Consider the following 57,671-nt stretch of genomic DNA (forward strand, 5'->3'; position numbering starts at 1 on the left):
CAGCGGAGCCTTATTGGATATATGTTCTGGATTGCTTCACTTTGTTCGCAAAGACGAACATTTATAAGGCTGAAAGAGTATTTATTGAAGTCTTAATGATCCTATAAACAGTTGTCTTTGCGAGCAACGCGAAGCAATCCACAGCGGAGCTTTATTGGATTTGAGTTCTGAATTGCTTCACTTTGTTCGCAAAGACGAACATTAATAAGGCCGAAAGTGTAGGGGCTGTTGACAATTCCGATTTCGACGTCCCGCGACGTTGGAAATAAATATTTGAATTATCAACACACCCTAATAATTGTAATTATGAAAAATGATAGGATATGTTTGGGAATTTTATGGTATCACGGTTTATACACTTCATTAGGAAATTAAACAGGTTTTCTTTAAAGTGAAAAAGCAAGAGATCTTACTTTTTCACTCAAAGAAAATTTATGGATTATCTATTGGAAATGGAAAATTGCTGAGTAAGTGGACTAAAAAAACCATTTGATATGTCACTTACCATCTCATCACCGTAAAAGTAACGAACTCCTTCAATATTATCAAAACCTAGATCCTTAGCTTTCTTGTCAAGAAACTCATCTAATTGTGTCATACCTGAGCTTGTTTCACTTCGAGGTGGCTGACCAAAGAAGCTTCCTATATAATCCAGAGCTCCGCCAGTTGAACGGGATGTTGCTTTTGGTTGATTTTCAGCATTAAATCGAGATGTCAAGGCTACCTGTACTTCTGGGGTACGTGAATTCCAATAATCTCTCACCTGTAAGCCACCACGCTCATGTTTAGGGATGGATGATAAAAATTGAATAAATTCCGTAGATAAACCCTTATCTGCTGAACTGGAACTGCTTGATTCACTTTGTGGTAATTGCGGTGCAGGACTTGCTGACGGTTGTGAGCTGCTACTGCTTATCGATGAAGCGGACGAGTGTGTTGGTAGTTTAGCATCAGCTCCAACGGCTGGTCTATGCCTATAGTCCCTGGGATCATCTAAAGACACAATAACTTGAACTATTGGATCTGTTACAGAACCAAGTTCTATCAGTGCACAAGCGAGATTTATTGAATTTTTATGAGAAGCTAACATGCGACATGAGGTTTCATTGAACATGTCTGGTGAATACCGAGTCATATATCCAAAATACATTATTGCATGTTCCAGATCTTTTTGACGCTTTCTATCTAAAATTGGTTCAACAAAACTTTTCAAAGCGATTTCTAAAGAGAACTCTTCTGCAACGACTGGAGTAGATGAACTGGCAACACTTCTGTCAATGCTTGGTAGAGTAGCTTCAGTTGGCAATAATGCTGCTGAGGCTTGTTGGGCCATGAGTTGCTCAGCAATATATAGCTGAATAAGTAGTGCATTGTCTTCATAATTTCCCTGCAAGGAAGCGGGTAAATAGCTTGCAAAATCAGCTGAATTTAATACAGGAACAAGTGCATTACCAGGATTTCTTTCACTAAACTCAGTTAAAAATACCGTAAAAGGTCTTTGTTGCATTAATTGATCATCAGTAACTCCCTTGGGAAGATCAATAAGCACCGCTTCGATTAATGTTTGAATATCAGATTGCACTTTTGGGCCAAAATTGGAGGAGTCAATTGCTTCCAAGGCCGAACGCAACGCTTTTTTATGTCTGGCATTTAAACGTGGGTCATTTAAATTGTGTTCACGTTGTACCGAAATTTCTGCATAAGCTTTGCTAAAGATACCCAAAAGATTGCGTACATCAGCATCGCTTCTGGGACTAATACCCTTGTTTGTTTTGAGATCAATATCGCCAGTGATAATGCCCACAATATTAGCTGCACTGTGAATACCACAACTCCAGGTATCTGATTGTTGTGTAACAGATGATGAAGGTCTTACTATGCTGTAACCCTCTAAAATTCCAATTTCAATAGCTGTTTGTATTTGTCCTATTGCTTCCGGATACACCCTGTTGAGCGAATCGATAACATGACACTCACTGTTTTGTGTGTCGATAACAACAGCAACTGAATGGCGACCTTGCCAGGTAGGTAATGAAAAAATGGTATAACGTTTATCTTCCGGTATTTTACCTATAAGTTGCGCAAAAAGATCAAAATCTTCGCCTGCTCTATCTGGACCTACTTGAATCGCGTTTACATTAGTTCGTCCATTGGCATGTAATACTTCGAGTGCACTATTGATAATAATGTCATTATCAAAGTCACGGAATTTTTGTTCGTAATTACTAATTACAGCTTGTTGTTCATGGTGTTCAAGTGAAGTAAATGGTGGATAAATCCAAGGCATGATAGCTCCTTAAGGTTGGAATATAAATTTACAAAATTCTGGACCTAATGAACGAATCCTGAACTCTAAAGACAATTATGTAGTTCCAAACTTAAGCAAAAATTAAATAATGATGTTAAATTTTGATAGTCGTTATTGAAATTTTATATGGCTTTATGCTCTGGCCTCGGAAGGGTAAATAGTAGTGATGGACTTAAGAGTTATCTTCAGCCCATCATTCACAAGAACAGAACTGTGGATTAAACGAATCGAAATCTAGTTCACGATTGGTCATTGATTAGAGGCGGATTATCTTATTTTAAGTACTGTATTAGCTGTTCCAATAGTACACACCGGATTAAAAATTGGATCGTAATGTTCCTTTTTTAAAAAGACATTTACACATTGCTGAGTATTTTCTGTATGCTCCTTGGACAGTTGCGCTTTAATATAAAATTCGATTTCTGCACGATGCGCTGTCGGTTGTTTAATCCACGATTCAACCTTGGATGGAGGTATTATCAGGTTCAAGACTATTTTGCTCTGTAAAACACTGGCATCCAACAAGACAGTAAGATAATGATTTTTGTAATTAGGCGAATACCTGGCCAAATAATCACCCGGATTGCTCAGTATACGCTTGGCAGCCTCCGTATCTATAGTGCCATGGTATAATGGAGCTTCCATCTCTTTTTTTAATTCGGGATTCATTTTAAAGAAAACTGCTGATTGACAATAATCCCATACTTTAACTTTTTCGCGGGGTGCTTCATTATCCTCAAAATTGTTATTGTTATGCATAGTTCCATAAAAGAGTACAGTTCGGGCGAGTGTTATTGCCGTATATACTCTGGATAATTGTTCAGTAAATCCAGCACTGCAACGCCCTTGTTGACAAATTTGGTATAATTGAGTGCTTATCGATGAAAATCCGATTTGGTTCAAATGTACAAAATCAGACTCGGCAAATTTATCCAACGCTTGAATCAGGTTCGATGTTTTTGCTGTGAAAGCATCTTCTTTCAGAAAGGTGTGCCATGAAGAGAGTGCTAGTTCAAACTGAGTAAACTCGTCGGTATCTTCACTAAAGGCCCAGCCGCATTGTAAGTGAATCGCTTTGGCTTTTTGCAAAATATTTTCAAACAGATCACAAAAAATATCATTAAATAACAGGACATTATTTATAACCGGACCAAGAGTATTACTCATCAAAGTCTGACAGCGATCGTATACCTTAGGAAAGGCTGTGAAAATTCGAACCAAATCGTCTCTCGAAAAACACTCCACCCAGCGTTCACTCCGTTCGGTAATTTTTTTACCGCTAATAAAATCATCTAATAAAGCAGTCTCATCAATTCGATTCAGAAGCAACTCTTCCGTATAGGTTGCCCCACTGGCCGTGACTATGCTTTGGGGTACTAATTCTTTTTCTTCTTTAAGATTAATTGCAGTTGGATTTTCAATATTGAATTCATTCTGTGCAGTATATATTGGATGATTGAGTTCTATTTTACTGTTGCTCATATATGCCTTTTTTGATCTTAAAAATTACTCCGGATTTTTAACCGGTTTAGATGTTTAATTGTCTCTTTGCTTTAATTGTCCCTTAGTGAAGTTATCGCAATTGATTACGTACTCCAGCTGGCCCCAATTTTATCATAAAAAGCATGAAATGTGTTTAATTTTTACATAATGCGATTATTTAATTCTGTTTGAAGAAGGCGATACACTTTTTTACGGTTCATTGATTCATAGAGAAGATCATTTTTAGACTTTAATCTATTGAATCAAAAATACTTAAATGGAACTGGTTGTCCATATATTGCCCAACAATCAACTATAATTAATACAATAGCCTGGTTCTGGTTTTATGTGGATGAGTTATTAATTTATCTGATCCACCTAAATACCCCAGCAGAGAGGATCTGGTTAACAGTTAGGGAGATTAAAATGCCTATTGGAGTCCTGTTTTGGGTGCTGATGATTATTTGGTTACTCTTTGGTCTGTATTGGCACCGAGGTGATTATACTCGTGGTAACTATGGTCTGGTTGGGGGGCATCTTATGTTATTTGTCCTGTTAGCTATTCTTGGATGGAGAGTATTTGGCCCTATACTTCAGTAACGATATACTTTTTTGTAATCAAGGCACTATACATTGTATAGTGCCTTGATGAGATAAGAGCTTCAAGTTAGATACGGATGAAATTTTTTTGTTTTAAAATCCATAATCTTATTCATTTAGTGATGTTCATCAATACATAACGCTCTATTTCCGGAGAAAGCAAATAATATATTCTATAAAAAGTAGTACAATAAATATAAAAGCAAGGTTATCTTTTATAGAGGATACCAGGAGGCTTAGATGAACATAGTAGATTTGAAAACCTTTCTTGCTGTTGTTGAATATCATTCAATATCCCTAGCATCCAGGCATATGTTCACCTCACAGCCAACTATCAGCAGACGTATTAAAAAATTAGAACAAGAACTTGGGACTCAACTTTTTGTAAATACCAGTTATGGTGTAGAACTGACGAATAAAGGGAAGGCATTTCTTCCTTATATTCGACAAATGCTCGGTATTTATAATGAAATGATGAAAGCAGAGCATAATGACCGCAAAAGCCAACCTAAATTAACTATCAATATAGGGCTTAATCCTTATGTTTCAATTTCAGCATTTGCCGAATTTACGAACTACATGCATGCTCTTAAAACGAACTATTTTATTGTTAATAAAATAGTTCCTGCAAAAGAGCTTAGCACTAGTCTGACAAGTGGAAATTATGATCTGATTATTTTACCTCAAGTTGGTAATTGCCCTGCCAATATATCTTCAGTGCCTCTATGGAAAGAAAGAATTGTTCCGATAGTATCCATCGAACACCCCTTAGCCAAATCCAGGTTGCCAATATCTATGGCTGAATTAGCGCAATACGATGCGGTATTGTTAACGAATGACAGCATCATGCGCCAAAAATTTAATTTATTACTGAAACAAAAAGACATTTCAATTAAAACGATTGCTGAAGTCAATACGATATTCAGCAATATTCAAATTGTGGAATCAGGATCCAGTTGGTGTTTGATTTATGAACGACTACTCAATGATAAATTAGCTGTAGTCCAACTCAGCGATTTTTCTATGGACATTGAGTTTCACGCTTATTATCTAAAAAAACGTGCCGATGAACGGCTGATTTGGGAGTTTGTTGAATACATTAGAAAGTGGCTCAGCCAATCACCAGATTTAAGTCAATATTTTATTAAAGCAAAAAGTTTATCAATTCAAGGTGATTCCTAATATCAAATAGTTTAATACTCTTATCGAAAATAAAATGAGCTCGAATCTTCTGTTATTGCAGTAAATCTCGTTGCTTAACCAGTAAAAGTAACGAGCCAGACCTTCTGGCCTAAGCTCGTTGTATAATCTGGATGCCAATTTATTAATATGGAGTTGAAGCTGGCACATGTTAGCTCATACTTACATTGGATTTAGAGTGCAACTCTTCAGTTGCATCTCGAACTATTTTATTGAACTCTTTAATAGAGTCTGTTTCTAAGTGTAACAAGGTTGTAACTGCACCTTGTCCAGTTTTTAGAATGGTGTATTCCGGGGAATGTTTAAATCCATTAACAATCAGATTTAACACATATTCATTAGGTGCTCCCAAGATTTTATCTTTAATATCCGCTAAAATATTTGCTTTTAACATATCTCCATTAAATTCTTTAAATTGATCTTTCATATCGCTAAATTCATCAGGATTAACAGGAGCACCATGAAATCTATTTCTATGCGGGTAGCCTAATTTGGATTGATTTTGTATCGTGTGTTCAATCTTCTGTGGTAAATCTTGATGTAAATCAGATATATGTTCACTTAAAGTTGAGTACTGAGCAGCCCATTCATCTCTTTTTTCATTGTATGTGTTTGCAAATTCATCGGCGTCACTTAAGCCCTTAAAGGTAAATCCTTGCTTGTTCATATCTCTTACGCCATCAAGATTTTTTACCTGAGCAGTTGAGTCTAAATCTTTAGCTAAATCTTTTTTCCATGGCATGGTTTGATAAAAAAAGGGGACTCCAATGGATATTGTTTCACCGAGAGATTGATCTCCCGTAGCACAAACTGGATTTTTTTGTCTTTTGCACGCTTGCATCATGGCAATCATAGTATCTTTTTTCAGAGGAAATGGATTGCTTAGATTAATGGTTACAACAGGGTCATCATGTCCATCCTTCCCTGGGACTTCATGAATTACTCCATTATAGTGTATTTCAAAACCACATTCATAAGGATTGTTTTGCAGTAACTCCTCAATGTAAGATTTAAAAATCTCAGGTGTAATTCGGGTAAAAACCTCTGCTGGTTTTTGTATGTCTGAATGTGCTAACGTGCTGGTAACAAAATATAAATAACTTAATAATTCTTGTTTGAACGTCTCTGGGTTCGCTCCACGGCCTGATGAATGATTATTCAAATAAGCAAAAAACAGTTGATTTTCATTCTCTAACTGGTTTAATGATTTGCCAAATTTATGTTCATCCTCAGCATGTATCGTATGGTTTTCGTCAAATAGGCCTAAAAACATACCGTGAGCTTCTGGTCCGGGACCCGTTGGAATTGAATTAGAGCCATGATATTTATAGCTGTATTCAGGCAGAACAATAAAGGGTATTTCATTGATAGTTGCTAATCTTTTACAAGCAGCACAATCTTTATCTACTATCATTGGCCCATAAACAATTGCTTGGGGTTTGGATTTGGCAATTTCTTCTCGTAATTGCCAGGATTGAGTAATTTCTTCAGAGTGTTCAATGTCGGTGTGAATAATCCGTACATTTTCTTCTCCAATTTTGTTTTTTAAAGTTTGTACAAGGCTTTTATCTTTTAATGATTCATCGCCTAAATCATTAAGAAGAATGATAAAGGGTTGGTCATTTTCTTGATTTTGATAAGAATCAATCATTTTGTCTACGAAAGATAAGTCCCCCATAGTTCCCGGCTCAATTACAGATAAAACAATAATAGGTTTTTTTGTGGAAATATTAGACATGATAATCTCGCAAAGTTATGAGTTCATGTATAAAATTTAACCACCAGGGGATTATGAGCAGGTTAATGAGGCTAATCGAAATGTGTCGGGGGTATGCCTTTTATGTTGTTATGAAATAAGGTTGAGCTTTGTGAGTTGTGATCCAGGTGCTCTCTCCCAAGGGTTTTGTTTCGATAAACAGGATGATTCGTTTAGGTTTGGTTTGTATTGTTTTTAATTGATTTTTTGGTAATGAAAGGGTTGATTCTTGGGATTTTAAAAGGCATCATCCCCAAAATTTAATGGACTTTATAGAGATAATAGGTGAACTTAAACAAGGTAGTTACGATAGCATGCGGTATAACGCTCACCGGGCTGGTATGTGCTGGCGATGGTGGCAGTATTGATAGCTCATGGAGACCTGCTGCCACCCTTAGTCTAGGCCCTGTATGGAGCACTCCAGGTAAAACCCAAACCATTTATTTGCAGCCAGAACTTCGCGAAACCTTCGCTGCACAGTCTACTACTGAGAAATTTGGTAGCGGAGAATTGTTCTTGGGCCTGCAACATTATTTTTCCCCGAAACTGTTTGCTCAAATTGGATTTGCCGTTGCAACAACAACTGTCATCCCGCTCAATGGTGATATTTGGCAAGATGCTGATCCAGATTTTAATAATTTATTTTATGATTATAAAATCAAGCACACTCGTCTGGCGGTTAAAGGCAAGTTATTAACAGATTTTTATCAGCTGGTACAACCTTATCTTTCTGGCAGCCTTGGTGTAGGTGTTAATCATGCTTATAACTACAGCACTACACCTAAAAATATTGATATTCAACCAGAGCCTCCTTTTGCCTCTCACACAACAAGAGATTTTTCGTACACCCTAGGAGCCGGTTTGCAACGGGCGCTAAATAGCCACTGGTCTGTTGGTGTGGGATATGAGTTTAGTGATTGGGGCAGGACATCCCTTGGATCTTCCGCAGAACAAGTGCTAACTGGTGGTTTGAATTTAAATCATGTTTACACGAATCAATTACAGTTCAACCTCAGTTTTGTTGCTTAAGGAATTATTATGCATATTAAAAAAATCCTGAACTTTTGGGTCAGTGTTACCACAACCTGTCTATTATCAATCGCTATCGTTCATGCCAATACACAATTACCTATTTTGATAAGCCCGACGACATCTACAACCATTCAAAACCCCAACAGTGGTATAGCAATTATCGAATACCTGGTCACTAATCAAATGAAAAGTCGCCATACTTTTGCGATGAAGCCCATGGGTGCTGTCACACAGAATACTTCGGCAGGGAAGTGTGGAAATCCTTTTGTTCTGCAACCCGGCGCTTCCTGCCTGTTATCATTGAAAATAAATCGCGATAAATTATCCGATCTAAATGATGGGCCAACAGTCTGTGTAACGAAAAGCCCGAGTGATAATTCTCCAGGTTCGTATATATGCACTCAGACCAGTCAGAATTCGATTCCGAGGGTTTTGACTATTGACCCTAAATTCCCATATGGTAGCGCTCCTACGGGAAATGTCTGTGTTTCTACTGATTATTATGCAACACCGGAAACCATGCTCGGTTCATGGGCTATGCTTCAAGCAGTTCCTATGGATACTCAAGGGAATGTTCTGCCCAGCTTTTTATCGAGTACCAACACTGTTTATGCTGTGGGAACCGCCGCCCTGGGAGATCAACTGGGGATACCCAATTGTTCTGGAGGGTGTAATCAACTCAATGGTTATTGTTTTGCGTTAAAATTTAATGGCAAAAGCCCATACCCTTATATGATCTTTCAGTCAGTGAATATCGGAGCTAATCCTAATTCCTTTGATATATACATGGCTGGTGGTGGCTCTGGCGCTTTTCCCAATCAGTGTCAAATGTTTTGGGGCACGGGCGGCAATGTAAACTGGGCTGATCATATTCAAAATAGCTCCTGCTCAGCCTATTTTGGAGATTACTCCAGTATAAATTCCACCTATTCTGTTACCTACAATGGCACTGTGTATCCTGCCAAAACTACTTTGCAGAACGCCTGTAATTTTGCGTCTGCAGGACAATCAGGTTTTAATACACAAAATTGGAATAATGTCTCAGTTGTTCCCGTAACGTGTCCAACATCTCTAATCCAGATCACGGGTGTTGAGTTACCTGCCAGCATTACGACCGTAGGAAATCAGACCATTCGTAATTTAAGTACCCTGACCGATAGTGATTTCGCAGCTAGTACAATAACTCCGGTGACTACTACTCAGATGCAAGATTGTAAAACACCTTCTTCGGGTTATTGCACTAATGTAGCGGTAAGCGTACCTAATTACCAAGCGTCGATTTCTGCCAATTTAACAGCACCAATATTAACAGGCACTCCTCCGAGTAGTACTTATTGTCAATCTAATCCAGGAACAAGTTATTGCAGCTGGAATAATGGTATAACCAGTGCCGGTGGCACCTATTGTAATGCTAATCAGTCTCAATGCATCAATTGTGGGGGCGGATCACAATGGTGTGTTTGTAGTGGTCAAACACTTACTGGGTGTACCTCTTGAAACCGGTGTTGTAATTCAGTTAGGTTGCGCCAAGCATGGAGCAGCCTAACAACTCCAGTCATGTCGTTTTTAATGAATACAAGATCATCTGTTGAGCTGAGCTTCATAGATTAAGCAAATGCTGGGCTTATCATCCAGTATTCTAATCTCCAAAATCAAATTCACGAAAAAATATCATTACACTCCTAATCTGTAATTTAAATTCCATCTATTGGCTTGACAGGAGTGTTGCATTTCTTGAACACGTCATTACTTACCCCTGGAGTGTCATTGCAGGAGCTTAAAATCAGACAGGATCGAGTTAACATTTATTCGCTGGCTTTAATAAAAAAAGTTACTCATAATAATTCAACATTGTGTCAGGCTTGTTTGCTAACTCTTTGTGTGAAAATTAATATTGTGAACTAATTCAATGTAAATAAACTACATGGGTATAGCATGAAAATAAAATTTTTAGCCGGACGCTTATTTAGTATGATCATTGCTATTTTTATAATGGCTACTGTGCACGCAGGAAAACCATTATGGACATTTTCTCCCCTAACACCAACTCGTTTATCTGTTCCGACCAATACTAATGCATGGATCCAATATCGTGTTACTAATCAGTCAATGAAACCACACATACTGGTAATGACACCGATAAGAGGTATTACACAAATTGTTCAGGGTGCTGGTCTATGTGGAACTGTATTTGCATTATCAGCAAAGGACTCTTCCTGTATTCTTTCATTGCAGATTAATGGCAATCTATTAACTGAGAACATTTCTACCGGCCCAGTTGTTTGCGAACAGGGACATTACACGACATGTTATACTCCAAGCGCTGAAAACAGCTTGAGAATTGATCCAGCGCCACCGCTGACCGATGCCGCCATTAGCGTGCTGGATTCGCCTTTATCATTGACAGCGAATGGTGCAACGGGATCGTTGACTATCAGGAATAATTCTATATGGGTTAAAGCAACTAATATTACCTCTAATTTTACAAATACTGCACTAGACGGCAAAGTTTTCGAGACAGGAAATAATTGCAATTCCGTGGAACCGCTAGCCACTTGCACTTTAACTTTCACAGCGGCAACAACTCCTGTTGTGCAAACTAATTTTTCAATTCAGGGAACAAATACAGCTCCAGTTCGTGCGGCAATGAGTATTGTTTCTGTTGCGCCGACCTTAGTCTCTATTACTCCAAACGCCGGCACGTCGCTTGGAAATACTGCTGTCACCCTGACTGGAACTAATTTTACTAATTCCAGCACGGTGACTTTTGACGGAGTGAGCGCAAGCAATATAGTTGTCATCAATGAAACAACTTTAACAGCGGATACGCCTGCCCATGCCGCAGGTGCTGTGGATGTGGTAGTTACAACGGCAGCTGGCAGTGACACATTGACTAATGGCTATACTTATTTAGCAATACCAACTCTAAGCACTATCAATCCTGTATCGGGAACCGCAATTGGAAATACCGGAGTGACTTTAACTGGTACTCATTTTATGGGAACAATCAGTGTTACCTTTGATGGAATTCCTGCAACAAGCGTCCATGTGGTTAATAATAATGCGGTGACAGCTGTAACACCGGCGCATGCAGCTGGCCCGGTAAATGTAGTTATTACCACCCCGGACGGAAGTGCTGTCTTAAATAATGGTTTTAATTATAGGAATGCTGCCATTGGACAAGCTTCAGGTGGAGGTAAAATTGGATTCCTTGGTGGCGGATTGAACAATATGATCGTTGCAAATGTAGATAATAGCTCATCCGCCATCTTCGGTGGATTTGGTGTATTAACCAATGCAACCAGTACTACCAATGGTGCAAGCAATACAACAACTATAGTAAGTGTTTATTCAAATCCACCCAATAATTATCCACAGGTACAATATGCCGCCGGTATTTGCAGCCTTTATGAAGTTGATTCTCAAGGCAATACACCTTGTCAGGCAGGTAATACATGTTATAACGATTGGTTTTTACCGGCTTTAAATCAATTAAATTGTTTTTTCACGAATAAAGTTGCAATTGGTGGATTTAATGCCGGTACTGACTACTGGACATCTACAGAGATTAATAATCAACGTGCATGGTACCAATGGTTTGGTGCGGGTACCCAATCTAACGTGAATAAAAATACAATTCGTCCTATTCGTTGCGCAAGGAATTTTTAAGCGCTCTGTTTCAACAGTGGAAGTTGAGTTTGTTCCAGCAAAGCATGGAACAAGTTCCTTCTGACCACCAGAAACATCTATTATAAACTTAATGGTGGATTGTTGTGTTCAAATCAGATCTCAATGCAGCAGGATTCGTGATCTGAATGGATGACATCTGACAACACTTCCTGATGCTAATTAAATCTATAAGACGATCCTTCGATTGCCTGTGAGGTTAATTGTTCGTATTCCGACGATTTATCTGTATTGCCTGCACGATGATAACAGCCAGATATATATTCGCTTGTCACCAACCCTTTTTCATAATACTGTTTTATTGAGTCGTGGTCGCCTACAAATGCATACCCTTGGATAACAAATTGAAGTGCTTTGGGGTATTGTTTAATATACCTGTTCGCCATTTGATGATTACCAGCCTCGGCGTAAAATCCTGCGATAAATTTAGCAGATGATTCTTTATCTGAAGGTGCTTCAGCGCGAAGATATTCGTCTACACGATGATGGTTCCCATCAAAAACAAACTGTTTTATCTGAGCTAACCTAGCAAGTCGAGAGGGGTTCATTGCAGTACGAGCTACAGATCCAGTTTTTTTAAAAAAACCAGGTTTTGTTTTTGCAGGCATATCAGTATCGCCAGCAATTTCAGCGCTCTCAATGGAGTCTGAGGATGATGTGCTGGAGAGCGATACACCGGACAAACATTCTGCGAAATCAATTCGATCCTGAGCATGTCGATTGACTTGGTTGACTTTGATCAATGGCATGCTAAGTGCCTGATAGCAATTGTGGGCATTGTCATCGTAAAAGCAGACTGGAGCATCTTCCTCGGCAAGTTTTAATGTATGCCATATCTGACGAATATGATTTATTTGATGGTTTTTATTATTTTCCAGATCATCAATATGGAGGTTGAATACATCATCTGCAGCAGGAATATAAGATATTATAAAGGGTTTAGTAATCCCTTCAATTTGATATATGGCGGCAGCTGAAAGCCCGCCTGTTGAAAATCGTATTTCCTTTAAAGTTAAATGACGTTCGAATAAAAAAGCCATATATCCTGCAATATAGGAATGATTGTTGTGAAATGTTGCTATAGCACTCATATTGTCACTGTCATCGTGTTTTAAGAATTCATTAACATGAGCTTTTAAATTTGAATGAGCGTGAGCAATTCCTCTGTGATATTCTTGCTCATTGAAGGTAAATGGGCATTGAGTCGTCAATATTTGTGTGCGTTTAAAGGTATGTTTACGAGTAACTGAAAGGTCGAAATCAAATATAGAATTCATCATCTGCTCAATATTCAAAAAAACGGAATTCTATCAAAAAATCATTAAGGAATTATTATGCACTCTGATTATGATTTTATCCTTCTAAGTGTACACCATTCAGTTGATAGGAAAACTTATCTCATAGGAACAGCATTCTTAGACGTCCTTTCCGCATTATTACAGAGCTTCCGGTACATGTTGGTTAGTATCAATCATAATCGGCATTGAACTCACATTATAAAGCTGTTTCAATAACTTCATATTTTTATGGAGAATCTTATGTACCGTTTCTGGATGAAACTTATCTTTTCCTGCTTCATTCTTCTTTTTTCTGTTCATGTTTCTAACGCGGGTTTTCTTGGTGATGCAGTTCTTGATGATGATTCAACACCTTATCTAACTGAAATTAACCCTCTAAGTACTCCACAGGCTTATTATGAACAGCACAAGGATCAAATGGATGTTGTACCTGATGGAGTAGGGTTACAGATACTATTTAAGTCAGGAAACACGAGTTATCTTCTTGCTGGACCAAGAGCTCATCGCTTGCTCACTCTCAATGGCGGTAAGATAGAACATACTGATTTATCTTTTGCAAGACAGTTGCAAGAGGAGTTTTTTGAAGAGACTTTTGGTGTGTTTGAGATTCTAATTCGCCGCAATACCCTCTATTTAAGGATCAATAAACAGATATATCCTTTGCATTTTTATAAGGACAAAACCCTGGTGCATTATAAACCAGGACAGTTTGCCTATGTCACCTTTACTGCTGAGGTTAGAGAAAACATTGATCAGATAATGCTGGACTCACTGGCAAATCAATTATCACCTACAGCCCTTTATTGGGAACAGCTGGGGAGTTATTTATTCAACCGGGTTCGAGCAGCTCCGCATGGTGATGGCTTTAGTGAGTATTGGTTGCAACAAAGAGAAAGCCTGGATTTATTACTTGCAGATTTAACCAATCAATATGACGTTCTTATCCAACGAGGACAGTTGTTAATTACCCCAGAGCAAGCATTTGAGGTCGATCAACTTGATCAGGCCTGGGATAAATTACGTGGAATATCCAGTTATGGAGAATTAAAAAATTGTTTTCAAAATACAGTAGGGCGTTATTCCGAACGGGCTGGTTATTATGTGCTTGATGCGAAGCAAGTCTTGGCTGCGGCAAAAACTTCCCAATCCGTTTTAGATATTCACGGTCAACCAGTAGCTGATTCAATTTTTAATCTGGAGACTGTTTTGGTGGTGTTTTCCAGTATTTTTAATGAGCATAGCGCCATTAAAGAGTACATCCCCTGATGCTCTAGCTGCCCTACGTACCGCGGACAAGCCGCGGAACGTAAGAGTTTAATCAACTGGATGGGTAATTACGCCCAGAGAAGGCTTAATTCGATTTGAGAAAAATTTTCGACAGCTTCTCAAATTTAAAATACAATCATCAAGTACCATCTTGGATACTCGAGTATCTTGGTTAGTGGATTACCGTTAAGGGACAAAATGCCGATTACATCAAGGACAGTTATCTATAACACAGCAGATAAGCCACCTTTCCTGACTCAATTACTTCTGGGCTTCCAGTTGCTGGTTAAATTTTCCATCATGGCGATGTTTCCGTTGATGGTCGCCAAATACGCAGGGGCAACCCCTGATGCCACTGCCACGCTGATTAGTATGTCATTAATCTGGGGTGCCATAGCAACCCTAATACAAGCAATTGCAAAACCTAAAATATCATCTGGGGCCTTATTACCGTCTTTTACTTCAGTACCTTACTTTGTAGCTTCTTTATCGGCTGCTCATTTAGGTGGACTGAGCATGGTATTTGGTATGAGTGTTATAGGTGGTTTGGTCCAATTAATATTAACACCCCTGATACGCAGCTATCGCTTTGTTTTTACCAAAGATACAGCAGCATTTATTTTGGTTATGTTAGGTTTTTGGTTAGGTGTGCTCGGTGTGCAAGAGTTATTTAGTCCCAGTGAATTAGGTCAATTAATGATTCACAATACCTCATCTACACCGCAATCATCGACTAATTATAAACACGGCATTGATATTATTGGTTTTAATGTTTTAGCACTCATGGTTATTATTCGCTTATGGAGTCCACAAAAATTACGCCTTTATTTTATTCTGATAGGAATCCTTACTGGTTGGGTTTTGGCTTATTTAAACGGGTTTATTCCTGATACGCTTTTGCAGGGAGTGGAGTCAGCCCCCTGGCTGCAGTTGCCACATTTAATGATGCCACAATATTCATTCAGCACGGCTCTGCTGTTTCCATTTTTGATTGCATCATTCATCACTACTTTTGCATTTTTTGCTCTTGCATGTGTCAATCAAAGAGTCTCTTCAAATGACTGGAAAGAGCCTGATCTATCTAAAATTCGTCGGGGTAATTTATGGCTGAGCATTACCACGATACTGGCTTCCGGGACTGGATCTGTTGCACAAAGTCCTCTACCAGGTGCGGTAGGTCTTTCGATTACCTCAGGTGCCTACAGTAAAATCATTGCCTATACATTTTCTATGCTTTTAATCCTGATTAGCTTGAGCCCTAAAATAATTGCAGTATTTCTCACCATTCCTGCCGGAGTGAATGGAGCTGCAGCGGTGATAATGGGGGCCTCCTTATTTATGTTTGGAATCAATATGTGGAATTTGCAAATTGCCCCTCCCCAAAAAACATACGCCATGGGCATCGCTTTTTTAATTGCTGCCAGCAGCGACATAATTCCAGCCATTTACACTCCTTTTCCAGAGATTGGATTTCTGACAACAGAGCCTGCTTTATTATTAGGGATAATTTGGTTCATAGTTCTTACTGTTTTATTTAGTATTAAATTATTTAAAAGGCATACATCATGAAAAGACCTGCTCAGCTCATTTATGGTGTAGACGACAAGCCCGATTTTCCAACATTGCTATTATTGGGTTTGCAATATGCTGCAATAATTACCGCCTTTTTATTATTGCCAGTTATAGTCATGCAACACGTACATATTAATAATGAATTGGCCGCCGGCGTCATTAGCACGGCTATGTTGATTGCCGGCTTAACTACTATTTTGCAAGTGATCGGTCGAGGATTAATTGGCTCAGGCTATTTGGTATTGGCAACACCTACACCCGTTTACATTGCTCCTTCAATAATTGCCATTCAGATGGGTGGGTTACCTCTGGTTTTTGGCATGACGTTATTTTCTGGCATTCTCCAAGCCACGCTCTCTCTTTTGTTTAAACGATTAAAAAAATTTTTCCCGGCAGAAATTGGCGGGTTAATTATGGCTTTAATAGGCATAGAATTAGCCAAGATTGGGATTAACAGCTTTATTTCCATCTTTTCTACAGCTACAACCCATGTCGTTTTAGCTTCCTGTATTAGTGTTTTTACGTTATTACTCATTTTAGTGATGGTACTTTGGGGATCAAATGTCCTACGGCTGTATGCGCTGATTATTGCGCTTATAGTTGGCTATTTTTTAATTTACATCACGGGTTGTATGGATGAGAACGCTATTATGCAAATTAAGCAAGCACATTGGTTTGCATTACCCACTGTTCCTATGATTACAACAGGTATTCGCTTTGATTCGTCATTGATTGTTCCTTTTGCCATTGCAGCATTAGCTTGTGCAATTAAAGTCAGTGGCGCGGTTACCGCTCATCAAGAGTTAAATGATGCTGATTGGGTACGTCCTGAAATGGGTAGCATTAGCCGAGGTTGTTTTATAGATAGCATGGGTACAATTTTATGTGGTGTATTTGGCAGTTTTGGTCAAAATGTCAGTAGTTCAGCTTTGGGGGTGTCACTGTCTTCTGGAGTGAGTTGCCGCAGAGTGGCATATTCTTTTGCTGCAATCTTTTGGTTATTAAGTTTTTGCCCTAAGTTCGCTTTAATTTTGGTATTAACGCCAGGACCTATCGTCGCAGCCATATTATTGTTTTTAGCCGCAACCATATTTGTATCCGGATTAAAAACAATTATTCCTCGGATGATAGTTTCACATCGAGCGATTGTCATCGGTGTTTCTTTTATGCTAGGTGTCAGTCGTGATATTTATCCCATCACGTATCAACATCTTCCAAATTATATTCAATCCCTGGCGGGATCATCAATTGCTTTAGCTACCATTAGCGCAATTATTTTTAATTTTATCGGATTACTGGCCATTGATAATTTCAAAAGCGCACGAGTCGCATTAAGTCCTGATGTTAATGGGTTGAAGTTTGGATTGGATTATTTAGAATCTTTACAACACGATTGGGATTTACCGTTGTCATTATATAACGACGTTAAAGTAACTACTAACAAACTACTAACGAACATTACTGAAAAACACTTAAGTACTGATCTTATAATTTTAGACATTAAACTTACTCGATCGCAGCTAGACCTTAATATTACTTATAAAGGGTATCTCATCAAACCAATATTAATGCATAAGAAGAACAATATTATCGCAGAAAATGAAGTGATTATTGAACATGCTTCGAATGCTTTTGCTTACATAGAACATGATAAAACAATCATGCAGTTGAGCTTTGATTATTAAAACACTTCCATTGGAATTGAATCAAAGATGTTGCTTCAGAATACTTCGTAAACTTATCAGACCATCCGTTCTCTGAGTACACCCAGATTTTATTACTATAATATAAGCTAAAGCGGTTACATTTGATTAAATTTTATACTTTATAAATCGCCGCAAAAAGTGTATTGGCACGTACAAGTACTTTATATTTTAGGACGATTATTATGACTTTTGATAAAGGCATCTATTCCGATGAACGCTTCAGTTTGCCAACCAACACTGCACACGTAGAACTCTCCGATATTTCTTCTATTCTTGCAAAGAAGAACGTGTTCCCATCACTTTTTCAGGACAATGGTATCCAGTTTCCTCTGTTGACTGATGAGCTGCACGAGCATGCAAAATGGCTGTATCATCATATTTACAGCGTAGCTTATCCAGGTATACAGAATGATGGGAAACTTGCTCGGATGGCGCATGGAATCGCTCATGTTTCACGTGTTGCCTGAATGCATTCATGATCATGATGACGAATTGCAAATTAAATGAAGGGCAGGATAATCAATCATCTTATCAGATTATTTTGAGCAGTGTTAGGAACCGTGCACTTACAGTATCATTTCGCTCAAGACTTCTATGTTTTAAGCGTGTAATAATTTGTGCAACAGGACCTTTAACTTTCATAATTCCTCTCTATAGATCATAATTGACTATAAGTCAGTTCGTGTTGGATTACAGTACATGCAAGTTAAAAAACAGATGCAGTGGGCCGTTGTAGGTGCTGGCCCAGCCGGTATTGCCGCCGTAGGCAAACTGCTTGATAATGGTATTGATCCTGAGAGCTTATTATGGATTGATCCTCATTTTCACGTCGGCGATTTGGGGGGGCTATGGAGCAACGTGTCCAGTAACACATCAGTTGCACGTTTTAACGACTTTTTGCGCAGCACTATTTCTTTTTCTTATCACGAAGCCCCAGATTTTCCAATCAATCATCTACCATTGGACGAGACTTGCATATTGAATGAAGTAGTGCAACCTTTGCAATGGATTTCCAATAAGCTGCGTCAACAAGTGGTCAGTGTGGAAAGCCGAGTCAATCGCATGGATCTGGCCGACCGAGTCTGGACTTTGTCTACTGACACGCAAAGCTTTAAAGCACAAAATGTAATTCTGGCCACTGGCTCTGTACCGTCCTCTCTGAGTTATCCTGGTGTTGACGTCATTCCTTTTGAAACAGCTATAGACAAGGAGCGATTGTCACAAATCGTCAACAATAACGGCAGCTACGCCGTATTCGGCTCGTCTCACTCGGCCATCATCATTGTGCGGCATCTGGTCGAATTAGGTGTTAAAAAAACCATTAACTTTTACCGTTCACCCTGTCGTTATGCTATCGATATGGGGGACTGGATTTTGTTTGATAACACCGGTCTGAAAGGACAAACCGCAGCCTGGGCACGTGAACATATTGATGGCCGCTTGCCAGACAATTTGCTCCGTTACAACACGGATGAACATCATATAGCCCGCTTCCTTCCTGAATGCGACAAAGTCATATATGCTGTGGGTTTCCAGCGTCGCAACACACTGATCATCGGTGATTACGAACAGGCCGATTATAATCCCTATGTCGGCATCATCGGCCCGGGATTATTCGGTCTTGGCATTGCCTATCCGGAATTGAAAACTGATCCGTCCGGTAATGAAGAGTTACAAGTAGGTTTGTGGAAATTCATGGTCTATCTGAATCGAGTATTGCCTATTTGGTTAAAGTACAGTACTTAGAGTCAATATTTGACCTATTTTACAAGAATAAATCAAACTCAATACTTCCTAGTATCTGAATTATTAGTCATCGTAACTGGTGGACTCGTTGCTCTCGGTTCGAAGTCCACCTTACTGCAGCTTTGTTCATGATGTGAACACTGAGCATGAATATGGGGAAAGATAGGTCTAGCCCTGCTCTTTTTTCGGATCAAATCCTCTAAATCTGAATTCAATCCAAATATCCACCCGAAGAGTTAAGGTTGATAAGGTACTAACAGAGCCATAAATGCAACCAACCAAAGAACTTATCAGGCATACATTTTATAAGCTAAAGTAACAAATACTTCATTAGCAGTAATTGAGCCTTTCCAAGGTGTTGCAAAAGCAGGTGGAACATCAAAAGTATTGTTATCACTTTTATAATCACCGCCATCAAAGTAGCGATAACCTATAGCTAAATCAAAGTTGTGGGGCAGGGCAACTTCAACTCCAGCAGAGGCTTGCCATGCAAAGGATGCATTAGTTTTCTCAAATTCTGTGGCAACGGCTTGATCATCATTTGCCCGAATGGAATAAAAACGACTAATTTTATTATAACTGACGCCAAGCCCTGCACCAATAAAGGGTTGAACGGTTACACTATTCCAGGCATGCAGTACAAAACTGGGAGATACTCCTTGACCGTGAAGGTACATGTTTGCCAGGAAGGTATTGGTCTGTAAGTCAAAATAACGTGTTTTCGTACCATTAAAATTAACTGTGCCAGAGGCGGATGACGTTTGAAATTTAGAATAGGTAAAAGAAGGTCTATACGTATAATCAACATCGACACTAACTAATGGTGAAAAGTTATATCCAAAGGCTAATGAAAAAAGTGCGCTATCACCTAATGTAGCATTATATCCTTGTGGCGAATCATCCCAAAAAAGTGGATCGATCTCTAAATGAGAGGTGTTAGAAAAACTCCCTCCGCTGCCTACTTTAATATAAGCACTTCCCTTAAAAGGTTCTTCAATAGGACCCATAGTACCTGCAATTGCAATACTACTCGTTAATGCAATAATACCTGTTGCAATTTTTTTTAAAGCTGACACAGAAATATCTCCTTTTATTTCAAATTTATATTGGGTGATCTGTTCGGAAAAGTGGTTAACCTCAAGATTTCACCAGGTTGAATTTGCCCCTTGCAAATAGATGTTTAGGCAATTCTAATTAGAGTGCGACAGTATACTCAATTAACAGTGACTGATCGACGTTGTTTTTTGCTTTTATTGACATGGGATTACCTGGATGTGAGCAGTGAAGAGCAATGCCTTTATAATGAGGTGATCCCTTATTAAAAGAAATTGGCAGAATGGCTGTTTCAAAGTAAATAAAGTGGAGAGTATATTGCCATGAATCAATTTCAGGTTTTTTTACTTGAAGTTAATAATCCACTCCTTCATAGTAGGTTTTTTACATTTAGGGTACACGAATTTATGGCACGATATTTAATTATTGCAGCAAGTAGCGCCATTGGTCAGTCAGTGGTTGAACTTTTAAAAAAGCAGGGGGACGAGGTTCTGACTACAGCGCAAAGCAAGGACAAAATCATCCCGGATTTTATACTGGATGCTTCTGACTTTGATGCAGTTGATAAAGTATTTGAGCAAGCTGGCTCCCTTGATGGAGTGGTTAATTGCGCTGGCTCTTTATTACTTAAGAGTGCTCACGCGACACATTATGAGGAGTTTCAAAAGACAATCAATGCCTCCTTGACCACGTCATTTGCGGTTGTGCGTGCTGCAGGAAAGAGAATGACGACGGGCGGCTCGGTGGTGCTTATTGCCTCGGCAGCAGCCTTAACCGGATTGGCTAATCATGAGGCTATTGCTGCGGCCAAAGCGGGTGTTATTGGATTAGCGCAATCAGCAGCTGCGAGCTATGCATCGTGTAATTTACGAATCAATGTAGTAGCGCCTGGAATGGTTAAATCACCTTTGACTGATTCATTACTTAAGAATCAATTGGTTGCTAAAGCATCCACTTCCATGCATGCTTTGGGGCGAATTGGCGAGCCATCTGATGTAGCAAAGGCTATCCTGTTTTTTCTTAACCCTGAAAACAGTTGGATAACTGGACAAGTTCTGGCAGTGGATGGAGGCTTAAGCTCTGTTCGCCCTAAGCTTAAAATATAATTGATTTTCTTTTAGGACGTGCTATGACGAAATTGTGTTTTCTTTTGGGCGACCAACTGAGTGATTCAATTTCCTCACTCTCTGCAATCGACAAACAGGACGATGTGGTTTTTCTTTGCGAAGTAACGGAAGAAGCCACTTATGTTGCACATCATCCTAAAAAAATTGCTTTTTTATTTTCAGCGATGCGTCATTTTGCACAACGATTAAAAGAGCTTGGCTATCGGGTACGCTACACGAAATACGATGAGACCAGCAATACTGGTAGCTTTGAGGAGGAACTGTGTCGGGCAATACATGAAGAAAGAATTTCAGAGGTACATGTAACTCATCCCGGCGAGTGGCGTGTTCTACAAAAAATGGAAACATTAAAAAAACAAGTGTCAATTCCCCTCATCATTCATGAAGATACTCGATTTTTATGCTCGATAGACGAGTTTAACAATTGGGCAAAAGATAAAAAGCAATGGCGCATGGAGTTCTTTTACCGGATGATGCGTCAAAAGCATCATCTTCTCATGGATAATCGAGGTAAACCTGTTGGAGGGTCTTGGAACTATGATGAACAAAATCGAAAAAATGCAAATCACATTGAAACATTTCCTAAGCGTTTCGTACATCCCATAGATGAACTGACTTCAGAAGTTTTAAGTTTGGTTGAAACTGAATTTTTCAATCATTTTGGCCAATTGAAGCCGTTTAATTTTGCAGTGACTCGAGAGCAGGCTCTTGGTGAAGCCAGCTACTTTATAGAGCATTGTTTAGTCTATTTTGGTGATTACCAGGACGCCATGCGCTCCAATGAGGTTAATTTATATCACTCCAAATTATCTTTTTATTTGAATGCAGGGCTTTTATTGCCTTTAGAGTTATGCCGGATGGCCGAGGATGCTTTTAATCAGAAACTGGCACCCTTGAATGCGGTCGAAGGATTTATTCGTCAAATTTTAGGATGGCGTGAGTATGTGCGTGGCATCTATTGGCTTTTGATGCCTGCCTATGGAGAGAGAAATTATTTTAATGCTTCCAAACCTTTGCCTTCACTGTTTTGGGGAAAAGAAACTCAGATGTTTTGTATGAAAGAAGTAGTTCGACAGACGCAAGTAGAGGCCTACTCACATCATATTCAGCGTTTGATGATTACCGGGAATTTTGCCCTCTTGGCAGGCATTAATCCCAAAGAAGTATGTGAGTGGTATTTGGCTGTATATGCCGATGCTTACGAATGGGTCGAATTGCCAAACACATTGGGAATGGCGCTGTACGCAGATGGTGGTGTTATGGCAAGTAAGCCGTATGCTGCCAGTGGGAAATACATTCAAAAAATGAGCAATTTTTGTAAATCATGTATTTATAATCCCGGCGAGCTGTTGGGTGAACAAGCATGTCCATTTAATTCCCTCTATTGGAATTTTATAGGTCAACACCAAGAGCTACTTAAAAATAATCCGCGTCTTCATTATGCTTACCTGAATTGGGATAAAATGGACCAGGAAAAGAAAAAGGCAATTCTCCTTAAAGCAACTGAAGTGTTGACCTTATTAGATGCTGGGCGCTTATAAAGTCATGCCTTCAAATGAAATGAAAATAAACCTGACCAGCGATTATTAATGAATTAAATGTTATAAAATCTTCAGTCATATAAAAATAACATCTATTATCTGCCTTTTTAAAGACACCATTTAGAGTAAATATGCTACAATTATAGGGATTAATTCATGCGATTGAGGCCCTCCATGCTTGTAGAAATTCTGTCTCGCATTCAATTTGGTTTTAGTATTGGTTTTCATATTTTGTTTCCCACATTAAATCTTGGTCTTGCGGTATTTCTTGTGATTATGGAAGCAACCTGGTTGAAAACAAAAAATCCAATTTATCTCGAGATATGCAAGCTGTGGACTAAAATTTTCGCTTTGACTTTTGGAATGGGGGTAGTTTCTGGAATTGTTTTAGCCTATCAAATTGGCACTAATTTTGGACCCTTCATCACGCAGTTTGGCAACGTCCTGGGTGCTTTATTTGCTTACGAAACCTTGACCGCTTTTTTTCTCGAAGCCGGTTTTTTAGGCGTGATGCTTTTTGGTTGGAAAAGGGTTCCTCCGACGCTTCATTTTATTGCCACTCTTTTGGTAACTATTGGTACCACCGTATCTGCATTTTGGATAATGTCAGCGAATTCCTGGATGCAAACTCCTAGTGGTTATCAGTTGATTGATGGTAAATATATTGTTGATAGCTGGTGGGCCGTCGTATTTAATCCTAGTTTTATTCCGCGTTTTATTCACATGTTATTGGCCTCTTATGTGACGACTTGTTTTGTCATCATGGCTGTTGCTGGATATTATTTGTTAAGGGAGAAGTGTAACTCGGTTGCCAAAATATGCTTATCGTTTAGTTTATGGGCAGCGTTGATTTTAGTTCCCTTGCAAATAGGTGTTGGCGATATAGTGGGTATTAACGTGCATCACTATCAACCTTTAAAAACGGCGGCAATGGAAGGAGTTTGGCAGACCCAAAAAGGTGCGCCCCTTGTATTATTTGCAATTCCATCTCAAGAAAAGCAAAAAAACTTTTATGAAATTGCAGTGCCAAAACTTGCAAGCCTGATTAATACTCATGAGTGGGATGGTGAGCTTATCGGGTTGAGTTCCGTGAACTATGCTGATCAACCGCGTATGCTTCCCGTATTTTTTTCATTCCGCATTATGGTAGGTATTGGAATTTTGATGTTATTTACGGCCATAGTAGGGGTTTTTCTGTATTTAAAAGGCACTCTTTTTAAACGTCGCTGGTTTCATCGCTGGTGCCTTGCGATGGCACCATTAGGATTTATTGCCAGCATTGCGGGATGGTTAACTGCTGAAATTGGCCGACAACCTTGGGTGGTTTATAATCTTTTGAAGACAAAGGAGGCGGTATCTTCGGTAGGCTATGAAGAGGTGTTGATTTCCTTTACCTTGCTTATTCTCGCTTATGGGGTTGTTTTTGGTTTTTATCTCTATTATTTACTCAAGCTAATTGCTCATGGACCAGAGACTTTAAAAGAAGATGAAATCGAGCATCATGCATTCCAGTACATGACCGATATTCCTAAGGAGAAAAAATAATGTTGCCCTTTATTTTTGCGGTACTTCTTGGGTTTATAATTATAATGTATGTTATTCTGGATGGTTTTGATTTAGGCATTGGCATTCTCTTTCCTTTTACTTCCAATGAAAAGGAACGTGATACCATGATGAATTCCATAGCGCCAGTTTGGGATGGCAATGAAACGTGGCTCGTTTTTGGTGGAGCGATGCTTTATGGTGCATTCCCTAAAGTGTACGGGGTGCTATTACCCATTCTGTATATGCCCATCATGCTGATGTTGATTGCGTTAATATTTCGCGGTGTCAGCTTTGAGTTTCGTTTCAAGGCAAAAAAATCAAAACCCATCTGGAATTGGACCTTTTCAATCAGCTCGGTTGCTGCAACATTCTTTCAAGGCGTTATGCTAGGTGCGTTTGTCCAGGGTTTTTCTATCGATGAATCGTCAATGACTATTAATAATCCCGATTGGTTAACTCCATTTAGTCTGTCTACAGGGATTGCTTTGGTCTGTGGATACGCTCTCTTAGGAGCGACCTGGATGATTATAAAAAGCTCAGGAAGGCTTCAACGTACAATGATTCATCACGCACGAGGGCTGTTAGTATTAGTCAGTTTATTTTTGATTTTTGTAAGTATTTGGACGCCTTTACATAGTGATGAAATTTTTCATCGTTGGTATAGTGTCCCTAACGTGTTTTTGTTAAGTCCGCTACCTATGCTTGCGGCAGTTGCTATTTATCAAATTTGGAACAGCTTAAATGCGGCAAGTGAATACAAGCCATTCATTTACAGTATCGTTTTATTTTTGTGTGCTTATATTGGAATCGGGATTAGTGTTTATCCTTATTTAATTCCGCATCAGGTGACTATTTGGGAAGCTGCAGCCCCTGATTCAACGTTGATGTTTATTCTAGTTGGTGTAGTCATTATGCTTCCTATACTTCTAGCTTATACACTTTATGCGTATCATCTATTCCGAGGAAAATCGTCAGGGCACTATCATTAGAACTAATGAATGGAAGTGATTGGTTAATATCGTACCAATAAATCGAAATGCTCCTGTATTGAGAGCATTCATGATTTAGTTCCTTAATTCATTAACGCAATGACCACATTGAGATATGAAGCAAACACCAGCCAAAGTAGGTAAGGAGTTAATAACAAGGCAATGGTTTTGTGCGTTTTTTTAGCCTCGATGATTAAGATCACATTCAAACAGGTTAAACCAACAAGCCAAAGAGCACTTAGCGTAAACCAGTGTAGCCCAAAAAAAAGTGGCGTCCAGACCCAATTCATCAGCATTTGTAACGCGAAAAGAATAGTAATTTTTTTAGATGACGTTTTATTAAGGCTGGTCAACATCCAGGCAATGATTGCAAGAAGCGCATATAATAAGGTCCAAACAACTGCAAAAATAAACCCGGGTGGAGTTAAGGACGATTTATTTAGATATCGGTACCAGGGATCAATATTTGCTTGAGTTTCTAAACCCAGCATAAAGCCTATGCTTTGAAAAAGCACAATCCAAAACACTAACATCATGAGCTTATTCAGTCGCACAATCATTCCTCCAAATTTGAGTTCCTGTAGAAGCGAAATCAATTAATTTGATGTCTAAGTTATTTTCCTGTTGCTCAGCAGGAGTCCGAGAAGTTCCAATCACTTTATATCCCAGAGTAATCAGTTTGGGGGCTAGCGAATTTACGGTGAAACCAAAGTTAAAAATGAAAAAATAAGGACTCATGGGCTATTCCTTTTCTTTAATTGACTGTAATAGTCCAGAGCCTTTGAACGTGATTCGCTGTGATTAATGATGGGTTTGGGATAATTGGTTGTTCTATATATTGCTGCTGCATTTGAAGATTCCCAAGGCGCATGAATGAGATTATTATCTAATGCAACAAGCTCAGGAATCCAGCGGCGTATATAAACACCATTGGGGTCAAATTTTTGGCTTTGAAGCACTGGATTAAAAATACGAAAATAAGGTGCCGCATCGGCGCCACAACCTGCTACCCATTGCCAACTGGCGCTATTATTCGCTAAATCAGCATCAACTAAAGTATCTAAAAACCAATCAGCCCCCAATCGCCAATCAATGAATAAGCCTTTGGTGAGAAAGGAGGCGACTATCATTCTTACTCGATTGTGCATGTATCCGGTGGCCCATAGCTCCCTCATGCCAGCATCGACGATTGGGTAGCCTGTCATTCCTTTTTGCCAGCATTTTAATAATGACTCATCATTATGCCAAGGAAAGGCATCAAACTCTCTTTTAAAGTTATCATAAGGCAAGGAGGGGACATGGTAGAGTAAATAATAAGAAAACTCGCGCCAGCCAAGCTCTGATAAAAAGTGCTCCGCTCCTGCTAAATCACAGTGTGGGTTGATCTTGGCGTATTCAACGGCTCTTAAAATAGTCCAGGGACTGATTTCGCCAAAGTGTAAATGCGGGGATAGATGTGACGTGGCTTGCTTTTCGGGGATATCCCTATTTATTTTATAACCATGAAGATGGTGCGCAATGAATTCATGCAGTCGTCGTTGAGCTCCTTTCTCTCCTGGTGTCCAAAAATCAGGAAATTGTGATGCCCAATCGAGGCGTGGTAGAAGCTTCCACTCGTCAATTTCATCACTTCTAACGTCAACGGAACCTATATTATGATTATGGGAAATTAATTGTTCCGGTTGAGAACTAAGCGCTTGTCGACAGGTTTTCCAATAAGGGGTAAAGACTTTAAAAAAATCACCGGTTTTATTGCTTATGGTCCAGGGCTCATTCAATAAGCTACCATTAAAGCTAAAGACATCAACTCCAGACTCTTGAATTGTTGCTTTGATTTTTTTATCACGCTCAATACTTTTGGGTTCATAGCATCGATTCCAATAAATCGCGTCAAGTCCTACTGTGTTGATCAAGTCTAAAATGATCTCAAATGGGTTTCCCTTGCGCAGAATAAGTTGTACTCCATGTTGAGTAATTAGAGCATTGTTTAACGCCTGAAGGCTGTGATGAAGCCACCAGGCCTGTGCTTCACCAAGGACACTGTTTTTTTCATCTAGAATATAGATTGGAATCACTGTTTCGTGGTTCGTGCTCGCTTCAAAAAATGCAGGATTATCAGCCAAACGCAAATCCTGTCTAAACCAAACTAGTGCGGTACCCATGTCATCCTCATTTACTTTGTTTTGTATAGTGATTTATTTTGTGTGTTGAAGCGAAAAAGCGAGCCCTGGCTTTTAATTCCTCTAATTGGACTTGCGCATGTAAGGTGTTGAGTTGTACCTGGGTGGTCATTTGCTCGCGTTGATTGACTAAAAATAAAGTACTGTCTCCTTGATGAAACTTTTTTGATTCTCCTTGTTGCACCTTTAGCGCCAAACTTAATTCTTTTTTTAACAGGCTGACTTGTCTTCTACTTCTCTTTATGCCAATTAGCATATTTGCAAATTCATTGTTTAGTTGTTCGTACAAAAACCTCTTTTCAACTCGAACTTGGCGTAACTCGCTTTCAGCCTGGATTAGGTTTCCTTTGGCTTGTCTTTGCAACAAAGGAAATTTAAACGTTACTCCGACCATCGCTGCTTGTGGAATCAGTAATGGATAGCCTCCTGTTCCATTTTGTTTAAAGGTGTAGGCGGTTGCATCTAATTGAGGCAGGAGTTCGTTACGTGCCTGATTGCGTTTGAGCTTCATTATGTTCACATAATGGTTCAACTTTTTAATCCCTGGATGTTCTCTGAGTGATGCCTGGGTTACTGCGAAGGTGTTTGAGCTACTGGTCAAGACGGGTAAAGACGGTGCCTCAGGAATTAGTGGTTTACCCATGGAGTCTCGAAAATAAAGAGATAAATTAACGGCCGCTTGTTCAAATATCATTTGCCCTTGATTGAGTAATTGTTCTCGTTGAATGATTTGTTGTAAATTTTCACTGATGGCAAGCCGTGCTAAATCCCCTTGCTTCACCTGTTGTTCAATAGCGTGTTGACGTTTTTGTGCTAAGTGCAGGAATTGTTTAAATGTGTTTAATTGAAGGCCAGCTTCTACCCATTGCCAATAGGCTTTAATCGCTTCTTGGTAAATTTTTAATTTAACCGCTTCAGTATCTTGTTTCTTCATGAGCATCAATTGAGCAGAAGACAGTAATCCGGTTCGATCCTTATCAATTAATCGGTCGCGAAGCAAGGGAAGAGATAAACCTGCTCTATATTCCCCACCGGAGTTTGTCAAATAGTTTTGATAGTAAATTGGCCAGTTGCCTTCTCCATTACGATAGCCTGCAAAAAGCTTCACGCCATTATAAAGAGTTGGGATGGTGAGTTGCGTATCGCCATAATTATTAATATAACCACCTGCGGGTTGAGAGCGAGTACTCGCTTCCAATGCCGGGTCAAATTGTCCTTTTGCATTGATAAACGCACCGCTGGCTTTTGCTACTTCAAGACGAGCTATTCTTACCTGAGGGTAATGAGTGTCGATGCTTTGCAATACTTCTATTAAACTTAATTCTTGTGTTTTAGGAGAGGCATAGGACACTGAATACCCCAACAGGGCGATTAGCCCGATAAGAATATTGAATAACCCACGTAACTCTGATGTCCTCATGAACTCGCCCTTTGTGCTAAGCTTTCAGGAGGAAAGCCGTTAAATTGACGCCATAATTCATACCACAAGGGTACTTCGCCTAATTGCACCCAGCCATGTACACGCACTCCTTGTCTTAAAAAAGTTGGATCAGGCCAGGGCTCATCAGGGACAATCACGGCGCGAAATAACCCCATGCCATTATCTGTAGGATCGATAAAGGCCACTTTCCCACCAAAAGTACCTACGGCGATTTGTGGCCAACCTCTAAATTGAATTGCAGGCCATCCCTCAAATTGAAGACGCGCTTTTTGATTCAGATGAACGAATGGAATGTCATTGCCATCAATCCAAAGCGCTACCGCTCTTGATTCGGTTACAGGTATAATCTCTGCTAATATTTCTCCTTCTTTCACTACGACGCTTTGTTGTCCCGTTAGGCGTTTAAATATCACTCCTGGGACATGGGCTTTGATCAGTTGGGTTTGCTGTCTGGCAATGCGAACATCGATACTGATCTTATCAATATTGGCTTGAGCTAATTCGTTTTGGTATTTGGCGTATTCAATTTGAGCTAATTCGTATTGACGTTTTGAGTTGATGCCTTGTTGGTACAAGTTCTTTTGGCGTTCAACATTAGCTTTCCCTGCGATTAATGATTGCTGCGCGGCTTCTATCCGAAGCAAAATGGCTTTCTTTTCTAGCTCCAATCGTTTGAGTAACTCTGGGTCGTTGTCAGTAATCTCTACAATCGGGTCGCCCGTTTTAACATGGACACCTTCGTCAACGTACCATTTTTTAATTCTGCCATAAATAGGTGAATTGACGGTATGCAGTCGCTCCGAGGGTGAAAAAGCAATGACTTTGCCGCTTCCAAGGGCAAATTGTTGCCAGGGGGTAAAGCTTAAAAATAAAATTAAAATCAGGAGTACTAAAAAAATAATCTTGGCTATTTTGCGTGGATTGGGCAATTTGCCAATCATTTGATAGGCGTGTAACTTCATGAGAGCACCAAGCGGTTAGATAGTGGAATAAGATTTGGGTATTGAGTGATTGTAATCAAAAGTGTCTTATTGAGTGTTGCTAAATGGAGAAGCAGGAACTCAATGTTTTTTGTGGTCAGCCTATCAAAGATACGATCAATTATAATAAGCTGCGGTTTTGCAATTATCGCACGAATCACCATGAGTTGTATGAGCTCAAGTTCAGTGAACACTTGCTCCCAATCATAAATCATGCTTTTTAAGCCATTAGGTTGGCTCATGATTTTATCCATCAGCCCAAAGGATTTGAACAGCTCTTTGAGTTGCTGTACGGAAAAGGAGGGTTGATTGAGGCGTAGATTGTCATAAATGCTGCCAGAAAACCATTCTTTATCTCTAAGTAACAGGGTGTGGTCACGAAGAGATCGCCTGTATTCTTCATTACACAGGGTCTCGTTGATATACACTTTGAGGTCAGTACTATTTTTAAAACCCAAAATAAAATCGGTAACTGAATCTTGTTTTTGTGTTTCATTCACGCAAATAACCAGAGGATTTTCAGGGGTACTCGATGCTTTTTCCTGATTTTGAGTTATTAGCGTGATGTTTTTTATGGGAAGTATAAGTTCGCTTAACTCGGTGTTAATAGGTTGCGTTGGGAGATTTAAGACCATGTCAATTTTGTGCTCTGAGGCAACTAAGTCGTAATAATTCTCCAAAAGAACACTAAAACGTTTAAAAGCGTAGATTAACGCGCCGAGCACAATCTCTGCTGCAACCAGCTGACCTAAACTTAATTGGTTATTAATCACGAGATAGCCTCCCAACCCGAGTAAGAGACTACTGGCGATTGCCGAGAGGAGATAAAAACCAATTTGATGTTTAATGAGTTGTTTAAAATGAATATTGCGTGCTTTTAAAAATGAAATTAATCGCTTATCCGTTTGCTGGGTTGCGTACTGATGATAACGATTAAAGCGAAATAAATAACGATTGGTAAGCAACTCCTCCAGCCACGCACCTATTTGATGTTTTTCAGCGCATTCTTTTTCGGCGCTTGCGAGTCCTTTACGATAAGGTAAAAATACAATCAAAATAATACTTAATATAATGAATCCATCAAATACGAGAAAGAGTGGATGATAAAAAAGAAGCAAGATCAAACCAAAAAACAGCTGCAAACTTAAATTCACTCCATAAAGTAAAAGACTTGCTAAGGCCTTGTTTATGGTGACCACTTCGAAAAAACGATTAACAAGCTCCGGCCCATGATGTGAAGAAAAATTATCTAATGATAAATGGGTAAATTGACGGGTTAGGCTAAGACTTATTTTAACCATTAATTTCTGTTGAATGACTTCGATGATAATGCTTTGCCATATATTTAAAGCTCCTAGCGCAATCATTAAGACAAGCACCATGATACTTAGGGTTACCACTGGCTGAAGCAATTTTCCAAAAGCAATCAGATTAACTAAAGTTTGAGCAGCAATAGGAATACTTAAGGTAAGTAGGCTCACGATGACGCTTATCATGACTATTGATGCAATGGTGGCTTTATCTAATACCTCAACAATCGAATTCATTTCTTGTTTCATTAGAGTCCTCGAATCCATTTCTTATTGTTTTAATTTATCCATGATAAAAAATTCCAGAGAATCAATTGCTTTATTCGCCACTTCTTTTTTAATTAATGACACATGGATGTCTTTTAAAGAAGGTAAGAAATAATCATCCAGTTTATCCAGATAATTAGGAATCATACTGCGTTGTATGGCTGTAATTCCCAAGCCGGCTCGAACTGCTGCCATTTTACCCGCGTAACTTGGGCTACTAAATGCCAAGCGCCATTTTAAGTGATGATGATTGAGTGACTCAATGACGTTGCCGCGATAGACACAGGGAGTAGGTGAAAGAATCAGTGGAATGGTTGTTTTTTCATTAAGAATGGGAAGTAAATCCTTTTTCCCCACCCATTCCACGGGTTCATTCCAAACATTGACACCTTCAGTTATTTGTTTTTGTTCAGTGGTTTTTATCAGGATTAAATCAAATTCGTCTTGATGAAATCGTTCAATTAAATTCAAGGTTAAATCACACTCTACATTGAGCATGATTCTGGGGTGAAGTCTTGAAAACTCAACCAAGACCTCGGAAAGCATCATAGAGGCAAAGTCCTCTGGCAATCCAAAACGAAGTTCGCCCTGAAGTTCCGGCGTTTTAAATCGATCTAGGGATTCACGATGCAGCTCATAAATTCGTTTGGCGTAACTTAAGAAAAGCTCCCCATCTGGGGTTAAGGACAGTTCACGCCCACGGGTAATTAACTGTTTTTCAATTAAATTTTCAAGTTTAGCAATTTGCTGGCTTATTGCTGATTGAGTTCGGCCCACGCGTGCGGCAGCTTTAGTGAAGCTTTGCGTATCCGCCACCGCTAAAAAGCATTGTAAGGTTACTGTATCTAGTGACATTAGAATCCCTAATAGAAAACATAATTATTTTTAATTTCACTTATATCAGTATATCTAATATATTTTCATTGTAGCAAAACAATTTCTAATGGGGAATGATGTGAATACTCTAGTTCTACTTTTTTTATTAATGATGTTAGCCTGCCCGATCATAGCGCTTGTCGTCAACTGCACTTTAATCACTCGACCAATCATTGCAGCGCGCATTGCGGGTTATTGTATCGGAATGGGGTTTTTGATGGGGGTAGGGCTACTTTCTTATATATCCTTATCACAAAATCCTACAGTGTATTTATTAATCAGTCTCAATACGCTGACCCTTTTATTATGCAGTTTAGTGCTTTTGGTCAGTTTTGTCGTGCATCGATTTTCATTAAGGTACATGCATGGGGATAGACTCTACAGACGCTTTTTTCTTCTTTTATCGGCAGTGACATTAGCAACGCTGCTCATGGTTCTCGCTGATAATTTATTTTTATTCTGGAGCGCTTGGTCGCTTTCTAATGTATTTCTAGTACTTTTGATGGTGCATAAGAAAGAATGGATAGCTTCCAAAAACGCTGGGCTTTTAGCCTTTTATACGCTTGCATCAGGTAGTGCCTGCTTACTGGCTGCCTTTATTCTTTTAAGTCTAGGTTACTCGACGAATTCTATTGAGGCACTGACTCAGCTATCCAATCCAATGCAATGGTCATTACTTTCTCTATCCCTGAGTCTTATCTTGGTCGCGGCATTAACTCAGTCTGGAATAGTTCCTTTTCATCGTTGGCTTATCAGTTCGTTGAATTCCCCAACCCCAGTCTCTGCTTTAATGCACGCAGGTCTTGTTAACGGCGGAGGAATTCTCCTCGTTAAATTTGCACCACTGATGATGCTTTATCCTGGTTTGCTCACTGTATTGTTTCTAGTCGGTTCCATATCCGCCTTACTGGGTACTGTTTGGAAATTGATGCAGCATGATGTAAAAAAAATGTTAGCGTGCTCCACCATGGCGCAAATGGGTTTTATGATGATGCAATGTGGTGTAGGTTTATTTGCTGCGGCCATCGCTCATCTTTGTTGGCATGGGTTATTCAAAGCCTATCTTTTTTTAAGTTCAGGCTCCGCGGTGAAACAAAAAAAATCAGTGATTAATGTTTCGCAAACCTCCCCAATGGTGCTCATTATTGCTCTTGCTGGTGGCATGGTCGCGATGACTTCCTTTGCTTTTGTCACTAATAAGATGATTTCATTGTATGAGGCCAGTGCCTTTGTCTTGTTCTTTGCTTTCATTGGTGGATCGCAACTCATGCTCACTTGGGTTCGCAGTCACCAAGGCGCTTTTAGTTTGGTATCAGGGCTAGTACTCACTTTATTTTCTGGTCTGATGTATGGCGCAAGCATTCAACTTATTCAGTGGTTGATTCCGAGTATATCCATACTACAGGCACCCCAATTGTCGTTAATCCATTGGACCGTAATGATTTTATTTGGTGCCTTCTGGGCAGTATTTAATCTTGGAATACATCAAAGAATCGGTCAATCAAAACCAGGCTGTTGGCTTTACATGAATTTGTTTAACGCAAGCCAGCCTTCCAGAAAAACGGTTACTGCTTTACGAAACGATTACAACTACTAAACGTATGAAGGGGTATTTATGACTACTGCAAAAATATTATCGAAACAAGATAGAGAAAATAAGGCAGTTAAAAAAACAGGAATGATCTATTATCCGGCAAAAAATAAAGACCTTGAAATACAGGCTTTGGTGCACAATGCCGCCAAATGTATCGCGCCAGTCTGGCCGCTTGAGACTTTTATTGCTTGCAATCCATTACAAGGGTTTGAAGCACAATCATTTGAAGAGGCTTTGGCTCAAGGTGCATTTAGGCGCCAAAGAGCCGAGCGTAACCTGCAACTCGAAGAAGTTAATCTGCAAATGATTAAATGGTGTGGCGGCTTTTTTGATGCAGGACAAGGCAGTATTGATATGCCCCATCGTGAGAAAGGTTTTTATTTAGGATTCTTAAAACTAGCTTATTTTGATAAGCAATTGCACCACAATAAAAAACAAGCAAAAGACTTTCTGCAGCAATTACCTGAATCGGCAGAAGAGGCACTTAAAATGTGTATGCACATACTTCATGTTCCTCGAGGGCAGGAAGAAGCCTTTCTGTCGCAAACACTTCGCTATTTACCGGGGTGGGCAGGGTTTGTGAAATGGAAAACGGATTGGCAGAATTCAAACAAATCAGAAGAAATGCACGTCACTCTCACCGATTTTCTTGCCGTACGCCTGGTGTTAACGTGCATCCTTTGGCCTGATGCGGCGAAAGAGAAAAAAAGCATGGGCGATGGTTCTTTGGTTAAAAAAGTGCTGGCGAAATTAGAAAGTAATGAAGATTCCTATCGGCATAAACTATTAAGTCTGCTTGTGCCAGAAGTAAAGAAAGGAGAAGAACATCTTCCGCGCAGAAGTGCTCAGTTGGTTTTTTGTATTGATGTTCGTTCTGAGCCATTTCGCCGCGCTATAGAGTCTTTAGGCGCTTATGAAACTCTTGGTTTTGCCGGATTTTTTGGACTTCCTGTGCGTATCGATGAATTTGATACCAATAAAAATAAAGAGTGTTGTCCGGTCTTATTAAAACCGAAATATGCGATTAAAGAAATGCCGGCTGCTGCTAATAATGACGATTTTGAGCGTTATCAGCGAGGTAAGTCATTCATTAATCGTTGTAAAAACCTTTATACGCAACTCAAGTACAATGTGTCTACACCTTTTGCCTTAGTGGAGTCTTTAGGGCTTTGGTGTGGTTTGAATATGATTTTCAAATCATTATCACCCGAATTAAGTCATCGTTCAGTATCAGCCATCACCGGTTGGCTGAAACCTAATATTCCGACCAAAGTGGCTTATGAATTAAGTGAAACGGATGCGGAACAAGGTTTGTCCTTGCAAGAGCAGATTCGTTATGCTGAAACAGTATTGCGCCTCATGGGGCTAACTTCAGGTTTTGCAAAACTCATTATTCTCTGTGGTCATGGAAGTACTACCGAAAACAATCCTTATGCTTCAGCTCTGGATTGCGGCGCCTGCGGTGGGAATCATGGCGGTATAAATGCTCGCCTATTGGCATCCATTCTCAATAAACGTGAGGTTCGACGAGGACTGGAAGACTGTGGCATGCACATTCCTTTGGATACAGTATTTTACGGAGCACTCCATAATACAACTACGGATTCAGTCACCCTTTATACGGAAGACACAGCAAAACCCATTTATCCTGAACTTCTTAGTCAACTTCACGACGATTTAAAAGAAGCAAAACTTATAACCAATCAAGAACGCGGAGTGAAATTAGATCGTAGCACTCCTCATCAAGACATCACTAGAAGAAGTTTGGACTGGTCTGAGACACGACCTGAATGGGGATTAGCACGAAATGCTGCCTTTATTGTGGGCCCCCGCCATCTGACAAAAAATATCTCTCTTGATGGTCGATGTTTCTTACATTCCTATCGTTTTGAACAGGATACTGACGGAGCATTGCTCGAGACTATCCTGACCGCACCCATGGTAGTGGCTGAATGGATAAATACCCAATATTTATTTTCTACATTGGATAATGTTGCCTTTGGAAGTGGAAGCAAGATTACCCACAACGTGGTTGGAACCATTGGCGTGATGCAGGGCAATGGAAGTGATCTCATGCATGGTCTTCCTCTGCAATCGGTCATGAGCTCTGATAAGGAAGCCTATCATGAGCCACAGCGTTTATTGACACTTGTTTATGCCCCAAAAGAGATGGTTTCTCGGGTGATTGAACAACACGCCATCCTAAAAACCTTATTTTTTAACCAATGGGTGCACTTGGTCGTTATCGACCCGAAGTGTCAAGGTGTTTATCAACTCAACCAATCTGGTGAGTGGAATTTTGTAGAATAATAGCGAGGAAAAAAAGATGAGTGTGATTAAAGTTCAAGAACGAAAAGATATTGGGATTAACCTACATCCAATGAAAAAAATTGAGATTATTGTTGCAGGAGAACATGAACATCTGATTACTTCTATGATGGAAGAAGCATCTGTTACCGGATTTACACTGATAAGAAATGTTTCTGGAAAAGGTCATCATGGTTTTCATGAAGGAAAAATGATGTTTAATGACAAATCCTCATTAGTCTTATTTATCGCAGTTGCACCTGAAGAAGTGATCGTAACCCTGGCTTTAGGTATGAAAACCTTGTTTCAGAACGAGTCTGGGGTGATGTTTGTTTCCGATGTTTCGGTTGCAAGGCTTGATTATTTTCACATTATGAATACTTAATTATGTACTATAAAAATCAGAATGTTCTATTAGCATCCAAGCATGAAAAGGAGCAAGCAATCGCGGCACCTTTTATGACCAGATTATCGTGCACTTTGAATGTGCACGATTTTGATACCGATCAGTTTGGGACGTTTACGGGAGAGATTGCACGGACTCTGAGCCCCTATGAAACGTGCCTCTTAAAGGCTAAAACAGCTGCACAACGTTATGATTACAGGCTTGCTGTAGCCTCTGAGGGAAGTTTTGGGCCTCATCCCGCTTTTCCTTTTGTACCAAGCGATCATGAGTTGATGGTGTTTATTGATAGAGAACATGATTGGATTATTGCAGAGCAACTCGTAAGTCAAAAAACAAATTATGCGATGATAACGGTTAACAAGAATACAGATATTGATGCTTTTCTTAAGCAAATTCAATTTCCATCGCATGCTCTGACTCTACAAGCACGATCGGATAACCATGTTGTTGCTAAAGGTATTAACGATTTTGATGCCTTAACTGATTATTTAACAGTTGGCTTTAAATTCGAAAAGGAGCTTGTTTTAACAACCGATATGCGGGCTATGATGAATCCCACCCGAATGGAAGTGATAGGCGAGTTAGCCGATAAATTAGCGTTAAGGATTGCAAGCCTTTGTGTTCGATGTTCTTGTCCTGGGTTTGGATTTAAATCAACTCGTGGCACACTTCCTTGTTCTTTTTGTGGTTCTCCAACTTCACTTTATGAAGAAGAGGTGTGGGGGTGTATTAATTGCGAACATCAGGAGTATAAAAGACGAAGAGATGATGTGTTAAAAGCAGATCCTGCTTATTGCTATTATTGTAATCCGTAATGAGTGTGCTTCTTTCTAATCCTCTTCCACTCCTGGAATTATATCGATGGTCCAATTAACAATATTGCTCTGCAGTATCTTATGCAATATCATAACCCTCGAAACAGCAATTAGCTTCTTGTGGAACTGATTAATATGCTGAATTTAAAGGGTTTTTTATCGGATTAAATAGATTTTTCAAAGGGATAATTAATGAAAAAAAACATATGTTTATTGAGTTTAATGGCATCGACTTCAGTTTTTTCTGGAACAATGGGACCAATATCTACAGTTATTAGTCCTAAAGAAAACCTGTATGTTGGGGTTGGGGTTGGCGCAACTTTTAATAGTGATAAATTATCGGTAACTAATACCATTTCTCGTCGAAATTCGACAGTTACGTCTACTCATGATCATGCTCAAGGCAATCTATTTATAGGTGCAGGCCACACATTTATGAATAATTTATATTTAGGTGTTGAAGCCAATACCTATTTCCCGCATCGTGTGGTTAGCTATAATTATCCAGGCGTTACTTTTACAACCCAGCGCTTTGACGTTAATTTTTTAAGTCAGGACTATTTAGGCTTGGATTTACTTCCGGGTTATCGATTTAATCCAAGTTTATTAGTTTATGGCCGAGCTGGTCTTGCTTTTAGAGATACCACTTTAAATCGTGATGCAACAAATACCGTAAATCCATATTATCATGCACGTGATCAAGTTGGTGGTCGATTTGGCGCTGGCTTAGCTTATGCGCTTATATCACATCTCTCAGCAGCTTTGGACTATAATTACACCTATTACCCGACACTTTCTACTCTAAATAGTCAATATAATGGACTATATGACATTAAAAGCCATGGCAACTATGTTGGTGTATCATTAGTTTATACAAGTTAATTTAATTTAAATATATCCTGGCTTACACGTTGTTGCATCAAGGCCACAATATTAAGTTCGGGCTATCTAATGTAGCCCGGATGTAATCCGGGAATTCATGAGCGTAGCGAATTCATTAAATCAATTTTTGACCTTATTATTCGCTACACGCTGTTCCAGTGTTTGAACGTTTTTTTACTCATCGCCAATAGAACGAATGACTTGAGCTGGATTTCCACCGACAAGGGTATTGGGGGGAACATTTTTGGTAACTACAGAACCAGCAGCGACAACCGAGTTTTCACCTACAGTGACACCACCAACAATAATTGCACCTGTGGCTATCCAGACGTTTTTCTCAATCACGATGGGCTTTCCGATTGTGGTTGTCCGGCGTTGAGATGGTTCAAGAGCATGGCTAGCCGTGATGATGCTCACGTTGGGTCCAATCATCACATCATCTGCTATGTGGAGCCCACCAAGATCATAGAACGTACAGTTCTGATTTATGAAGACATTTCTTCCGATGTGAATTTCATTGCCACCAGCGGTATAAAAGGGGGGTATCAGTAAAAAATTATCGTCTACTTGTTTACCTATGAGTTCACTAAACAACGCACGAATTTTATGGGGATCATTAAATGTTAAGCAATTTAGCTTGGCAGTGATTGCCATCGCTTTCTGAGTATTTGTCAACATGGCAGCTGATTCCTGGGTGTTGCTGCGGATTATCCTGGTATTTTTTTCATTCGACATGGGTAATTCCTTACAACCTTAATAAAGCCTTTTAATTTATCTGCATTGCGTCCAGAAGTGAGTTTTGAGTATTTTGTAACACAGTGTAATTACTCAATTTTATGGGTTATCCCATAAGGACTTGAACCCGTGATCTACGGTTTATAAGTGCTGATCCCTTTAAATAACTTATTGATTTTAAATTAATAATTTTCAATAGTATATCACTAAAAATGTCATGCAAAGTATCATGGTGTCGTACTCAAACATGCAAATCTCAGGCATGAGGAGTTTTGGCATTTTAGCAATTTCATAGGCACAGTGTGCTGGAGTTTATAATAAATCATCGGCTTCTGGAAATTCGGGGCCGATCCCTATAGCTGCTAAATCCAGATCAGGGCTACGTCAGTTGATTAAAAATTAACAATTCAAGGCCTTACTCTGGCCCTCATGTCATGAGTCAAGATCGGCTTATTTAATAAGAACCTTGGGAGGCAATATTGACATTTCTTGCCCATTTGATAGTGGAGGGACTTTATAACTGATACAACGATTTACCTGCATACTCTGGCCAAATTCAAGATAGCAAGTAATCATATCACCAGCGGGGTTATAGATAATTAAATCCGACTCACCTGGGCAATCGCCTGTAATGCGTAGTTTATAGTGTAGTGGATTTGGAACGTCCTGATTGAATACATCGGCTACACATTTCACCAGTTGAATACCATCGGTCTTGGTTGGACCCTTATAGCAATTTTTTACAACATTCAGTACCAGATTCAACAGCTCGCGAGAGTATTCAGGGGCTTTTTCTGGCGTGGCCTCTGTAACAGCATAAGCCTGTGTATTAAAATTAAAAAGGCACCCAATACTAAATACAATAATTCTAAAGAGCATCATTATCTCTGAATGTCGAATTTATTTAATTATAGATTATATATAATTGTTTGTTCTAATATTCGGGTGTGTTGACAATTTTAGCCTGGTTGCTTGCAACCAGGATGTCGCATATTGTCCTAATTTTTCTGGTAGTGAAAAGCAAAAGACACGATCTGACTCCTTGATGATTTAAGGACTCCACTAATAGAAGAGGTTTAACACACTCTAAAAGGTTCAAAATCCACTTCGGCTTCAGTCGAATGTTCCATATTAGGTAAAAATAGAGTATTGCTCATACGTTGTGCAAAATCCTTGCTGTCGATCACCACATTTGTTTCATGGCAATTATGTAAACCCGCAAGATCAAGATTGGTGGAACCAATAATAGTAATTTGACCATCAATAATCATCAGTTTCATGTGGATTACATCTTTCAGTGGATAATCTAATTTTTCTGATTGATTAAACCATTGCACATTGAGATTCTTGGTTTTATCTTTATGAACACCTTCATACAGTTGATTTACACTTTCTTGATTAGTTCCGCCATAGAAAAATTCGCGCAAGTCATTAAAGTTATAGCTCATTAATAGATCGACTTTACCATTTTTATTATTGATAAAATTGAGTAATGCTCGCAAAATGTCTGGAGAATTAACATTGGGCATAATTATCTGAATATGACTCTGTGCTTGATTAATAGCAGTCATATAAGCATTATTGATAGGGTCTGGTGGCAAGGCTGCTTGGAATAATCCTAAAGTAGCCGGTTTACGCCTGATTTGGCTAGTGATGTATAGCATGGGGCAAGCACCAGAAATAATCGGCGAAGGTTCATATATTTTAGGCTCTTCATCTCCTTTATATCCTTCTGTTCTTGATCTCCACATCACCAGAAAATCTAAAAGCGCAGGTCGTGCTGCTTTGGGAATAAATACTGCCGCATCATGAAAACCATGTTCCCCATAACTTGCGCTCTGAAAATTAGAGCTTGTTATAATGACATCATCATCAATGCAGAGTGTTTTTGCGTGATTGCTTGCAGGAGAGCTATGAGTATACTTGCCTAAATGTACCGTGATGTGTTCAGGCAAATCATGTAATCCAAGATGTTCTGCTGTATTTCGATAATTCGCAAAAATTTGCTTCAGATAGAACATTCTGGCGATCAGACCTAATTCATCTAACAAAATATAAACGTGTAATGGTTTTTCCCGGTCACGAAGTGCTTGATTAATTGCTTCAATAATTGGTGCGTCAGGCTCCCAAACAAAGATTTGAATCACTAGCTGTTCGTTTGCATCATGGATCTTATTAACGATTAAGTCTGTGATTTCCTCTATACCCTGAGCTATTTCAATTTCTTCATGGCGATGAGACATTAACATCTCATGTGCTGGGATGGTTCCATGTTCAGCAACACTTTGGGAACTGGCGATAATCGAAGACATCAGCGGTGAAGGCTTGATTTGGGAAAAAGAAATTTGCTCAACAACCTTTTTAGAATCAATATGAATATCTTTCATAGCTTATAGAATTTTGGAAAATGTATAAAACTATATCATATTTGAATTATTTTTTAGATAAAAAACACTGTAAATGGAAGCCGATCTCTCCTTCTTATCCTGGTAATACGGGGGCAGATCGTGCCATCCAGGGTTCACGCTGAAGTATAACAGTGTACTTTAGCCTGGTTGCTTGCAACCAGGCTACGATGGCTACTCTTCATCACTGTTTTCTTCAGATGTATCAGCCGATTCTTCATCTGATTCGTCTGACGATTCATCACTTGCATTACCATCGGGTTTATCAGCAGTGGATTCATTACTGGAGGTTTCTTGTTGGATTAAATACGGTGAGAGTAAACGATACCAGGCTCTTTGTTCTGATAAATACTGATATTTGCAATAATCTTTTCGTTCAATTAAAAAGGTAATTTCTTGTTTATTGTCTTCCCAGGTAGACACTTCTTCAATCATTTTTTTGGGGAACTTACCATAAGCTAAACAAAGGATGTTGTAATAGCGCTGCAGATTTAAAGCATGTTCATCCCAATAGGCATCTTGCTCCTCTTCTTCCTCATTATTTTTATCCTGTTTAGACTGATATTCCATCAACACAAAGGCATCTGCGGCATTTAAGGCGATTGAAAATCCATCTTTTACTAAATCTAAGGAAAGAATTGCGCTTAAATTATCTGCCGCCGTTTCATCATTACCCACTATAGGTAAATCAAAAACATCAATTATCGCATGAGCAATTTCATGATAAATAATAAAGCGTGCTAAACCAACCATATGATCGTTAATCAAGTCCTGATCGCTTTTTTCAGCGTCAGAAAATGATTTAACATCGTTTTCATCATCCTCAATGTACTCCTTAAAATAAGTCGCCCCTGAGACAATTATCGTGTTGTAATCGATATAGATAGTTTTCTCGCTTGGATAATATGCTGAGGCACGTTTCGTCTGATAAATTATTTTAATGTCCTGTGGTAGTTTTAGCTCTTTATTCAATGAATTGATTAAACTATCAAAATTCTTTGGATTATTTAATAAATCCTTTATGGCTTCTTGCGCCTTATTTTCCGGTTTCTCATAAATGATGATAAATTTCCCATATTCCTTTGCTTCACCAGCATAGGTTAGAGGCATGTATGAAAAAAATAAAAGGGACGAAGATATAATACCGTGAACGAAGGACTTGATTATCACAGAGTAACATTCCATAAATACCTCATCGGTCAAAAATCCATTATTTTGTTTTATTATTAGTACTATTATAGACAAAAATAATTTTTTTTAACCAGAACCACGGATACGGGGGCGTATCTTACCTTTTGCTTCTTAATCATAGAGTAATTTATAATCCTGTTAGTTCATGAATAGCTGAACCACAAATTTTCACTCATTTTATTTAAGCAAAAGGCACGATCTGCCTCCCTTTATGCTTCTCTAAGCCTTATCAGTTATATTGATTTGAGAGCGTTTCTTGCACTTCCTCTTTAGTAAGACCTGTATACAACAATGCGCCAAATAATATCTTTTGTTTCTCTTCACTACCCATTAAGAGATCGCGAGACAATAGAGAATGAATATTTTTTAAAAATTGGACTCGTATTTCTTTTTCTTCTTGATTTACTGGTTTTTGAGTAAACAACTTCATATTTATTCTCCAAAATCTAAAATAAAACTAGTGCTCTTAAGGTTCCAGCTGTAGCTGGACTTAACTGATTATTTTGCCCTGGGTTAGGAATATAAGAAAGCGCAGGCTCCAGATAAATATATTTAAATAATACGGCTTGGTAATAAATCTGAAACATTAACTCCTTTTTTCGATTAGTAATTCGTTGATTCAGCCATGCTAAAGAAACGCCTGCACCGATTGAATCTGATAGTCTATTGGCAATTAATCCAAATGCTGTTAAACCTGTGCCTATCGATTGTTTCATTGGTAATACTTTAGAGTTATTAATTCCATACTGGTAAAATCCTGAAATTCCGCTTGTATCTTGCCCTGGGTGCCTGTACCACAATCGTTGTGAACCAAATAAATAGCCACCCGTGGAACCTCTTTGCGTCAAGTGTTCCTGTCTGATAAGACCCGTTTGATGCCATAATCCTAGCCCAATGGTTCCAGGTTTTTGATCGGTTCCCAAACGCCAGGCACTTCCAGTTTCGCCCACTTGAAAATAATTACCATTAAAAGTTGGGCCAGATAACCCAGTTTGTTTCCCGCTAGCAAGATTTCCATCATAAATACCATATGACGCATACCACCTTTTAATTGGTGTAAACGTTGTGGTGATACCATAAGCCGTATTTGTATACCCAGGCATAAGGCCATCTACTGCTGGACTAATAAAAATAGGGGTATAAATCAAACTCGTTACAGCAGGAATATTTGGATCATCCTGGTTTAATGGAACCGGTTTAACTACGTTGTTAAAATCTAAAGTAGTAATGGTTTTACCAACACGAATAAACAGTTTCTCATCAAACAAAGATTGCCTGTACCATAGTGCATAAAGTTCTGAGCGATTATAAGGCGGTACGTCTGGAAGTGAATTAAAACCTTGTATCACACCAGCTTGTCCATTCGTATTTTGTGCATTTTCTTGTAGGAATTGAGCACTAAAAAGCCCACCTTTCCACCCATTAAATCGCTCCATATCAATGGATAAATCCAAAAGTCCTACGCTGTTTGAAGTGGAATGTTCTGCATAAGGTATTCCACCTCCGAATAGACTGTTAGTGTCTCCTATCCAGGCGCCTTGTACTGAAATACCATGATTATCATGAATATCCAGTTTTTTTTCGATGTATTTCTGCAGGAACCCAGAACCTGTCCCAACATTCACTGCGGCGGGATTTGAACTGATACTTGAGAGATCTTGCTGTGTGAAAGGCTTTGAATCTGCTGCAGAGGATGCTAGCTTGGTGGTATTTGCATAAATATCCATCATATAAAAAAGATAAAACAACAAGCCAAGAATACGAAAGCAATTCATATTAGTTCTAGTGATGTATTTCTAATTTAGAGTACCACATCAAATATAAGAAACAACTGACTTAAATTTTTTTAATGTTCAATCAAATGGTTACCAATCCATTCACCTTTCAAGGCCTGACCCTTGAGGAGTTTCGAGGCTCAAGGAATTTTGGGTAATAAAGAGTAATTTGAGTGTAAACATCACAATCCTGGGAGTTCACCTTTTTCGATTTTCTCTTTATCCTCGTTATCTATGATCTCTTGAGCTGGTTTAAAAAACATAGGTAATTGTTGTTTTTTAATGCTCACTGGCTCACTACCAGGGGTAGTTGATTTAGGCTCTGATGAGTTGGCAGAAAGCACTTGTTGTTTCATTTGTTCATCCAGCGTAATGGTGATTTGACTTTGTCCCTCAGAGAATTGAGCTGTAATTTTTTGTATAGATTCATGGTTAAAACCAATTGACTTCAAATTTTTTCTTATTTGTTCCTCATCTTCTTTTAATGTACGTTCTACCCAAGTTACTTCATCCTCATCCCAGGTAGGGATTGCAGATGCTAGAATATCAAATGAATCGCTAACAAATTCATAGATAAACATTAATTCCCTTTCAGTCATCGAAATTTTAACGGGGTTAAACCTTTCGATGGCTTTTTTTATTGGTAACTTGTGTTTTATGTCTGTTTTAGATAATTCAACACCAGCTAAGCCTAGGGTTTTATCGATGATAGTGCGTACTCTTTGTTGCACTTCCGTCCAGTTATTTCTTTCGGCTTGTTGCATCATATTCATCACTTTATCAAGCTCTTCGGGGCTGAAATCATATAAGTTAGTAGCAACAAGGTTTAATGTTTCATAGCGGTTATAATGATTAATTTGTATTTGCCAAGAAAGTCTGCTAAATTGAGCAAAATCAGTACTAATAGCATAATATAGAGCTGAATCATTAATTGGATCTAATAGATTCATTTCAAACAATTTGTTAAGCACATAACGGGCAATTTGGTCAATTGCGTCATTATGAAAGACATATACAGAAAATAACTGATTTATTAACGTTTCTACATTAGTAGAGTTTGTATCGGGTGATATAAAAAACTTCAGCCATTGATCGTCAGGAAATTGTTCCATTATTATTTTCAGACTGTCATAGTCAGTAAAGCCAAAATGGGGTACAGAGCGCCCTTTATCATCTTTAGCCATCAAAGCGTTGAATAACATTTCCTCATTAGGAAAACAATCAATAACCATTTGGAAACATTCATGATTTTTTACGGCATAGTGGCATACGGACATACCCTCATTATCTTTTGACATCAAAGCATCTATTAACAGGCGCTTGTCACTTATACTGTTGATGATGGCTTTTAGAATTTCAGGATTATAGGCCGCATAATGAAGTGCTGTTTTACCCTTGCCATCCTTAAGCATTATTGAATTAAATTCATTTTGTTGTATTGTGGCTCCATGTTTCAATAAAAAATCGGCCTTCTCAATCTCTTTATCCGCAAAAACTGTTGATAATAGGGTTTTCCCATTGGTAGGCTTGTTTATATCCGCCTTATGTTGAATCAATACTTCAAAAAGATCTTTCCATGCATCGCTTTTGATATCTACTTCAAATAGCGGTGATGTTAATTTATCATCGGACAGATTGAGATCAAGATTGGTATCGTTCAAAAATTGATTGAGTAATTCAGGATTATTTGAATGGATGATTTTATTGAGTACATGATATTTTTTCTTGTTATTATCGGTTATTTGGTATCCTTTTCTTTGCATTAAGGAAAAAAGTTCTGCAAAAGAATTCGTTCTTGTCCTATCATTAGGCAGATTGCTAAGTATATCGTACATCTCTAACATTAAACTTCTTCCACGAAACAAACTGAGTTTATCGATAGTTTGTTTGTCTACTGACTCAAATAAATGAATCCATTCTTTAATATCTAAAGAGTGTGAGTTTTCAATGATTTTCTTAAATTGATTGTTGTTCAAAAATAAAAGTTCTTGAACATTACGAATTAATTCAGTGTTTCCTTGAGAGAGAAGATATTGAAAGACTTCTTCAATAGTTGGCATCTGGCACGCCTTGAAAAGAATGTCTCGCGATTTACTATCCAGTTCCTTAACATTAGTGTGATTGGTTATAAGATAATTAAAGATTTCTATATTGTTTTGGCTTGCTGCCAACATCAACGCATTCCGTCTATCGGTATCAATTTTTTGTAAATACTTTTTGCTGGTTCTTGAAGCAATCATCTGAACTATCGACAGGTTTTTTCCTTCTATGGCATGCATTAAGGGTGTTTTATTTTTGCCATCTTGATCATCAACTGATACCTTTAAGTTTAATAATTTCATCACGCGAGCATCTTCACCAAGCTTGGCTAAATGCATGATAGGTGTAAGACCATCAGTGTCCCATGTTCCATCTACCACAGCACCTCTTTCAATTAATTCATCGGCAATATCTAATTGCTTGGTTTTAAGCGCATACACCAAAGCACTCATGTGGTGTCTATTCTCATGACTAATAGCAGATCCATTATCCATTAGGAAACGAGCCAGATCTTTGTTTCCATTTTTAACTGCCAGGATAAGGGGGGTATTAAAATCTTCATCGATAAAGCGAGTGCTTGCCCCTAAAGATAAAAGTAATTTCACATCGTCTAATTTGCTATGATTTGCAGCAATTAAAATTGGTCTCGTCATGTAAGGATAAGTACCAAGCAAAGTATTGGGTGATAATTTACCTGTTTTAATTTTTTCTATTAGCGCAGTATATGCTTCTTCAGTTTGAAAATCCGCGGAACGAATTTGGTTGAGGTCTTGTTGGATTTCAGCTATTAAGTGACTTGCATCATATTTCTCTGCTGTCTTTATGATACAGTTCAGAAGCGAATTCTTTTGATCCTCTGGGACATTTGATTTCCTTGTCTTTATTAATTCATTTTTCCGTTTTTCTCGTAACTCTGAGGTATAGTCATAATGTATCATTTCAATTAAAGTGTCATAACGTTGATTAGGTTTTAGGGCCTGTACAATCTGTTCTTCAATGTTTTTTTCAATGGATTCGTTAACCCCTTTCAGCTGATTGTAGTAGTAATATAGGCAATCTGGTTCACATAAAGTTTTTTTAGTAAACGAATCACAATATCCGTTGTAATCAATGAAATATTCATTCTGATAATCTTTAGTCAGTTCGAAACTAACATAGGGTGTAAGTCCTGCAGTTGCTCCAGTAAGTACTCGTGGTACACGATTTTGATGGACTAGTTCATAGCCTAATTGTCGATAAAATTTAATTACCGTATTAATATCTTTTTTACTGGCTATTTCAATCGAGTCCAAAACCAGTGAGCCTGATTTCCCCAACCAGGTCCAGCTCTGGGCGACCAATTCATCATCTGGTTTAGGGTTATCAGGATCTCCTTTGCAAACGATGTAAAACCCACCATAAGGACTTGTTAAACCATGAATTGTGCACGGTTCACCGGCTTCACCCGACATTGATTGGCAACAATGTGTTAATTTACCATAGCAAGCCGCTCTTGCTGCTTGTTCATCATCTTGAACATTGACTTTCATGAGATAATAGCCTGCCAGGCTTTCATCGATACTGGCGCCAGCAATGGTTATTTCTGGAATGTGTTTTCCCGCTTCTGTGCGATCTAATTCAAGAAATTTGTTAAAATTGCTTTGATTTAATCCATTTTTTAAAAATATTTTGAATTCAGGTTTTGCTTCAGTGAATTGTCTTTTCCTAACTGCTTCTAATAGTTCAATTTGTATATCTTTTGAAAACTCCGCACCCAGTTCACTTAGTTCACATTGTTTTTGGTAAATCATAGCTTGAAGGATGTCATATCTCTTTGTATCACGGTCATTTAAGGTGCCATGGTGTCTGTCTAATTCTTTATATTCTCTTTGTATTTTATTTAACTCATTAATTTTTACTTTCAGTTCCTCAGGCGATAAACGTTGGCCTTTAGGCTTTTTACGCTCATCCAGCCATTTTTGAATTTCTTCTGCTTGGGGCCATAATTTATTGAGGAATTGTTCTTTGTAATGAGAAAAATCTCTCCTCATCTTTTGCCCAATGTGCAGCCATGCTTCAGTGTTTATATGCTCAAAACGAGGTAAGCTAAATAAACAAGCGTCATGCAAAACATACTCAGAGCTTTGGTTGTGTTTTGCTGAATCTGCTAAAAACTTCATTGCTTGATCTAGAGTATTATTTTGTAGCGCGAGTTTGAATGCGTGCTCTTCTGGCTTTCCTATTTTCTCGAATGAGAAAAATAATTCAGCGATAGGGAGTAATTGATAGTACACTGCGAGTTGTATATCGTTTAGAACAGAAGGCAAATTTTGTGCTTTCATCTGACTGCGTATTGCTTCTTTATTCAATTGACCTGGTTCAGCAATCCGTTTAATCATCTCATCGATTAGGTCTTTTTGGTCTGGGTAGTCTCGTCTCAATTGGTGTTGTAAAGAATTAATTTGAATTAATAATTGAGCCTCGCTTTTGTCGAGTTCTTCTGATGTTTTAGGAATTGCTTTTAGTTTATTAGAAACCTCAATTAATTTTTTCTTCAGTAAATTGAGTTCTTTTTCTGACATCGCTATGTTTTCATCATGCTCTATAGCAGCTATGGCAGCTTCAAGTTTTATTGATTCATTCTGCAAATTGTTTTCATTTTTTGACAAACTTTCTTTTTTACTGAAAAGATTGTCTTTTTGCGAGATCAAACTAATAAGGGTATGAACTTGCTGAAAGAGGCTGATGGACGGTGCGCTTTCAAAGTATTGAAAAAGCGCTCCTATCATTTCCGTCGTATCATCTTCACTAAGCTCATGAAGTTTAGACGCATCAATGGGAACAAGGTTTTCTTGAGGTTGATACTCTTTACCCATGTCAATTCTCTGCTTTTAATATGCATATTCTGTTTAAAAATATAGCATATATTGAGGGTGGGATCTAACAAGCAGGTAAAGTTGCGTTACACTTAGCCTGTATTATACGAGGTTGATAGGGCGGAGACATAGGTAACACTATAATTTTGGAATACGAGAGCAAGAAATACGTGGGCAGATCGTGCCTTTTGCTTTAAAGTTACGACCATCATGGTATAATTATGTACAAAAATAACCGAGGCATGTAATGGGTATTCCATTTTTTCAATCACCTGTTCCAGCAGATATGCAAAAACTGGTTTTAGAACAGCTGTCTCCTGCTGATTTACTTAAAAAATGCCTATCGGCCAGCAAAGAGCTCTGTGTACAATCGATTTTAGCACTGTTATCAAGAACCGAACCTGAAGCCCAAGAATTCCTCAATCATTTTCTCCAGTCCTGGAACGATAATCCACAATACTTTGCCTGGATATCACACTACCCAGCTCAGGAAGAAGCAATAAAAACCGCATTGGCCACTCTACTGGGTCATGCCTCTATTCAATTAGAGACAAGCATACTCGCACGAAAACGGCTTGCGGCATTATCCAGCCCAAACACCCATACTCCTTCAAGCGTCAGTCAGAAAATAATGGCTGTGGAGTTTGAGAATGTGTTAGACATTTTGAGCAACAATGATCCCGACAAGTACATGGAAGCCTTTAAGAGTTTGTCTCGACTAAGTAACAACTTAGCGTCTGCAGATGCGGCAAGGGCAATTAGTATCGTATGGCAGCGTACAGGAGATTACACCGAAGAGACACAAGAGCATGCCTGTATGGCCTTAATAGCCTTGATGGTACAGCAGACAGATGAAGAAAAGAGATCCTGCCTTAGTGCGATTTTTAACCATCCAAGGTATCAGTTTCGTCATCTAGCCTACAGCAACATAGTTCCTATTCTTGAAACATTCTCAGCTGAGTTAATGATCGAATTTATCTGTCGGCTGTTTACAGAGAACTCTAAAGGCGACTCCATTTTAAAGATACTAGAGAGAGCATGGACAAAGTTTCTGAGCTACTATAGTAAATTACCGGAACATCGGAAGATAGAGCAACTTGAGGGTCTTTTTAGCAATAAATCACCCAAAATCCGTGTACAAACTTGCTTAAGCATTGCCAATTTATCAGACAAACTTTCCCTAACATCCCTTGCAAGGATCACTGAGCAATTAATAAAGTTATTCGATGATAGATACACTGAAGTGCAAAACGCTGTTCCAAAGGCTTTTAATCTTCTTTTTACCTCCCTTTTACGAGCAGATAGCGACAAATATATTATGCCACTCATTGCTCATCACAATCGGAAAGTTAGCCAACAATGTTACCGATGTCTCGCCGCGCACGATGTAATTCTGAGTCCAGAAACTGCTGAACGCATTTTTTCTTTGATGTTATCAAGCCTATCAACCGAAGAACACTCTGTTAATGCCCCCGTTATGTGGCAAACGTTTTGGATGATTTTTTCAAAACAACCAGACAACCAGCAAGCGCATTATCTGGGTGAAGTTGTGTCATTACTGAGCCAAACGAATCCATATGGTCGTTATCACGCTTATGGAAACCTGGCGAAGACAGTGGATAAAATCTCGGCACACCTATTAGAATCTCTTCTAGAGCACATCAATGACATATTAATCAATATGAACGACAATACGATTATTGCAGAAGCATATAAAACCAGGTGGAACATTCTTGCGCGGTTACCCGATGAGGCGTTTCATTCCGCACTTTTAGACAAAATGCCCTTACTCAAGGACGACACGAACAAAGTGATCCGACAAGAAACATATCGTGGTCTAAGCCTCGTCGCAAAACGCTTATCCCAAGAGCAAATAACAGTACTACTTCCAATGCTTGTAGATGGATTAAATGCGTCAAACACTAGTGCTTACGCCTGTTTTATTATCAAAACCTGCATGCCAAAATTAGGGGTACCAGCAAGGGAACTCCTGCGAACCCTGGTACGAATGTTACTCGAATCAGACGATCAAGACACCCGAAAAGCCGCACTTGAAGTCGCAGTTTTCCCCGGTATGCTCGAGTTATGGGATAAGAACCATCTGCCTATGGAAAATCTCCAACAACTTCAATTGCTAGAGGCGATAGAATTCAATCACCTAATCAGGCTGGGGCAGACCGCTGCCGAAATCTCGCTCTCGCCAAAATTATAAGTATTTTTTGTGATTATCTACGCTTGCTATAGCTGGTAATTTAAAGGATTTTTTAAAGATATTATTGCTGTTTGAATGGAAACAGGTAAAACCCTGTATTTAACAGGGTAAGAATCAATAGTCATTTTTGACAGAGAAAGTACAAAAATTGAAAACTATAAAGCTTCAGCAGTATGCAATACAATTTGGACTTAAACTTGATCCTTATATTTTGACGGTGACAACATGAATATACAGTCAGGGTTTTCATTAGCATTTATTATCTCTATCATAAAGTTAATATCTAGATGTTTAAGAAATAACAAATAGATTTTTTTATTTCATGGAGGAAAGATTATGTCATTTGAATTGTTAGGACGACGAGATTTTCTTAAAAAAGCGGGATTGGTTCTTGGTGGTTCCCTCATTGCAACTCCTTTACTTACAAAACCAGTATTCGGTGCAGTGACCAAAATTAGTGCTTTAGACGCAAAAGAGGAAGAGGTTTCTCCAGATGAGGACTTAATGAGAGAGCATGGCGTTTTACGCCGCATTATTCTGATATATCGAGAAGCCATTCATCTTATAAATAATAAACAAGAGTTAAATCCGGCGCTTATTACACGATCAGCGACCCTAATTCGACATTTTATTGAAGATTATCATGAGAAACTGGAAGAAAATTATTTATTTCCTCGTTTTGAAAAAGCAGGTCAATTAGTTGATCTAGTCACTACTTTAAAATCACAACATCAGGCTGGCAGAAAATTGACAGATCATATTATTGAAATTGCTGCATCTAAAAATTTTAAAAATCATGGTAAAGATTTTATAGATGTTACCTCTCAGTTTATTCGAATGTACGAACCTCATGCCGCACGAGAAGATACCGTGCTGTTCCCAGCTTTTAGAAAAATCGTTTCAGAAAGCGAATATAAAGAAATGGGAGAAAAGTTTGAAGCTGAAGAGCATAAGCTGTTTGGAAAAAGTGGCTTTGAAGACATTGTTTTACAAGTTGCAAATATAGAAAAAGAATTGGGGATTTATGATCTATCGAAATTTACTCCCTTGTAAATTCATTTAATACCAGCAATAAGATCTAAATTTCTTGGGTAAGCATTAGATTAAAGCTGGTAAGACAGCATACTTTTTCAACCAGTTTTTTAATCCTAGTCATTTTTATAAGTTAAGATATCCATCAGTATTAAACAATTTCATAAATTGATATATTGTAATTAGCACATTGAAATTATGGAGAGCATTTATGAGAACAAACGGAATAAAAATAGCCTTTATCTGTACATTATTAGTATCAGGTTTAATCTCACCATCGATATTCGCAAGCTCTAAAGAAACTGCTGATAATAATAAAATAAACGCCGTCATTTCCCCCAAAATTTTTGAAATGGCAAAAAAGAATGAAAACTGGAAGTTAGCGCTGGTGACAGGTAAAGATGCGCAGGTTGTTTTCATGAATATCACTCCTAAAACCAACCCCAACAATGAGATTGGGATTGAAACACATCAATTTGATCAAGTCATATTTGTTGTTGAGGGGCAAGCTAAATCTGTCCTTAATGGCAAAACCTCAACGGTTACAGCGGGTGATATGATTTTTGTTCCTCAAGGTGTTCCTCATAATTTTATTAATCTCAATGCGAAGAAACCATTCAAAATAATTAGCGTCTATTCAGCTACTGATATCCCGAGAAATGCGGCATATAAACAGAAATCTGATACGCCAAAAGAGTAACTCTAAAATAATTTGACGATGATTGATTCCATATAGGCGTTCTGATCTATATGCAACAAAAAGAATATCATCGAATTGAACGAGTTGGCTGGTTACGTGCTGCGGTATTGGTTGCAAATGACGGTATTATCTCAGCTGCGAGCTTATTAATTGGGATTGCTGCAGCTCATACACTCTATACTGGAATATGTGTAGCAGGTATCTACGCTTGCTCACTAGAGTTCGGATAGCATACTCTTGCCTGAAGTTTGCCTCATAATTGCTAGGCGATTTAACTTAAAAAAAGTAGCATGACGGGTATGCGTGTAGCCCACCCCAAAGAAATCATCTTTCGTATACCCTATACGTAAATGCAATACATGATTAATTTTCTAATAAGATGTTCTTGGTATCTTAATAGTTTTACTAAACAGGATGGCTCTTATTATGACTACCCCTTTATTTCCCCCAAATGATGGCCCTATTACGATACACCAAGGCAGAGGCGGAGATTGTTATCTTCTAGCAGCTGTCGACTGTTTATTAAGTACGGGTCCAGAAGGCTATGCCGCGCTAAAATCATTATTTGTTGAACGAGTAGGTGGTGTTGAAGTACGAATCAAACGTACAGACCAAAGTGCATTATTACAGTTGGATAAGATACCCGGTAAATTCATCTATTATTATGATCCAAAGACAAATCAAGATGTGTTTTTTCTTGATTATAATAGGCTCAATCAAATTGACCTGACTCCTGAGGGGGTAAAAAGTAATTCACTTGCCATAAAAATTTTGGAACGACTCAGCTCTTATTATTATTTAAATCCCGGTTGGAATCCCCATGATCCGGCAGCGAGTATTATGGCCCATAATATGCCTTACAGACACGTAGGTTGTGAAACGGCATTTGTTGCAAAGTTACTCGGTATTCATTCTCAAGATTATTCAAATATCTATGACATTGTTAAACTAAAAGCGATTAGACCTAATGAACCGGTTTATGTTGTTCTGGATTGGGGGGATGTTGATGTTTATGGACAAAGACATGGATCTCATGCACTACGAATCGATAAAATTATTCCTAATGCGATGAGCCCAGGCGGATATGATGTAGTTTTGGTGAATCCATGGAACAACGAGAAGCTAGAATATTGTTCACTTCTTGATCTCATACAAAGAAGAAGTCGTTTTGCCACGTTTAGTTCTAATCCGTATCATCTTGATATTACACGTACTCTATTAGGCCTTCACGAAAATATTGGAAAAACAATTTATACTCATCCTCATCTGCTTCATATGCTATTTAAGATAAGAGAAGGTAATGGTTCATTGCCCCCGAATGTCATTGTAAACTGTGTTAACTTATATGAGCAGATGCCTCATTTCCCGGTTGTGTTCAATTCATTATCTATTGAAAAACAAGGGAGAGTGTTTTCATGCATTCTTGATTATAATGGCAATAAACAAGCATTTCTTAATTCATTGCGCTTAGCTGATCCAAGTTTGGATAGCCATATATTTGAATTGAAATACGGCCAGGTTGATCATGACCAAGGGATAGTTTCAAAAATGAGTGTTGATGAGGCGCAAAGAGCCATTATTGAATGCGCTAAAGAAATCGCTGCTTTTCCAGTATCATTTAAGGACGATATTTTTCACGAAAATGTAGAGTCTCATTTGCAAAAAATGAATAAGGATCTTTTAGAATTCGTCAGTCACTCTAAAAAATTAGATCAAGCAAAGCAAGTTCTCGGTTTTCCAGTAGGACAGGATCCACAAGTTATTTTAGAAGCCATAAATAAGAAAAAGCAAACAATTAAAGAATCTGCCCAATCACGATTAGATGAACTTCAGAAAGAAGAAGTTGAATCACGAATTCAAGAAATTAATGATATAAAAGTATCATTTGGGGCTCATCTGAAAGATCCAGTTGATGTTCAGATACATCGGCTTGAGCTCGAATTAAAATTAATGACACTGAGGCATCGGCGGAGTTGGTTTAATATTCGGCCTTTAATTCAAGAAGTTTGTGATAACTGCCAGATGCGAATTGATTTGGAGGCAGAGAGGGCGCTTCGTGGAATGGAAAGGAACTCCTCCGCATTGGCCCGGTTTGGTACTTTTCCAGCAGCAAAAACTGATGCTGATGTAAGCACACAAGATGAGTTAGATATAAGTGAAATGTGGCGCTACCCCAAATAAAGGGGTAGTTTAATCAAGTTAGTTTAGATTAACTCCTTGATTTATCAGTCAAAAGGAAGATTAAAATGCTCAAGACAGATAAAAAGTAAGCGTAGCCTGTATTAGACGAAGTCGTAATACAGGTGGTCAGATTGCCTGTCTATTCAAGTTAATTTGAAAAAATAGGTGGTACCGGGTGAATAATCTCTAAGATATCGCACCATGTAAAAGTCTTCCTAAGTTGTAGGATGATGTGTATATCAAATTAAAGGGGAGATTATATGATTGGGATAGACCCTGTATTACGACTTCGTCTAATACAGGCTTGCTGTTCGCATTAGAAGTTCATGAACTCGAAAGGAGTAACATTTAAGATTTTTATCCTATAACCTAAAAAATAAATACAGAGTTCAATCGTAACTTGGTATGAACAATCCAAATGGATACAACAGGGGCAACGCACATCACAATAGCTGTTGCTGTGGCCGTTCCAGTAATATTATAAAAATAGGTGGCTGGAATGACTAATACAAACATCAATACCAATTGAGTCCCTCTTATTTTCACTACAGTGGACTCGAAGTCGGCATAAATTAACAGCAGTGTAGCAATTTTTGTACACGCCCCTAAACAAGCACCAAAAGTCAGGATTATCAGTGCCGATTTAGCCGCAACGTAGGTTGGACCAAAAAAGGAAAGCAGATTTGTTGAAAAGTAGATAATTAAACCGCTTAATACCAGGAGAATAAAAATAACAACAGCATTGGTTTTATTCAGCAGGGATTGTAACTCCAGTCGTCCGGATTCACTACTTAATAAATTGGAAATTTTCGGTTTTATTCCTTGGTAAAGTGTTGCTGGCAATAGCCAAATTAAATAAATAATGGTTAAGACCGCGGCATAATAACCGACATACAACTTATTTTTTCCAACAACATAAACAATGATTAAATCCAAGATAGAAATTAATTGAAAAATAAGTGTATTAATAATCCAGCGTGAAGAGGCTTTAATCCAGGCTGGATTAAGTATTTCGGTATGGTTTATTTTCTTTATCCCCAAAATAACGATGGACCACAATTCGGTGTTCATGGTTAGAACAGTAATGAATGTAACCAGCAAAAAAGAGATAAGGATTACTGTGGCTATCGTGATGCTATCGAGGGGATGAATCACAAAGAATGAAATAATCCCAAAGATTAACAGTTGCAGTGCATAAAGAACTATTTGAGAAAGAATGGTTGGGGAATAGATGTGTTGACTACAGAGTAAGAAACTTTGCAGTAATGCCGGAATTGCTGCAATCGGTACAACGCATAATATATACACAAATAAATGATAGCGGCTTATGTCGTGGATACCTAAATAATGGAGGGAGCTCATCAATATTAATGCAATAATGGAGATAAACAGCATGATTGAGAATGTTACGCTGATTAATTTTATATTCCAGGCGATATAATCGACAGCTGATCTTAAACTATTTAATTCTAAATATTCGGCTAAGAATCGACTAGCACCCACATTGGTGCCAAACAAGGTTATCAGTACTAAAATATCCAGTAATTTAATAGCAACACTGTACTCTCCGTAGCGAATT

At 38.6% G+C, this 57,671-nt stretch carries 44 protein-coding genes (1 of these 44 cut by a window edge); 24 read left to right on the forward strand and 20 right to left on the reverse strand.

Annotation, left to right across the window (positions count from 1 at the left end; all coding sequences use genetic code 11):
• Positions 1-439: 439 nt before the first annotated feature.
• Together Lqua_RS11985 and Lqua_RS11990 are read right to left on the reverse strand one after the other, a co-directional pair.
• Complete coding sequence (locus tag Lqua_RS11985; RefSeq protein ID WP_058474525.1) at positions 440-2,287, reverse strand: hypothetical protein; 1,848 nt, start codon at positions 2,285-2,287, stop codon at positions 440-442.
• A gap of 288 nt (positions 2,288-2,575) precedes the next feature.
• Positions 2,576-3,790, reverse strand: a complete 1,215-nt coding sequence (locus Lqua_RS11990) for an SH2 domain-containing protein (protein ID WP_058474526.1) — start codon at positions 3,788-3,790, stop codon at positions 2,576-2,578.
• A 426-nt stretch (positions 3,791-4,216) separates the two neighbouring features.
• Here Lqua_RS11990 and Lqua_RS18235 point away from each other — a divergent pair, with 426 nt between their 5' ends.
• A complete protein-coding gene (locus Lqua_RS18235) occupies positions 4,217-4,390 on the forward strand; it encodes a hypothetical protein (protein WP_157076143.1) in 174 nt (57 codons plus the stop codon).
• Positions 4,391-4,630: 240 nt separating this feature from the next.
• Positions 4,631-5,572 (forward strand): LysR family transcriptional regulator, encoded by a 942-nt coding sequence (locus Lqua_RS11995; protein ID WP_058474527.1) that lies wholly within the window; start codon positions 4,631-4,633, stop codon positions 5,570-5,572.
• A 169-nt stretch (positions 5,573-5,741) separates the two neighbouring features.
• Here the strand turns inward: Lqua_RS11995 and Lqua_RS12000 are convergent, their stop codons facing one another.
• On the reverse strand, positions 5,742-7,328 hold the full coding sequence (locus tag Lqua_RS12000) for a hypothetical protein (protein ID WP_058474528.1): 1,587 nt from the start codon (positions 7,326-7,328) through the stop codon (positions 5,742-5,744).
• Positions 7,329-7,631: 303 nt separating this feature from the next.
• Between Lqua_RS12000 and Lqua_RS12005 the strand changes: the two genes are divergently transcribed.
• The 3 genes from Lqua_RS12005 (at position 7,632) to Lqua_RS18600 (ending at position 12,047) form a co-directional block, all read left to right on the forward strand.
• On the forward strand, positions 7,632-8,375 hold the full coding sequence (locus tag Lqua_RS12005) for an outer membrane protein (RefSeq protein WP_058474529.1): 744 nt from the start codon (positions 7,632-7,634) through the stop codon (positions 8,373-8,375).
• 9 nt (positions 8,376-8,384) lie between these two features.
• Positions 8,385-9,875, forward strand: a complete 1,491-nt coding sequence (locus Lqua_RS12010) for a hypothetical protein (RefSeq protein ID WP_058474530.1) — start codon at positions 8,385-8,387, stop codon at positions 9,873-9,875.
• Positions 9,876-10,313: 438 nt separating this feature from the next.
• Positions 10,314-12,047, forward strand: a complete 1,734-nt coding sequence (locus tag Lqua_RS18600) for an IPT/TIG domain-containing protein (protein WP_058474531.1) — start codon at positions 10,314-10,316, stop codon at positions 12,045-12,047.
• A 176-nt stretch (positions 12,048-12,223) separates the two neighbouring features.
• On the opposite strand, the gene Lqua_RS12020 is transcribed toward Lqua_RS18600, so the two are convergent.
• A complete protein-coding gene (locus Lqua_RS12020) occupies positions 12,224-13,345 on the reverse strand; it encodes a hypothetical protein (RefSeq protein WP_133141033.1) in 1,122 nt (373 codons plus the stop codon).
• Positions 13,346-13,603: 258 nt separating this feature from the next.
• Between Lqua_RS12020 and Lqua_RS12025 the strand changes: the two genes are divergently transcribed.
• The 5 genes from Lqua_RS12025 to Lqua_RS12045 all read left to right on the forward strand — a co-directional run bounded on the left by Lqua_RS12025 (position 13,604) and on the right by Lqua_RS12045 (position 19,653).
• On the forward strand, positions 13,604-14,629 hold the full coding sequence (locus Lqua_RS12025) for a hypothetical protein (RefSeq protein ID WP_058474533.1): 1,026 nt from the start codon (positions 13,604-13,606) through the stop codon (positions 14,627-14,629).
• Between the two features lie 198 nt (positions 14,630-14,827).
• Positions 14,828-16,198 carry a solute carrier family 23 protein gene (locus Lqua_RS12030; protein ID WP_058474534.1) on the forward strand — a complete coding sequence of 457 codons (1,371 nt, stop codon included), beginning with the start codon at positions 14,828-14,830 and terminating at the stop codon, positions 16,196-16,198.
• Positions 16,195-17,886 (forward strand): uracil-xanthine permease family protein, encoded by a 1,692-nt coding sequence (locus Lqua_RS12035; RefSeq protein WP_058474535.1) that lies wholly within the window; start codon positions 16,195-16,197, stop codon positions 17,884-17,886. The genes Lqua_RS12030 and Lqua_RS12035 overlap by 4 nt, the downstream gene beginning before the upstream one ends.
• 203 nt (positions 17,887-18,089) lie before the next feature.
• Positions 18,090-18,374 (forward strand): hypothetical protein, encoded by a 285-nt coding sequence (locus Lqua_RS12040; RefSeq protein ID WP_058474536.1) that lies wholly within the window; start codon positions 18,090-18,092, stop codon positions 18,372-18,374.
• A 232-nt stretch (positions 18,375-18,606) separates the two neighbouring features.
• Positions 18,607-19,653 carry an FAD-dependent oxidoreductase gene (locus Lqua_RS12045; RefSeq protein WP_058474537.1) on the forward strand — a complete coding sequence of 349 codons (1,047 nt, stop codon included), beginning with the start codon at positions 18,607-18,609 and terminating at the stop codon, positions 19,651-19,653.
• A 290-nt stretch (positions 19,654-19,943) separates the two neighbouring features.
• On the opposite strand, the gene Lqua_RS12050 is transcribed toward Lqua_RS12045, so the two are convergent.
• On the reverse strand, positions 19,944-20,729 hold the full coding sequence (locus tag Lqua_RS12050; RefSeq protein WP_058474538.1) for an outer membrane protein: 786 nt from the start codon (positions 20,727-20,729) through the stop codon (positions 19,944-19,946).
• A 384-nt stretch (positions 20,730-21,113) separates the two neighbouring features.
• Between Lqua_RS12050 and Lqua_RS12055 the strand changes: the two genes are divergently transcribed.
• The 4 genes from Lqua_RS12055 to cydB all read left to right on the forward strand — a co-directional run bounded on the left by Lqua_RS12055 (position 21,114) and on the right by cydB (position 25,908).
• A complete protein-coding gene (locus Lqua_RS12055) occupies positions 21,114-21,812 on the forward strand; it encodes an SDR family NAD(P)-dependent oxidoreductase (RefSeq protein ID WP_058474735.1) in 699 nt (232 codons plus the stop codon).
• Positions 21,813-21,835: 23 nt separating this feature from the next.
• Entirely contained in the window at positions 21,836-23,374 is a 1,539-nt protein-coding gene (locus Lqua_RS12060) for a cryptochrome/photolyase family protein (RefSeq protein ID WP_058474539.1), read from the forward strand.
• A 174-nt stretch (positions 23,375-23,548) separates the two neighbouring features.
• Positions 23,549-24,919: a cytochrome ubiquinol oxidase subunit I gene (locus tag Lqua_RS12065; RefSeq protein WP_058474540.1), complete on the forward strand. Its 1,371-nt coding sequence runs from the start codon at positions 23,549-23,551 to the stop codon at positions 24,917-24,919.
• A complete protein-coding gene (cydB, locus tag Lqua_RS12070; RefSeq protein WP_058474541.1) occupies positions 24,919-25,908 on the forward strand; it encodes a cytochrome d ubiquinol oxidase subunit II in 990 nt (329 codons plus the stop codon). The genes Lqua_RS12065 and cydB overlap by 1 nt, the downstream gene beginning before the upstream one ends.
• An 83-nt stretch (positions 25,909-25,991) precedes the next feature.
• Here cydB and Lqua_RS12075 read toward each other — a convergent pair whose 3' ends face one another.
• The 7 genes from Lqua_RS12075 to Lqua_RS12105 are packed head-to-tail and all read right to left on the reverse strand — an operon-like array spanning position 25,992 to position 32,941.
• The gene (locus tag Lqua_RS12075) at positions 25,992-26,468 is read right to left on the reverse strand and encodes a TspO/MBR family protein (protein ID WP_058474542.1); all 477 of its coding nucleotides are present in this window, start codon (positions 26,466-26,468) and stop codon (positions 25,992-25,994) included.
• Positions 26,449-26,646 (reverse strand): hypothetical protein, encoded by a 198-nt coding sequence (locus Lqua_RS12080; protein WP_058474543.1) that lies wholly within the window; start codon positions 26,644-26,646, stop codon positions 26,449-26,451. Before Lqua_RS12080 ends, Lqua_RS12075 begins: the two co-directional genes overlap by 20 nt.
• Positions 26,643-28,070, reverse strand: coding sequence for a cryptochrome/photolyase family protein (locus Lqua_RS12085; RefSeq protein WP_058474544.1), 1,428 nt, complete (start codon positions 28,068-28,070; stop codon positions 26,643-26,645). Before Lqua_RS12085 ends, Lqua_RS12080 begins: the two co-directional genes overlap by 4 nt.
• Before the next feature lie 7 nt (positions 28,071-28,077).
• Entirely contained in the window at positions 28,078-29,508 is a 1,431-nt protein-coding gene (locus tag Lqua_RS12090) for a TolC family protein (protein ID WP_058474545.1), read from the reverse strand.
• Positions 29,505-30,491, reverse strand: coding sequence for an HlyD family secretion protein (locus tag Lqua_RS12095; protein ID WP_058474546.1), 987 nt, complete (start codon positions 30,489-30,491; stop codon positions 29,505-29,507). Before Lqua_RS12095 ends, Lqua_RS12090 begins: the two co-directional genes overlap by 4 nt.
• Entirely contained in the window at positions 30,488-32,068 is a 1,581-nt protein-coding gene (locus tag Lqua_RS12100; protein ID WP_115148780.1) for an ABC transporter transmembrane domain-containing protein, read from the reverse strand. Before Lqua_RS12100 ends, Lqua_RS12095 begins: the two co-directional genes overlap by 4 nt.
• 21 nt (positions 32,069-32,089) lie before the next feature.
• Positions 32,090-32,941 (reverse strand): LysR substrate-binding domain-containing protein, encoded by an 852-nt coding sequence (locus Lqua_RS12105; RefSeq protein ID WP_058474547.1) that lies wholly within the window; start codon positions 32,939-32,941, stop codon positions 32,090-32,092.
• A gap of 100 nt (positions 32,942-33,041) precedes the next feature.
• Here Lqua_RS12105 and Lqua_RS12110 point away from each other — a divergent pair, with 100 nt between their 5' ends.
• From Lqua_RS12110 to Lqua_RS12130, 5 genes are all read left to right on the forward strand, one after another.
• A complete protein-coding gene (locus Lqua_RS12110; protein WP_058474548.1) occupies positions 33,042-34,559 on the forward strand; it encodes a proton-conducting transporter transmembrane domain-containing protein in 1,518 nt (505 codons plus the stop codon).
• An 18-nt stretch (positions 34,560-34,577) separates the two neighbouring features.
• Entirely contained in the window at positions 34,578-36,866 is a 2,289-nt protein-coding gene (locus Lqua_RS12115) for a DUF2309 domain-containing protein (protein WP_058474549.1), read from the forward strand.
• A 16-nt stretch (positions 36,867-36,882) separates the two neighbouring features.
• Positions 36,883-37,248 carry a P-II family nitrogen regulator gene (locus Lqua_RS12120; RefSeq protein ID WP_058474550.1) on the forward strand — a complete coding sequence of 122 codons (366 nt, stop codon included), beginning with the start codon at positions 36,883-36,885 and terminating at the stop codon, positions 37,246-37,248.
• 2 nt (positions 37,249-37,250) lie between these two features.
• A complete protein-coding gene (locus Lqua_RS12125; protein WP_058474551.1) occupies positions 37,251-38,084 on the forward strand; it encodes a DUF6671 family protein in 834 nt (277 codons plus the stop codon).
• A gap of 192 nt (positions 38,085-38,276) precedes the next feature.
• Positions 38,277-38,966 carry an outer membrane protein gene (locus tag Lqua_RS12130; protein WP_058474552.1) on the forward strand — a complete coding sequence of 230 codons (690 nt, stop codon included), beginning with the start codon at positions 38,277-38,279 and terminating at the stop codon, positions 38,964-38,966.
• Between the two features lie 174 nt (positions 38,967-39,140).
• Here the strand turns inward: Lqua_RS12130 and Lqua_RS12135 are convergent, their stop codons facing one another.
• The 7 genes from Lqua_RS12135 to Lqua_RS12165 form a co-directional block, all read right to left on the reverse strand.
• Positions 39,141-39,701 carry a sugar O-acetyltransferase gene (locus Lqua_RS12135; protein WP_058474553.1) on the reverse strand — a complete coding sequence of 187 codons (561 nt, stop codon included), beginning with the start codon at positions 39,699-39,701 and terminating at the stop codon, positions 39,141-39,143.
• A 450-nt stretch (positions 39,702-40,151) separates the two neighbouring features.
• A complete protein-coding gene (locus Lqua_RS12140; RefSeq protein WP_133141032.1) occupies positions 40,152-40,583 on the reverse strand; it encodes a hypothetical protein in 432 nt (143 codons plus the stop codon).
• 194 nt (positions 40,584-40,777) lie between these two features.
• Positions 40,778-42,088: a phospholipase D-like domain-containing protein gene (locus Lqua_RS12145; RefSeq protein WP_058474555.1), complete on the reverse strand. Its 1,311-nt coding sequence runs from the start codon at positions 42,086-42,088 to the stop codon at positions 40,778-40,780.
• Between the two features lie 192 nt (positions 42,089-42,280).
• Complete coding sequence (locus tag Lqua_RS12150; RefSeq protein ID WP_083501327.1) at positions 42,281-43,291, reverse strand: DUF4344 domain-containing metallopeptidase; 1,011 nt, start codon at positions 43,289-43,291, stop codon at positions 42,281-42,283.
• 235 nt (positions 43,292-43,526) lie between these two features.
• Positions 43,527-43,727 carry a hypothetical protein gene (locus Lqua_RS12155; RefSeq protein WP_058474557.1) on the reverse strand — a complete coding sequence of 67 codons (201 nt, stop codon included), beginning with the start codon at positions 43,725-43,727 and terminating at the stop codon, positions 43,527-43,529.
• 16 nt (positions 43,728-43,743) lie between these two features.
• Positions 43,744-45,072, reverse strand: a complete 1,329-nt coding sequence (locus tag Lqua_RS12160) for a carbohydrate porin (protein WP_058474558.1) — start codon at positions 45,070-45,072, stop codon at positions 43,744-43,746.
• A gap of 182 nt (positions 45,073-45,254) precedes the next feature.
• On the reverse strand, positions 45,255-49,967 hold the full coding sequence (locus tag Lqua_RS12165) for an ankyrin repeat domain-containing protein (protein ID WP_058474559.1): 4,713 nt from the start codon (positions 49,965-49,967) through the stop codon (positions 45,255-45,257).
• A gap of 247 nt (positions 49,968-50,214) precedes the next feature.
• Here Lqua_RS12165 and Lqua_RS12170 point away from each other — a divergent pair, with 247 nt between their 5' ends.
• The 5 genes from Lqua_RS12170 to Lqua_RS12190 all read left to right on the forward strand — a co-directional run bounded on the left by Lqua_RS12170 (position 50,215) and on the right by Lqua_RS12190 (position 56,092).
• Entirely contained in the window at positions 50,215-52,179 is a 1,965-nt protein-coding gene (locus tag Lqua_RS12170) for a hypothetical protein (protein ID WP_058474560.1), read from the forward strand.
• Positions 52,180-52,515: 336 nt separating this feature from the next.
• Positions 52,516-53,232, forward strand: a complete 717-nt coding sequence (locus Lqua_RS12175; protein WP_058474561.1) for a hemerythrin domain-containing protein — start codon at positions 52,516-52,518, stop codon at positions 53,230-53,232.
• 190 nt (positions 53,233-53,422) lie between these two features.
• On the forward strand, positions 53,423-53,911 hold the full coding sequence (locus Lqua_RS12180; protein ID WP_058474562.1) for a cupin domain-containing protein: 489 nt from the start codon (positions 53,423-53,425) through the stop codon (positions 53,909-53,911).
• A 50-nt stretch (positions 53,912-53,961) separates the two neighbouring features.
• A complete protein-coding gene (locus Lqua_RS12185) occupies positions 53,962-54,141 on the forward strand; it encodes a VIT1/CCC1 transporter family protein (protein WP_058474563.1) in 180 nt (59 codons plus the stop codon).
• 196 nt (positions 54,142-54,337) lie between these two features.
• On the forward strand, positions 54,338-56,092 hold the full coding sequence (locus Lqua_RS12190) for a hypothetical protein (RefSeq protein ID WP_058474564.1): 1,755 nt from the start codon (positions 54,338-54,340) through the stop codon (positions 56,090-56,092).
• A 369-nt stretch (positions 56,093-56,461) separates the two neighbouring features.
• Here Lqua_RS12190 and Lqua_RS12195 read toward each other — a convergent pair whose 3' ends face one another.
• Positions 56,462-57,671 carry the 3' portion of an MATE family efflux transporter gene (locus Lqua_RS12195; protein ID WP_058474565.1) on the reverse strand. 116 nt of this gene lie beyond the right edge of the window, so only the last 1,210 of its 1,326 coding nucleotides appear in the window; the start codon falls outside the window, past its right edge; it ends in the stop codon at positions 56,462-56,464.

The organism is Legionella quateirensis, assembly GCF_001467955.1.
In the GTDB taxonomy this organism is placed as follows: domain Bacteria; phylum Pseudomonadota; class Gammaproteobacteria; order Legionellales; family Legionellaceae; genus Legionella; species Legionella quateirensis.

Excerpts from the sequence above, each read along its gene's own strand:
- Lqua_RS12095 (WP_058474546.1), bottom strand. The coding sequence starts at position 30,491 with ATGAAGTTACACGCCTATCAAATGATTGGCAAATTGCCCAATCCACGC.
- Lqua_RS12000 (WP_058474528.1), bottom strand. The coding sequence starts at position 7,328 with ATGTCTAATATTTCCACAAAAAAACCTATTATTGTTTTATCTGTAATT.
- Lqua_RS12120 (WP_058474550.1), top strand. The coding sequence starts at position 36,883 with ATGAGTGTGATTAAAGTTCAAGAACGAAAAGATATTGGGATTAACCTA.
- Lqua_RS12045 (WP_058474537.1), top strand. The coding sequence starts at position 18,607 with ATGCAAGTTAAAAAACAGATGCAGTGGGCCGTTGTAGGTGCTGGCCCA.
- Lqua_RS12170 (WP_058474560.1), top strand. The coding sequence starts at position 50,215 with ATGGGTATTCCATTTTTTCAATCACCTGTTCCAGCAGATATGCAAAAA.
- Lqua_RS12135 (WP_058474553.1), bottom strand. The coding sequence starts at position 39,701 with ATGTCGAATGAAAAAAATACCAGGATAATCCGCAGCAACACCCAGGAA.
- Lqua_RS12105 (WP_058474547.1), bottom strand. The coding sequence starts at position 32,941 with ATGTCACTAGATACAGTAACCTTACAATGCTTTTTAGCGGTGGCGGAT.
- Lqua_RS12085 (WP_058474544.1), bottom strand. The coding sequence starts at position 28,070 with ATGGGTACCGCACTAGTTTGGTTTAGACAGGATTTGCGTTTGGCTGAT.
- Lqua_RS12075 (WP_058474542.1), bottom strand. The coding sequence starts at position 26,468 with ATGATTGTGCGACTGAATAAGCTCATGATGTTAGTGTTTTGGATTGTG.
- Lqua_RS12010 (WP_058474530.1), top strand. The coding sequence starts at position 8,385 with ATGCATATTAAAAAAATCCTGAACTTTTGGGTCAGTGTTACCACAACC.
- Lqua_RS12160 (WP_058474558.1), bottom strand. The coding sequence starts at position 45,072 with ATGAATTGCTTTCGTATTCTTGGCTTGTTGTTTTATCTTTTTTATATG.
- Lqua_RS12175 (WP_058474561.1), top strand. The coding sequence starts at position 52,516 with ATGTCATTTGAATTGTTAGGACGACGAGATTTTCTTAAAAAAGCGGGA.
- Lqua_RS11995 (WP_058474527.1), top strand. The coding sequence starts at position 4,631 with ATGAACATAGTAGATTTGAAAACCTTTCTTGCTGTTGTTGAATATCAT.
- Lqua_RS12150 (WP_083501327.1), bottom strand. The coding sequence starts at position 43,291 with ATGGAATGTTACTCTGTGATAATCAAGTCCTTCGTTCACGGTATTATA.
- Lqua_RS11990 (WP_058474526.1), bottom strand. The coding sequence starts at position 3,790 with ATGAGCAACAGTAAAATAGAACTCAATCATCCAATATATACTGCACAG.
- Lqua_RS12140 (WP_133141032.1), bottom strand. The coding sequence starts at position 40,583 with ATGATGCTCTTTAGAATTATTGTATTTAGTATTGGGTGCCTTTTTAAT.
- Lqua_RS12145 (WP_058474555.1), bottom strand. The coding sequence starts at position 42,088 with ATGAAAGATATTCATATTGATTCTAAAAAGGTTGTTGAGCAAATTTCT.
- Lqua_RS12065 (WP_058474540.1), top strand. The coding sequence starts at position 23,549 with ATGCTTGTAGAAATTCTGTCTCGCATTCAATTTGGTTTTAGTATTGGT.
- Lqua_RS12115 (WP_058474549.1), top strand. The coding sequence starts at position 34,578 with ATGACTACTGCAAAAATATTATCGAAACAAGATAGAGAAAATAAGGCA.
- Lqua_RS12030 (WP_058474534.1), top strand. The coding sequence starts at position 14,828 with ATGCCGATTACATCAAGGACAGTTATCTATAACACAGCAGATAAGCCA.
- Lqua_RS12165 (WP_058474559.1), bottom strand. The coding sequence starts at position 49,967 with ATGGGTAAAGAGTATCAACCTCAAGAAAACCTTGTTCCCATTGATGCG.
- Lqua_RS12020 (WP_133141033.1), bottom strand. The coding sequence starts at position 13,345 with ATGATGAATTCTATATTTGATTTCGACCTTTCAGTTACTCGTAAACAT.
- Lqua_RS18600 (WP_058474531.1), top strand. The coding sequence starts at position 10,314 with ATGAAAATAAAATTTTTAGCCGGACGCTTATTTAGTATGATCATTGCT.
- Lqua_RS12035 (WP_058474535.1), top strand. The coding sequence starts at position 16,195 with ATGAAAAGACCTGCTCAGCTCATTTATGGTGTAGACGACAAGCCCGAT.
- Lqua_RS12180 (WP_058474562.1), top strand. The coding sequence starts at position 53,423 with ATGAGAACAAACGGAATAAAAATAGCCTTTATCTGTACATTATTAGTA.
- Lqua_RS12125 (WP_058474551.1), top strand. The coding sequence starts at position 37,251 with ATGTACTATAAAAATCAGAATGTTCTATTAGCATCCAAGCATGAAAAG.
- Lqua_RS12100 (WP_115148780.1), bottom strand. The coding sequence starts at position 32,068 with ATGAAACAAGAAATGAATTCGATTGTTGAGGTATTAGATAAAGCCACC.
- Lqua_RS12090 (WP_058474545.1), bottom strand. The coding sequence starts at position 29,508 with ATGAGGACATCAGAGTTACGTGGGTTATTCAATATTCTTATCGGGCTA.
- Lqua_RS18235 (WP_157076143.1), top strand. The coding sequence starts at position 4,217 with ATGCCTATTGGAGTCCTGTTTTGGGTGCTGATGATTATTTGGTTACTC.
- Lqua_RS12130 (WP_058474552.1), top strand. The coding sequence starts at position 38,277 with ATGAAAAAAAACATATGTTTATTGAGTTTAATGGCATCGACTTCAGTT.
- Lqua_RS12190 (WP_058474564.1), top strand. The coding sequence starts at position 54,338 with ATGACTACCCCTTTATTTCCCCCAAATGATGGCCCTATTACGATACAC.
- Lqua_RS11985 (WP_058474525.1), bottom strand. The coding sequence starts at position 2,287 with ATGCCTTGGATTTATCCACCATTTACTTCACTTGAACACCATGAACAA.
- Lqua_RS12055 (WP_058474735.1), top strand. The coding sequence starts at position 21,114 with ATGGCACGATATTTAATTATTGCAGCAAGTAGCGCCATTGGTCAGTCA.
- Lqua_RS12060 (WP_058474539.1), top strand. The coding sequence starts at position 21,836 with ATGACGAAATTGTGTTTTCTTTTGGGCGACCAACTGAGTGATTCAATT.
- Lqua_RS12155 (WP_058474557.1), bottom strand. The coding sequence starts at position 43,727 with ATGAAGTTGTTTACTCAAAAACCAGTAAATCAAGAAGAAAAAGAAATA.
- Lqua_RS12185 (WP_058474563.1), top strand. The coding sequence starts at position 53,962 with ATGCAACAAAAAGAATATCATCGAATTGAACGAGTTGGCTGGTTACGT.
- Lqua_RS12080 (WP_058474543.1), bottom strand. The coding sequence starts at position 26,646 with ATGAGTCCTTATTTTTTCATTTTTAACTTTGGTTTCACCGTAAATTCG.
- cydB (WP_058474541.1), top strand. The coding sequence starts at position 24,919 with ATGTTGCCCTTTATTTTTGCGGTACTTCTTGGGTTTATAATTATAATG.
- Lqua_RS12040 (WP_058474536.1), top strand. The coding sequence starts at position 18,090 with ATGACTTTTGATAAAGGCATCTATTCCGATGAACGCTTCAGTTTGCCA.
- Lqua_RS12025 (WP_058474533.1), top strand. The coding sequence starts at position 13,604 with ATGTACCGTTTCTGGATGAAACTTATCTTTTCCTGCTTCATTCTTCTT.